Origin of the sequence: Paenibacillus alkalitolerans (assembly GCF_016482785.1) — a bacterium.
Taxonomy (GTDB): Bacteria; Bacillota; Bacilli; order Paenibacillales; family YIM-B00363; genus Paenibacillus_AE; species Paenibacillus_AE alkalitolerans.
Genome location: NZ_JAEMXM010000018.1, coordinates 1 through 57,671, shown reverse-complemented (window position 1 = coordinate 57,671; position 57,671 = coordinate 1). Strand labels below are relative to the sequence as shown.

The window sequence follows — 57,671 nt, the reverse complement described above, 5'->3', positions numbered from 1 at the left end:
TCGAATACAAGCACGAAGCAAAAAACGGCAGTCCTCAGTCCGCGATGGTTTACGCTTCGTTCGGCCAGCAAGGCAGGTACACCACGCTGCAATTGGCTCAATATACGGCAATGCTCGCGAACCGCGGTAAGCGTCTGAAGCCCAACTTCGTCGAGCGAATTACCGATTTCGACGGAAATACGGTGAAGACAGTCGAGCCGTTCGTCTTGAACGAAGAGAAGTTCGACGAGAAGCACTGGGACGTCTTACACAAAGGCATGAAGATGGTAACGCAGAGCAGTTCGCTGAAGCAATGGTTCGGCCACTTGCCGTTCGAAGTCGCGTCCAAGACGGGAACGTCGGAGCAAGAAGTACGCGGGAAAATACGGGATAATGCCGTATTCGTCGCGTTCGCTCCCGCCGACAAACCGAAGATTGCGGTGGCGGTCGTGGTGCCCGACGGCGGATTCGGCGCTTGGGGTGCGGCGCCGATCGCGGCGAAAATCTTCGAAGCTTATTACAAGTATGTAGGCTTTGACGGCAAACCGGCGCTGTCGCCGACGGAGCAGCAAACGCAAACGGCCGACAGCGGCAATTAACGGAATATACGTTCCCGGGGAGAAGCGTTGCTTCTTCCTTTTTTTCTTATTCCGGAAATAGTCCGCAGTGAAACACTCCGCCTGGATTATCGCGTTCTTGTTTCACTGTGGCACAAGGTGGTGCATTTGTGCATCACGGTGTTTCACTATGAAACAAGCGGTCTGGATTATCGCGTTCTTGTTTCACTGTGGCACAAGGTGGTGCATTTGTGCATCACGGTGTTTCACTATGAAACAAGCGGTCTGGATTATCGCGTTCTTGTTTCACTGTGGCACAAGGTGGTGCATTTGTGCATCACGGTGTTTCACTATGAAACAAGCGGTCTGGATTATCGCGTTCTTGTTTCACTGTGGCACAAGGTGGTCATTTGTGAACCAGACGCCTGTATAAAATCGGGTACCTCCACGGTATTCGATCTTTTTTTAAAAATAAATGTTGCACTAAGGCAAAACTATTGTATATATTTAAAAAAGAGTCCCGCATACAACAATTCAGTCCACGTGCAAAAAAAACAGTTTGGTGCAACACTTAACCGGTTGCCACATAACATACAAGGAAGAGGGAGAGTACAATGCATAAACGAGAGTGGAAGTTAGTTTTTACGGTCGTAACAACAGCACTTATCATCGTGCTTACGGCGGCGTGCGGAAGCCAGAACGCCTCTACGGAGACGGGCGGGCCGTTGAAAGTGACGACGACGATCGGGATGATTACCGACATCGTCGAACAAGTAGGCGGCGAGCGCGTGAAGGTCACGGGAATTATGCCTTCCGGCGTCGATCCGCATGTGTACAAAGCTTCGCAAGGAGATATCAAGAAATTTGAAGACGCTGACGTTATTTTCTATAACGGACTTCATCTGGAAGGCAAGATGACGGAAGTATTCGAAGAGATGGCCGAGAAGAAACCGACTGTGGCCGTAGCGGAGTCGATTGATCCGTCCAAACTCATCAAGGTCATGGAAGACGGCGCGGAAGTTTACGACCCGCATGTATGGTTTGACGTGCAATTGTGGATGAAGGCGGCAGAAACGGTGCGCGACCAGCTGATCAAGATGGACGAAAAGCACGCCGACGATTATAAAGCGAACGCCGAACGTTATTTATCGGAATTAAAGGAACTCGACGATTACGCAAGGGAGCAGATCGCATCGATTCCCGAAAGCGGAAGAGTTCTCGTCACGGCTCACGATGCGTTCAACTATTTCGGCAAAGCTTACGATATTGAGGTGCGCGGCTTGCAAGGCATCAGCACCGCTTCGGAAGCGGGCAGCAAAGACGTAACCGATCTTCGCAACTATTTGGTAGAGCGTAAAATCAAAGCCGTGTTTGTCGAGTCGAGCGTATCGTCCCGCAACATTACGGCTGTGGTCGAAGGCGCGAAAGCGCTCGGCCACGATGTGGCGGAGGGAGGAACCTTATTTTCCGACGCGATGGGTGAAGACGGGACGCCAGAAGGTACTTACATCGGCATGGTGCGGCACAACGTGGATACAATCGTCAAAGCTTTGAAGTAAGCAAAGAGGCAACCGAAGGTTGTCCGCGGTAACGAATATTAGGAAGCAAAGAGGCAACCGAAGGTTGTCCGCGGTAACGAATATTAGGAAGCAAAAGGAGGAACCGGCGATGACGCAAACAAATCCGTTATCGGTAAAGGGAATGACGGTCGCATATCAAAAGAAGCCCGTGTTGGAGAATGTCTCGTTCGAAGTGCCGGAAGGCAGACTGATCGGCATTGTCGGACCGAACGGCGCCGGCAAGTCGACGCTCATCAAGTCGATTCTCGGCCTCGTCCCAAGCGCGGCGGGGGAAGTGGGCATCTACGGCAAATCTTACAAGGAACAGCGTAAAATTGTAGGATACGTCCCGCAGCGGGAATCCGTCGATTGGGATTTCCCGACCAACGCGTTGGATGTCGTAACGATGGGCACATACGGCAAGCTCGGTTGGTTTCAGCGTCCCGGCGCGAAAGAACGCGATATTGCGATGGATGCTCTTGCCAAGGTGGGCATGTCTGAATTCGCCGGCCGGCAAATCAGCCAATTGTCCGGCGGACAGCAGCAGCGTATTTTCCTCGCGCGCGCATTGGCGCAGAACGCGAAGCTGTATTTCATGGACGAACCGTTCGTAGGGGTCGATGCAGCGACGGAAAAAGCGATTATTACGCTGTTGAACGAATTAAAGAAAGAAGGCAAGACGGTGCTCGTCGTTCACCATGACCTTGCGACTGTGGATCAATATTTCGATTGGGTGCTGCTCTTGAACAAAACGGTGATCGATGTCGGGCCGACGAAAGACGTGTTCACCAAAGAATTGCTGCAGAAGACGTACGGCGGCAAGCTTACGGTTCTTGAAGGCGGACATTCCGATTCACTGCTTGTAGGATCGAGGTGATCTCCATGAACATTGCGTCTTTGCTTACGGATCCGAACATCCGTTGGATATTGCTCGGAAGTTTATTGCTCGGCTTGAGCAGCGGCGTCCTCGGAACGTTCGCCTATTTGCGGAAACAATCGCTTATGGGCGATGCGCTGGCTCATGCGGCGCTGCCGGGAGTTTGTATCGCATTTATGCTTACGAATACGAAATCGCTTTGGTTTTTCTTGATCGGTGCGGCGATAGCGGGCATCATCGCAACGTTCGGCATCGGATTCATTACGCGCAACAGCAGAATCAAGCAAGACACGGCGCTCGCCATCGTGCTCTCCGTTTTCTTCGGAATCGGAATTATGCTGCTGACGCATATTCAACAATCGGGAAGCGGAAATCAAGCGGGGTTGGACAAATTTCTGTTCGGCCAAGCGGCGGCGATGGTTTCTGCAGACGTGTATACGATGATGGGGCTTGCCGTCTTTCTTATATTGGTTTGTTCGCTGCTGTTCAAAGAATTTAAGCTGATGTCCTTCGACGCGGGTTTTGCCAAGATGATCGGCTATCCGGTCGCATTTCTCGAACAGTTTCTCATGTTTCTAATCGTAATCGCCGTAGTGATCGGCATTCAAGCGGTCGGAGTCGTCCTGATGGCTTCGATGCTCATCACTCCCGCGGTGGCCGCCCGGTATTGGACCGACCGGCTCGGACTGATGGCGGCGCTGGCAGGCATCTTCGGAGCCGTAAGCGGAAGTGCCGGAACGCTTCTAAGCACTACGGCAAACAATTTGCCGACAGGGCCGCTGGCAGTGTTGGCGGCGACGGCCATCTTCGTTGTCTCTCTAATGTTTGCTCCGCGCCGCGGAATACTTGCGAAGCTGATTGTCCGCCTGCAAGTTCGGCGAACCGTAAGGAAAGAAAGCGGCGCTCGAGTGAGCGCCGTGAAAGAAGGAGCTTCCTTATGACAACGAATGAATTGATCATCGTGACGACGGGTGTGATGGTTGCCGCCGCTTGCAGTATTGTGGGGAGTTTTCTCGTATTGAGGAAAATGGCGATGGTCGGGGACGCGATCTCTCATGCCGTGCTGCCCGGCATCGTTATTGCATTCTTGTTGAGCGGGACAAGAGATTCGTTATGGATGCTGTTATCCGCTTCCGTATTGGGACTGATTACAGTGTTCTTAATTCAAATGTTTCATCAAAGCGGGGTGCAATCGGACGCATCGATCGGCGTTGTGTTTACGGCGCTGTTTTCCATTGGGGTCGTATTGGTCAGTCTTTACAGCCGTCAGGTCGATTTGGACCTCGACTGCGTATTGTACGGAGAGATCAGCTATGCGGCTTGGACGAAACTGCACCTGTTCGGGACGGATATGGGACCGAAATCGCTCTGGGCGCTCGGCATCGCGCTTGTGCTCATGCTCGGCGTTATCGGGTTGTTTTACAAACAGTTTAAAATTTGCGCGTTCGACCCGGCAATGGCGGCGGCTGTCGGCATTCCGGTCGCTCTGTTCCATTACGCGCTTATGGGTCTCGTCAGTGTCACGACGGTTGCATCGTTCGAAAGTGTCGGCGCGATTCTCGTTCTCGGCATGCTCGTTATTCCGCCGGCGAGCGCCTATTTGATGACGGAGCGGTTGTCCCGGATGATCGTTTACAGCGTAGGCTACGGTGTGGGCAGCGCATTGCTCGGTTATTACGTATCCTCGCTTTTGAACGCGTCCATTACCGGATCGATGGTCGCCGTGGCCGGAGCGCTTTTCGTGCTTACACTGATTTTCTCTCCGACTCACGGCATCGCGTGGAAACGCCGCCGGATCGGTCATTCAGTCAAAGCGAAGACCGCTGGAGATCATTAAATCTCACAATAAAATGCCCGGAATCGGTATGCCGATATCCGGGCATTGCCGGCTTTAGAGATCGGAAAGCATGAGCTTCGAAGTAGTTTTTATTGCGTCGTTGCGACGTTTTTCAGTTGAATCGGTATTTTTACAACAAAGGTGGTCCCGTGTTCGGGAGCGCTTTTCACGTTGACCGCGCCTTTGTAATGATCCACCCGTTCTTTGACGATGGATAATCCGAGACCGGAATGTCCGGTTCTCTGTTTCGTCGAATATCCGGGGACAAACAGCAAACTCATTTCTTCATCTGTTAAATTGCGGCTCGGGTTTCGGACCGACATATTGAAAGAATCCGCGTCGACCCAGCCCTTCACTTCCACCCAGCGGTCAGCCGCCGGACGCCCCGCCACTTCATCGAGGGCGTTATCGATTAAATTGCCGGCAATCTTAACGTAATCGATGGAAGCGATTCCTTGCTTCAACTGCTCCATTCCTTCAAACGAGTAACGAAAATCGATTTTCCGGTTCAAAGCGCTCACCATCTTGGATTGAACGAGCGCCGCCAACGCAGGATGGCCGATTTGCAGCAGTTCATTAATTTCGGTTATTTCGCCTACGAGCTCTTTCGTGTATCGTTCGAGCTCTTCGTATTTGCCGCGCTGCAGCAAAGACTGGATCACTTGAACGTGGTTTAAGAAATCGTGCCGCTGGCCGCGTATGGCGGTAAACATGTTGTTAATGTCGTCGATATACGCGTCTTGGGTGGAAAGTATCGCCGCTTCCTTCGTCATCGCCATGGCGCGCACGGTAATAAGAAAGATGCCTAACCCGACGATCATTGTAAGCGTCATCCCGATCAGAGCGGCAAGCTGCTCGTCTTCGGCGGCGAATATGTAGACGAAGAAAGAGAGCGTTATATTAAATACAAACAACAAAAGCAGCCAATTGAGATATTTATTTCCTTTGCGTTTCATGAAGTCAAAAATAATTTTGCCGGGATGTATGCTTTTACGGTCCATCACATACCCCAGACCGGCGGCGGTAACGGGTAAAATGTTTGCCGCCCAGATTATTGAACGCGGATCCGAGAGCACTTGTTCATATGGAACCCATCCCGTGGCAGATAGGATATAAAGAAGGCCGATTTCGTTGAACATCGACAATAGGATGACGAATAAACCCATATATACGCGCTCAATAAGACGTAGACTACGCAGAACGAGGATCATTACCGTTACGTACACAATTAAAGAGAGTACCGGACGCGACATGACCGGGATGAAATACATAGCCCCGACCGTAATGGCCGATTGCACGAAGGAGAAGAGAAACAGCTTCCTCGCCGTATTAGAAATCCGATAGCCCCAAAACATCAATCCTAAATATGAGAAGAAAAAGCTTTGCGGCAGCGAACCAATTGCAAATGTGGTCAAAATAATTGGCAATTGCTGGTTCATCAGATCACCTTCAGAAATTTCATACTGTCGTTTCTTGTCGAATTCACTCGATATTTCTAATGTACCTTTTTTACAAGCGGTTGAAAAGTATTTTTTGGAATGCCCAGCCAATTAGTATACAATGGGAGGTATCGTTAAGCGCGGAAGGAGAGCGGAATTTGTGGCTCACTATAAGTTAGTGGCTTTGGATATGGACGGAACTTTGTTGAACGAAGAGAAGAACATCTCAGATGAAAATGCTCGTTGGATCCAAGAGGCGGGAAGGGCGGGAATAGCCGTCTGCTTCTCCACCGGCAGAGGCTTTCTAAGCGCTCTTCCTTACGCCGAGCAGCTGAAGCTGGACACTCCGATGGTTACGGTGAACGGCAGCGAAATATGGGCGAGACCTCATATGCTGCATAACAGAACATTGATGGATTGGGAACATATCAAACGGTTGCGGGAGCTTGCGGTTCAATACGATACCTGGTACTGGGCTTATTCCGTAGAAGGAATTTATAACAAAGACATGTGGGTGGAGGACGAACGGGATAAAGAGTGGTTGAAATTCGGATTTTATACGGATAATGACGAGGCCCGTTCCGCCGTTTTGGATCGCATCGGCGCGCTGGGAGCATTCGAGGTGACCAATTCCCATCCGCACAATATCGAATTGAATCCGCAAGGCATCAGCAAGGCGTCAGGTCTTGCTCAAGTATGCGAATTGTTAGGCATCGATATGTCGAGTGTGGTCGCCGTCGGCGACAGCTTGAACGATATCGCCATGATTCGATCCGCCGGACTCGGGATTGCGATGGGCAATGCGCAGGATGAAGTGAAACGGATGGCGGACGCCGTCGTATTATCCAATGACGAAGACGGCGTCGCTCAAGCGATTCGCGAATATGTACTGAAGGCGTGACGCGGCGGGAGGGAATTGCGGGATGGATATTTTAGGATGGGTGCTTGTCGCGGTGTTGTTCGTCATCGGCATGGCCGGGGCGGTTTATCCGATTTTGCCTGGCGCGCTGGCAATTTACGGCGCATTCTTTGTGTACGGGTTGTTTTTCGGTTGGAAGGAATTCGGGCCTTGGTTTTGGATCATACAGACGTTCATCGTCGTCGTGATATTTGCGGCCGATTATGCCGTAAGCGCGCTAGGAGTCAAGAAATTCGGGGGTTCCAGAGCATCCGTGATCGGCAGTACGATCGGCGTTATCGTCGGCCCTTTCGCGATTCCCGCATTCGGTCTAATAATCGGTCCGTTCGTGGGCGCGGTCCTCGGCGAATTAATTACGGGCCAGCCGCTCGGCGTATCGCTGAAGGTCGGGATCGGTTCGCTGGTCGGATTGTTCTCAAGCATGGTCGCCAAATTTATTCTCCAGTTAGGCATGATTATTGTATTTGTAATTTGGATCATTTAATCTAACAATGAATAGACGGAAAACAATTTTGGGAGTGAACCGCGAATGACGGTGCGTGTAACGGTATGGAATGAAAATTTGCACGAAAAGAAAAATCCGAAAGTGGCGGAAATATATCCGAATGGCATTCACGGTGCGATAGCCGACGGTTTGCAAGGCGAGGGCGTTTCGGTACGGACGGCGACGCTCGAACAACCGGAGCACGGTTTGACGGAAGCGGTATTGAACGATACGGACGTTCTCATATGGTGGGGTCACATCGGCCATGGAGACGTGAACGACGAGATCGTAAACCGGGTACATAAGCGGGTACTGGAAGGCATGGGGCTCATCGTGCTGCATTCGGGACATTTCTCGAAAATATTCAAGAAGCTCATGGGAACGACTTGCGACCTGAAGTGGCGTGAAGCGGACGACAAAGAACGACTGTGGGTTGTCGATCCGTCGCACCCGATCGCCGAAGGGTTGGGCGAATATTTCGAGCTGCCGGCGGAAGAGATGTACGGCGAGCACTTCGATATTCCGGCGCCGGAAGAGCTGGTGTTCGTGTCCTGGTTCGAAGGCGGAGAAGTGTTCCGCAGCGGATGCACGTTCCGCCGCGGTCAGGGCAAGATCTTCTACTTCCGTCCGGGACATGAAACATACCCGACGTACTTTAACCAAGACGTCAGGAAAGTGATCGGCAATGCGGTTCGCTGGGCGGCTCCGGTTCACGGCAAGAAGCCCGTATATGGAAACGCGAAACCGCTCGAGACGATTTCGGAGAAGCGCTAGGGAGTTTGCGATAACGGTCCGCGGATGCCGGGCCGTTATTGTTTTGAAGGGATGATTAGAAGCTTGAAGGACTCATTGATCAAAGGAACGTTAATATTGGCGGCGGCCGCGCTCGTGGCCCGCGCGCTTGGCGTCGTGCAGCGCATCCCGCTGCAGCGGCTGTTGGATGACGCGGGTATGGCCACGTACGGAATTGCTTACAACGTTTATTTCTGGCTGCTCATATTGGCGACTGCGGGGTTCCCCAGCGCCGTCGCGAAACTCGTATCCGAGAAATACGCGGTCGGCCGGCCCGAAGAAGGGGAAGCGATTCGCAGGGCTGCGGCCCGCTTTGCGTTCGCGGCAGGGTTGATCGCAACCGTGGCCGTGTTCGTGTTTGCGCCGTGGTACGCGGAGATAAGCAACGATCCGAGCGCAACCGCGGCGATCCGGGCGCTTGCGCCGGCGCTGCTTCTATTCCCATGGATCGCGGTGGAGCGGGGGTACTTCCACGGCAGAAGGATGATGGCCGCCAACGGGCTGTCCCAAATATGGGAGCAAATTTTTCGCGTCATTACCGCCGTTGCGCTCGCGTACGTGCTGCTGCAGCTCGGCTACGGCATCGATTGGGCGGCTGCGGGCGCGTCGTTCGGCGGCGTCCTCGGCGCGGTTGCGGCGGCTTCGGTGATGGTGTATTGGGGTTGGAAACTGCGGCGGATGGAACGCAGCGGCGTTGCGCCGGCGCCGAAGGACGAGGCCGAAGCCGTCGCCGATTCGGCGGTACTGAGCGCGCCTCCGGCGTCTGCAGACACGTCTTCGTTGAAGAGCATTTACCGTGCGATATTGAAGCTGTCTCTGCCGGTGTCGCTGACCGCGCTTGCGGTGCCGACCGTGTATCTTATCGATTCGACCGTGACGATCGGGCTGCTTCGCGGGCAGTTCGGTCCGGAATTGGCGAAAGATTTGCTCGGCATGCTTACCGCGAGAGCGCAGTCGCTCGCCGGCATTCCCGTCATCTTCGCCATCGCGCTAAGCCAATCGATATTGCCGATTATTTCTTCGGCTTTCGTGCAAGGCGACCGCAACCAAGTAACGAAGCAGACGTCCCTCGCGCTTCGCCTGACGCTGCTGTCCGGAGTGCCGTCGATCGCGGTGCTCTGCGCCGCGGCGTTTCCGCTGAATATCCTCGTCTTCGGCGACACGTTCGGCACTTGGATCATCGTCTTTCTCGTCGCGAGCTCCGTGTTTCAAGTGCTGATGATGACATCGGGCTCGATATTGCTCGGGATCGGACAACCTGCCGCTCCTTTGCGCAATATCGGAGTCGGGATCGCGTGCAAGTTCGGATTATCGGTAGCGCTGGCTCCGTTCATCGGAATATGGGGCATCGTCGGCGGCACGGCCGTTTGCTTCGCCGTAACGATGACGCTCAACTTGTCGTCGCTGCGCCGCGAAGTGCCGTACGAGCTGCTCGGCCGCCGGGCGCTGCCGTTCGCGGTGACGGCAGGCGTGCAGATTGCCGCGGGCTCCGCGATCGCGTGGATATTTTACGCGTATGTAAACCCGTTCGGCGTTCCTGTGTTGAACGCGCTGCTTCAGGCTGCGGTCATCTCCGCAGCGACCGCGGCCGTTTATCCCGTCCTGCTGCTGCGGACGGGTGCGCTCACCGACGCCGATCTCGCGGCGATGCCGGGCGCGGTTCGCAAGCTGTGGAACCGCGCGGAACCGGTCATGCGCAAGATGCGCATGATTTAAGGCAGCACGGCCTTCGCCAGTACGGCGAGTTCGATTTTGTTCAAGCCGAAGCAGTATTCGGCGCTCATCTCGAACGGGAACGGCGGACGCACGTCCGTAAAATATTTCGCCGCGCTCTTAACGTCGCGGAACCAATCGTACCGCTCCGGCTCCCGGAGCGGTACGTCTTTCCACGCGTCCGCGAGACGCGGGCTGTAGAAGCGGGCGGCGCCTGGCTTCAGCTTCGTACCGTCCAGCCGCTCTTCATAGGCTGCGGACGGAGGTTCCTCGCGCACCGCCGCAAACAGCTCCGGCCAATAGTCGGCGCGGCTCCCGCTGTGGCGTGTCTGCGCCGCAAAGCGCGCGGCCCCTTCGGCCGCCTCCGGTATGCCGAAAAGAATGCCGTACAGCGACTTTCCGAACTCGATTCGCTCACGCAGGTCTCCGAAGTTTTCCAATACAAGCCCGGCGATGCGCTGCCGTCCGGCGGCGGAAGCGCTGACGCCGCCGTAAGGGAAAAATACGTGGTTCAACTGGAACGCCGATTGCGCCTGAAACGGAAGCGAGCCGAGCACGTGCTCCGCGATGAAAGGGTCGCGCACGATGCGGCCTTCGATATAATTTTGTTCGTTTACAATCAATGCGACAGTCAGAACGGCGGATTGCCGCATCTCCCAAAACCGTTCCCACACCGGGCGCATAAACGACGAAACCCCGAATTCGGGCAGCATATGAAACAGAGGGCGTTCCAGACGCAAGCTCTCTTCATAAAGCAGAAGCTGCGGGTATGCGTCGCCGAAAATAAATGCGTTCGATTGCTCCAGCATGCCGAATAACAGCTCTCTTTCTCCCTGCGAAAGCAACCGGGGCAGCAGCTCCCCCTGGAGGTCCGTCATGTTCCAACCGCCGTTACGGGATACCATATGAGCGAGGAACGCCCAATGCAGCTCGGGATGCCTCGAGTAAATGTCCAAGTACGCTGCGGTTCTCGTCACATTGTTCCGGTTCGATTTGCGCGTCTTTTCCCGGATCTGCTCCGCAATCCGGCTGTCCCCCGTCGATACGGCTTGCGCCGGCGGCGCGGCCGAAAGCAGCCGTTTCCATTCGGCGGAAAGGCGCTTCACTTCCTGTTTGCCCACTTCCAACGTTATAAAATGTTCCTGCGATCCCCACGTTCCGGCCGTGTCCGCCCACATGCCCGTCAAAGCGGTCAGTGCGTTGAGCGGCACCCGAAGCAGCCGCTCCCACCAAGTCTTAACTCCCCGAACATCTTTTCCGTCCGCCACTCCCGCCTCGCCTCCGCGCTTCCCTTCTTCTTCCTACCAGTGTATCCGTCAATCGCCCGCCGCATGAACTTTTCACATGTCATTTTGATGGAAAAAGAAGTATAATCATGGGTGGGAGATGATAAGGGAGGAACTGATTATGGGGATGAGTAAGAAATTTTTGCTGGCTGCAATGCTGATTGTATCGCTCGTGACAATGATCGGCTGTGAGGCGGTCGGCGGTGTCGATGTCAACAAGGCGCTGCTGTCCGGGCTCGACAACGTTTCCTCGGAAGGGACGTTCGATTTCGAATGGGAGATTGAGGCCGACCCGGCGAAGAAGACGGATCCGGAAACGGAGCGTATGCTTCAAGCGTTGGGAAGCGGGAAGCTAACGATGCACGAAGTGAAGACCGAGGATGCAAGCCATGCATCCGCGAAAGGCACGCTAAGCATACCGAGAGGCAACGTACCGTTTGAAGTTTACTTGAACGAAGACCGTTACATAGTTAACGTGGAAGGCGCGAAAGCGCCCTATATGTTCGATATAAGCGATTTGAGCGGAGTTTCCGGGGCGGCGTTTGGGGAACTGGAGGACGCCGGCGCTCTTGCGGAAATTATGCGTCCCGCGAGTGAACAAAACCGGGAGCTGATGAAAGCCGTCGCTTCGTTCTTGCTCGCAAATATGCCGAATCCCCAGCGAATCGGCGCATCGCAAGTTACGGAAGAGCTCGGCGGCAAGACAGCGGCGCTTACGAAGGTAAGCTTGGAAGCGGGCGCAGACGAGATGGCCGAGCTTACAGTGAAGCTGCTCCGCAACATAGTAAAGGACGAAAAAGGACTGAAGGACTTGCTTGGAACGGTTTACGACATTATGAAACCGGTCCTCGAAGAGTTGAACGAGAAGGAAGGCGGCACCGATCCGACGCTTGCCATGGCGCTTCGCAACAAGACGTTGGCCGTCGAGTTCGTTTACGAAATGATGAAGCCGGTGCTTCATGAGCTTTCCGCCGAGCTTGATGCAAATTCGGCATCCGCCGTCAAGGATATCGGCTTGTCGTTCGGAAGCGGCACATCGGTAAAGCTGGATCTTCTATTTGACGGCATGACGCCGGCAGGTATGGACTTAAATGTCGTTCTGACGCCGCCGTCGGATGACAACGACGGAATTTCATCCGTCCGTTTCGCCGCTTCTTCGAGGCAGTGGAACGTCGGGTCCGACGTGAAAGCGGAAGCGTACAACGGGGAAGTCTATGAAGTGAAGTCAAGCGTCAAGCCCCGCAACCGGTTGGACAATGTGGAGAAAGGCTCGCTTCTTTACGAACTGTTGAAGAAGGATCTGAAAGTAAATTCGCATACGTTCGTCATGAGCTTGGGCGAAGAGTCGGGCGTGACCGACGGCTTCTCTCCGTATGTGAAAGGCAAAGGAACGACGATGGTGCCGGTACGTTATGTCAGTGAGGAATTGGACACGAACGTGGAGTGGAACGGGAAGGCATCCACCGTCACGATTCGCGACGCGGCCGAGAACGTGACGATCGTATTGAAGATCGGAAGCAAGGCGGCGACGGTCAACGGGATGCAGTACATTCTGCCCGAAGCGCCGGAGCGAAAATTCGGCACGACGTTCGTTCCGATCGCATTCATTACGAAAGCGTTAGGCGGCACCGCCGAATGGAACGGTTCGGGGATTGTTACAATTACGAAGGAGTTTTGATCCGACATGAAGAAAATCGAAAGCATTGCCGAGTTCCGAGAAGCGATTCAATCCGAGAAGCCTGCCGTTGCGTTGTTTAAGGCGGATTGGTGCAAAGATTGCGTCTATATCGAGCCGTTCATGCCCGACGTGGCCCAAGCGTACGGCGACCGCATCCGGTTTCTCGTCGTTGACCGCGACGCTTTCCCGGAATTGGGAGAGGAGTACAATGTGTTGGGCATCCCGAGCTTTATTGCATTCGCGAAGGGCAACGAAACGATCCGTTTCGTGAGCAAATTGCGGAAGACGCGCGAGGAAATCGAGCAGTTTCTTGACCGGGTCGTGCAGGTGTCGGGCGAATTGGCGAAATAAACGAAAGCCAGGGTAATACGAGTAATAGGTTAATTTTTTATGTGGAAGGGAGTTTTTTTTCAATCTGTGAAGCCTTGGTAAACAAGGCTTCTTTTTTTGCTGCGACGAGATTTACTGCGAAAGGCGCAATTGGCTGATCTTTGTGGCGCTTGTCATCTTCGATGTATTGGAGGTAACCTATAACAGAACCAATTGATGGAAAATGTTCACGATGTCACAAGAACGGTCAGGAGCGATAAAGATGGATAGCATGAACAAGGCACTAAAGCTGTTGATCCTTGTAGGAAGCCCTCGCCGCAACGGCAACTCGGCCACACTTGCCGAAGCTGTCGGGCGCGGGGCGGAGGAAGCCGGTACGGATGTTACGATTAGCTTTATTGACGACTATATTTCAACCTTTCTCCGCGATTGCCGGACCTGCCGTTTATCCGACGGTGAATGCGCCATTACGGATAATTTTCGGACATTATTTTTCGATGACTTTCTTGCCGCGGATGGTGTCGTGTTTTGTTCACCGGTCTATTGGTACGGTCTGTCCGCTCAAACTAAATCGTTCTTCGACCGGACATTCTGCTACTACGCCGCTTCCTATCCCGATTCGGCCCAAGTAATTGAGCAGATGTCCCGCAAGCGTATCGGCTTGGTGCTGGCCTCAGAGGAAACCTATCCGGGCGCTTCACTCGGCATTATACACCAAATACAGGAATATTCCCGCTACACCCATTCCGAGTTTATAGGCGTTGTCAGGGGCATCGGTAACAGCAGGGGGGAAGTGGCTGGAGATCCTGATTCTCCCGTCTTATCCGCCGAACGGCTTGGCCGGGAAATATTCGGGCGGAAGTACTCCGATTTTCGTCTGGATACGGAGAGAAGCGGGAAAGTATGGCCAGCCAAGCTTTCGAGGGATGAACGAAAATCTTAGCGGAATATCGTGTACTACATCTCATCGCCAGAGGGTACGATACATAGCTTAATGGAATTTTTTGTACTTAAACTGCATCGTTCAGGCGATATTCATGAGTTTCGGCTGCTTTTAAGTACATAACATTCCGCTAAGTCATGCTGACCGCCAAATATGATGAGATTTTAGTACATCAATTTCCGTTACAATTTCTTCCTCATGTGTGGCGTGCAAAGCCGAAGTGGTGATTACTGACATAAGGATTTGCCGGAAGAGGAGCTTTTCAAGGCGGAGTGCCTGCTCCGTAACATGTAATGTACTTAACTCCGGACGGTAAATCAACGTTTTTTCCGAAAAAGCTCCTGAGTTATGGTGATAGTACGTGAGTGCGGTACGTTAGTGAGAGTTTGAGTGTGTGAGTGAGTGTGTGTGTGCAGGTAGTGTTTGTGTGAGTGAGTATGTATGCGCAGGTAGTGTTTAATGTGTTGGTAGGTAGTGTAGGTGTGTAGTGTTGTGGGTGGGTATAGTGCGTGAGTGGAGGGAGCGTTTGGGGTAGTGTGTGAGGTAGTGTGTGAGGTAGTGTGTATGGGTGTGGAAAGAGTGCTTGAGGGAGTCAGTGAATCAGTGAATCAGTGAATCAGTGAATCAGTGAATCAGTGAGTCAGTGAGTCAGTGAGTCAGTGAGTCAGTGAGTGAGTGCGCGCGTGGGTGTTTGAGTAAGTAAAAGATGTAAATTTCAACAGGTGTTCGAGAGTGTAAGTGCTTGAGCGGGCGAGACCGGTATATGTTGCGGGAAAGTGCCTGTTCCATGAATTTTGTTTGAACAATGCGGATTGTATGCTTTCTAAAATGGCTTTGTGCCTCCGTAATCGTTTATAATGTCCATTGAGTCAGGCATTTAAACTTTTGAGCATTCTATGGACAGAACGGGAGTTTTTCAATATGAAATCTATGGTCAAAGGCTTGGCGGTCGCAACCTGCATCGGCATGTTTCTCGTATTGCTTATGGGAGCAACGGTGACGCAGACCGAGTCGGGCAGGGGCTGCGGCGACGATTGGCCGCTTTGCAACGGCAAATTCGTCCCGGCGTACACAATCGAATCGATGATCGAATACAGCCATCGAATCATAAGCGGTATTGTCGGCCTGCTGGTGCTTGCTTCGACGATCGCGGTATTTCTTCGGGTAAAGCGAGTCGACGCCAAAGTATATGCGTCCGGCGCATTGTTTTTCACCGTGCTGCAAGCGCTTCTAGGAGCGGCGCAAGTGAAAAATCCGCAGTCTTCTGCGATTTTGGCTCTGCATTTCGGCTTTTCGCTCATTGCGTTCACGTGCACGCTAATGCTCGTTACGGCCGTTCGAGACGCCTATAGAGGGGATCGTCCTCACCGTGAGGGCAGTGCCGCCCGTCCCGTACCCGCCCTGTTCCGAAACGCCGTATGGATTACGGCCGCATACGCCTATGTAGTCGTCTATACGGGCGCTTATGTGAGCCATACCGATTCGGGAGGCGGCTGTTTAGGGTTTCCGCTGTGCAACGGACAGCTCATCCCCGCGTTGGAAGGCGCCACCGCGGTTGCTTACGCGCACCGGACGGCTGCATATGCATTGTTTTTCATCGTGCTTGTGCTGGCATTGTATGCCCGGAACCGGTTATCTTCGCACCTTACCATATTTAACGGGGCCCGATGGACGCTTGTCCTGGTGACGGGGCAAATATTGAGCGGCGCTTTGCTGATCGCTTTGATGGGTTCGGATTGGTATGTGTTTGCTACGTTGTTGCACACGGTATTGATTGCTCTGCTGTTCGCGGTTCTCATCTACTTGAGCGTTGCGGTGTGGCAGGCGGGACGGAGGCGGGTTTAACGGATGCATCAAAACTTAAGGCAGTTTCTGCAAGCGCTTCGGAAAGAGAAAGACCTCGTTGAAATATCCGCGCCGGTAGATCCCAATCTTGAACTGGCTGAAATTCACCGCAGAGTGATCGCGGAGGAGGGACCGGCGCTGCTGTTCACGAACGTCGCAGGCAGTCCGTTTCCGGTCGTCACCAATTTATTCGGGACAAGCAGGCGGGTGGAGTTGGCTTTCGGGCCGCGTCCCGAACAATTGGTGAAACGGGCGGTCGGCGCGATCGACGCGCTGATGCCGCCTACGCCGCAAGCGTTATGGCGGGAGAGAGGACTGCTTCTCGATCTTTGGAAAGTCGGAACGAAGACGGTGTCCGGCGGCGCAGCCCCGGTCTTGGCGTCGAAGCTGGAGCAATCGCCGTTATCCGGTCTGCCTGTCATTACTTCCTGGCAGGAAGACGGAGGTCCTTTCGTTACGCTTCCGCTAGTTTATACGGAGCATCCGGACGGACACGGCCATAATCTCGGAATGTACAGAATGCATGTTTACGACGGATCAACGACGGGGATGCACTGGCAAATTCACAAGGGCGGAGGCTTCCATTATCACGAGGCGGAGAAGCGGGGCCAGGCGCTCCCTGTGACCGTGTTTCTCGGCGGCCCTCCGGCCATGATCGCATCGGCCATAGCTCCGGTGCCCGAACACGTTCCGGAGCTGCTGCTTGCCTCCTTGATTTTGGGCGACAAATTGCCGCTCGCCGATAATCCGAACGGCGGCCACCGCCTCATTGCGGAAGCGGAGTTTGCGATCGAAGGCGTCGTGCCTCCGTTCGAACGGCGTCCGGAGGGCCCGTTCGGGGATCATTACGGGTATTATTCGCTCATTCACGATTTCCCTGTATTCAACGTCAAGAGGGTATGGCACCGCAATTCGCCCATATATCCCGCAACCGTCGTGGGGAAACCGCGGCAGGAGGATTACTATCTCGGCGAATTTTTACAGCGGCTGCTGTCGCCGTTATTTCCGGTCGCCATGCCTGGAGTAAAGGATTTGTGGACGTACGCGGAGACCGGATTTCATCCGCTTGCCGCCGCCGTGGTGCGCGAAAGTTATTCGCGCGAGGCGCTCGGCAGCGCCTTCCGCATCCTTGGGGAAGGACAGCTGACGCTTACCAAGATGCTGCTCGTTACCGATCAGCCGGTACGTCTCGAATCGTTCCCGGAGCTGCTCACCTGCATGCTTGAACGATTCGATCCGCGGACCGATCTGTATATATTCAACAAGACGTCGCACGATACGCTCGATTATACGGGCGACCGGCTGAATCACGGCAGCAAGGCGGTTATGCTCGGCGTCGGGAAGCCGATCCGCGAACTGCCGCGCGCATATGCGGGCGGCCCGCTGCCGGGCGCCAAAGCGGCCGCCGTTTATTCGCCGGGCTGTCTCGCGGTACAGGCGGCGCCGTTCTCGGAGGAGCCTGATTTCGCGGCGCGTCTGCTCGCGTCGGCGCGCGGCACTCTCGAGCAATGGCCGTTAGTCGTCGTGGTGGACGATATCGATGCCGTCCGCGATCAAACCGCATTTCTGTGGACGGTGTTCACGCGGTTTAATCCTGCTGCGGACATATATGCCGACACCGATGTCGACAGACATCACCTGCACTACAAATTGCCCCTCGTCATCGATGCCCGCATGAAGCCGGGATATCCGGACGAGCTGTTCCCAAGAGACGACATTGTGGCGAAGGTCGATGCGCGATGGGCGGAATATTTCCCCGGGGGATGGCGGAATTAACCCGCATATGGGGGAGCGAAGCGGAATCCGGTTGCGTTTAACGGGTTTCATTTTGCCGGAATCGCGCCGTTTCTTTGGGTGTATACTCTACCGGGCGAAGAAGCTTTCATGGCGGTTCGTGCAAAGCGATCGGGTCAAATCACCGCAACCAAGCTGAGGAGATGGTCTCTTGCTGCGATTTTTGTTCGGCGAGTCGAAGAGGCGGGATGCCGGCCGCCGTTCCGGACAATGTTACGACGAGGTTATTCTGTTGATGGAGCGGTACGGTGACCGCCTGACGGCAAAGCCGCCGCGATCCGACGAACGGCGCATCCGCCTTGCGATGTGGGTCAGAAGTCTGCTTTCAACGTTGTATGAATTGGAGCAGAGCGTATACTGTTCCGAAAAGTTTGCCGCTCGAGTCAAGCAGCAGTTTCCCGATCGGATGAGTGCGGATGAATATGACGATTACCGCAGACATTTGTTTTTTTTCTCAAACAGCTTTGTTCGCGTATTTTCAGCGCTTGATAAGCTCGGTTGCTTCCTCAACGACCAATACTCATTGCAGACGGAACAAGTGAAAGAAAGGTTTTCTTATTTTACGGTCGTTCGCCGCATGCGGGAAATGAATTCACATACCGAATTGCAAAGAGAATTGTTCAGCATCAAGGAAAAATACCAGCGTTCCATGCACGACCTCCGGTTAATGCGCAACCATGAAATTCACGGGATGAACGCGCAACTGTTGGATGAAGCGGGACACATCCGCTACGGTCCTTCCGGAAACCGCGAGCGGATCGAGGATTTGACGGAGAACGGCCGAAAGCTTAGGGACGGATTCCAAATGGTGTGCCAATCGCTGCATGCCGCATTCACATATTGCAATCGGCATTGATGATGCAGGGCGCAGCGCTTGGTTTGGGGAGGGGAACGAGAGTGGAGCGGAAGCGGGAGCTGCTTGGAAGGACGGCTTTGATTACAGGCAGTGCGAAAGGTCTTGGGAAAATGACGGCGCTCACCTTAGCCGAAATGGGCTGCAATATTGCGGTCAATTACGTGAGGAGCGAAAGCGAAGCGTATGAGCTGGCGGAGAGGATCCGAGGAATGGGAGTCAAAGCCGCCGCCGTTCGAGCGGACGTGTCTTCCGGCGACGACATCCGCGCAATGGTGCAGACGGTGCGCGCGGAAATCGGAGACATCGATATATTGATTAATAACGCGGGGCCTTTTGTCCGCGAACGCCGATTATTCGCCGAATACGATGAGTCGGAGATCGAAAATCTCGTTGAAGGCAACTTTGTCGGCGTTCTAAGATTGGACCGGCTGGTTATTCCAGGCATGCGGAGGCGTGGATGGGGACGGATCGTTCACTTCGGATTCGGCCGCTCGGCGGAAGCGAGAGGATGGCCTCACCGCGCGGTTTACGCCGCCGCCAAAGTAGGTCTTGTTTCGTTCACGAAGACGCTTGCCGTCGAGGAAGCACCGAACGGAATTACAGTTAATATGGTTTGCCCCGGCGATATTCGCGGACACTATAAGGAGAGGAAAATATCCGAAGCGGAGGGGCTTACCGACCACGAATCGCCGCGCGGGCGGCCGGGGACAGGCGAAGACGTTGCCCGCGTCGTTGCGTTCCTCTGTCTCGGAGCGTCCGATTATGTGACCGGAAACATCATCGATATTTCCGGCGGATTCGACCCGATCCGAAACAACATTACCGGGCAAGGCAAAGAAAAAACCTGACGAAGACAGCCTCCGCCAGGCGCGTTGCCAACAATCGGGTAAAATTAAAATACCTGCATGACTTCTTGAACGCCTTCGATTTCTTCCATCAACGCGCGTTCGATACCGGCTTTAAGCGTGATCGTCGAGCTCGGGCAGCTGCCGCAAGCGCCAACCAGCTTCAGCTTAACGATGCCGTCTTCCACGTCGACCAGTTCTACGTCCCCGCCGTCGCGTTGCAGGAAAGGACGCAATTTATCCAACACCTCGAGAACTTCATCGTACATCTTGTTATCGGTGTTCGTCGTCATTTTGCATCAGCTCCTTTCCTCTACTATTATAGTACAAATACGTCGAAAGTTAAACGCCATCAGCCAAGATTCTATACCGAAAGAGCAGCCGAAGATTGTGGCGCGAATTGATGCTTAGTACGAGCAAAAGGGGGCAACGCTGTGAAACCGATCATTGAGTTTTGTACGAACAACATGCATCACGGCACGGACCGGGTGATGAAGCGATTGGAAGAGGATCCCGAGTTCGACGTCATCGAATACGGGTGCCTCGGAAATTGCGGCCAATGCTACATGGAGCCGTATGCGCTGGTGAATGGGGAGATCGTTGCATCGGAGACAGCCGACGAGCTTTACGACGCTATACTTGCGAAAATAAAAGAAGGGGAGACCGATCCGTTCGCCGATCTTCCGCTTGACTGATTTTCAACACTGTTAACCTAAATGGTTTTTCGACATCCACAAGACGCCGCTCTTCAACAGACGAGGAACACGGCCCATCAACGTCGTGCGGCCCATAACGCCGAATCCGGCTTTCTTCCCTAATGATCCGAGTACGCCTTTGAGTTTGATTTTGCGCAGCCTCGGCGTTTCGCCGCGAAACGTGGCGTGAATGACTTCCGCGACCTGCCGGCCTTGCGCTTCCGCCGCTTGTCCGCTAGGCGCAAAGGGGATGCTGGCGCAATCTCCCACGACAAACACGTCGGGGTGACACGGCAGCTGGTGATATTCGTTCAATATCAGTCTTCCCAACTGATCTTTCGGAAGATCCAGCGCTTGTACGATGGGACTCGGTTGAATGCCGGCGGTCCACACTGTAACATCCGTTTCGATTTGCTGCCCTTTGTCGTATAGAACGCCGCGGTCAAGACGCGACAAATTGACATGTCCCCGCATCTCCACATCGTGTTCATGGAACCACGAACGAACGTAATCCTGCGCTTTGCCCGGGAACTGCGAGAGAATGCTCGGACCGCGGTCGAGAATGCGAATGTTCAAATCCGGCCGGCTCTCGCGGAGCTCCGACGCCATCTCGACTCCGCTTAATCCGCCGCCGACGATCGTGATTTGTCCGTACGGCTTTACATCGTTCACTTGTTGGTACGTCCCCCGGCTGGAGGAGAACGTCTGAATCGAAGTCGAAAACTCCTGGGCTCCGGGAATTCCGTGATACCGGTCGACGCAGCCTAGAGCGATGACGAGCACGTCGTAGTGAAGCGGGTCGTGGCCGGTCAAATAGACCGCCTTCTGGTCCAGATCCAGCCCGTTGATCTCGCCGAATTTAAGAATGAGCCGGGGGTCGACCGGAAAATGCACGCGGATATCGATTTCGGAAACCGTTCCCGCCGCCAAAGCGTAGTATTCGGTTTTCAAGCCTTGGAACGGCATCCGATCCACCAATGTAACGACACAATCGTCCGGAAGACGCTCCTCAAGCAGCTCCGTGGCCACGGTCAAGCCGCCGTAGCCCCCGCCGAGAATGACTATTTTGCGCATGATGTGGTTCCTTTCTTTCTAATCGTACACCTTGATTTCATTATAAAACGTATCGCGTTCCACGGCCGTCCGCCCGGCACCTTTAATGAGCCATACCAATTCGTCCCTGGTCAGTCCTTCCGCGGACGTTGCGCCTGCGGAATGCGAGATGCGCTCTTTCACCAGCGTGCCGTGCGCGTCGGATGCGCCGAACGTTAACGCCATCTGCGTTAATTGCGTGCCGATGTTAATGAAGTACGCTTTAATATGCGGAAAATTATCCAGCATGAGACGGGAAATGGCGATCATCCGCATATCTTCGAATGCGGACGTGCGCCGCTTGATGCTGGCGGATTTGCTGAGCGGCTGCACCGCAAGCGGGATGAACACCATAAACCCGTTCGTCTCGTCCTGCAGCTCCCGCAAATAAATCATATGCTGAAGACGCTCTTCAATCGTCTCGATCGAGCCGTACAGCATCGTCGCGTGCGTCTTCATCCCGAGCTCGTGAGCGGTGCGGTGAACTTCGAGCCATTGCTCGCTCGTCGCCTTGTCGACCGACATCTTCTTCCGGTAACGCTCCGACAAAATTTCCGCTCCGCCGCCCGTCAATGTACCGAGTCCGGCTTCTTTCAGAACGGAAAGAACTTCGCGGAAGCTTAGTCCGCTGATGCGGGAGAAAAATTCGATTTCGGCACCGGTATATGCTTTCACCGTAACGTCGGGGAATCGAAGCTTCAATGCGCGGATCGAATCGACATAATATTGGAACGGAACGGTCGCATTGTGGCCGCCCGTGATGTGAAACTCCCGTACGCCGGGATGGTAATGCTGCTCGACGTACCCGATCATTTCTTCGGGAGAAAGCGTATAGGCGCCTTCTTCGCCCGGATCGCGGCGGAAGCCGCAGAAGGCGCAATGCGCTTCGCATACGTTCGTGAAATATAGTGTCATGTTTTCGATGAAATACACTTTATCGCCGTTCTTTCGCCGGTTCACTTCGTTGGCCAGCTGACCGACGGTCAGCAGATCATTCGTGTGGTACAAATGCAAGCCGTCTTCGAGAGAAAGGCGTTCGCCGTTTCTGACTTTGCGTGCGATTTCCTCCATACGGTTGTCGGTGCCGGTGATTAGCGTAGTCATATGATTTCCTCCTTGCGCACAATACAATCTTATTTGACGGAGCGATTTTCGATTAATTCGATTTATCCGTACACTTTCCGCAGAGGCGTTCGATTTCATGGCGCATGCGCCTTGGCCCATCGCAAGCTTAGTATATTATAAACCTGTTGCAATGGGCGGGCAATGGGGAGCGGCACGGAATGTTTTAGGGATTTGTGACAATTTTCACACATTAAGCCGGGGCAAACGTTTTTACAAGACGGCATGCCGTTATCCTTGTATGTCCGGCCGGTTCGGTTGTATACTATTCGGTAAGGAGGTGCTTTTTCATGATCGATATTTCGGATGTGGCTGCGGAGAAAATCAAGGAGTTAATGGCCGCGGAAGATACGCAGAACGCATACCTCCGCCTTGGCGTAAAGACCGGCGGTTGCAGCGGCTTTACGTACGGGATGGGGCTGGACGATGAAGCGACAGAAGCGGACGAGACGATCGAACTGAAAGGCCTGAAAGTGGTCATGGAACGCGACAGCGTGAAATATTTGCGAGGTTTGGAAATCGATTATAAGGAATCCGCAATGAGCGGGGGCTTTACGATCAACAATCCGAACGCAATCGCCACATGCGGCTGCGGCACGTCGTTCCGCACGAAGGAAGAAGCGGGTGTGCCGGGCGAGTGTTGATGAATGGAAAATCGGTTCAGATCATTTTTAGCCATCTCTCTTATAGGGATGGTTTTTTTTGCATTTATGAAGGTGGTGCCAATAGTTCCCTCTTTCTCTCCAACGGACAAATTCATAATATTTCAGTTAGACATCTTTAAAGGGGACAACGAGTAATTTCATTGACCGGTTTGTATGTTTAAGCGTGCCGATAACCATAAAGTTACTTCTTGGTGTTACTCTTGTTTCGTGGCTAATTGTATTAGCAGATGAAACCTTTTTTGAAGGCAATTATTTTTCTGAGACGAGTATAGGAATTGCTGATATTTTGTTTTATGCGGTGTATTATTTCCTGTTTTATTTGAGAATTTGGTCATATATAAGAAAGATTGCTGGAGGAAGTACACCCGGTATTCGCTGATCTCGCCACTGCAACGGAACTTTTCCCGCTGCACGGGCAATGCAATATTTTTTTAAACACGCGATTTGATATTATGCTTAACCGTAAGAATGCCGATACATTATTTTATGTAAAACGATAGTCACATCGCGGGCCGCGGCAAAAGTTCGGAGAGGGGTTCCCCAGTTGCTTAAGGACATTATTACGAATGCATCATTGATGGTTTCTTTTATTTTTACGATCGGTTTGTTCTACAACCGACGAAAAATCGACTATCCGCGGACATTTAGGGAAAGAGCCTGCTGGGGGCTCATGTATGCTTTCTTTGGATGCCTGCTCATGCTGTTCTCGATCCGCGCGACGGATACGGTCATAGTAGATCTTCGCCAGCTGGCGATCGTTATGGCCGCCATGCACGGGGGATGGGTTGCCGCCGTTATAAGCGCCTCCGGAATTTTGTTGTTCCGCATGTTTTATTTCGGAGTTACCGATGCCGCTATCGTCGCCGGAGGTTTCACAGTTTTAATCGGAGTCGTTTGCGGATTGCTGTCTTTAACGTCTCTAGGACCATTCCGGAAGTTGAATCTGATGAACGTCGTCGCGGCGGCAATAGCCACTACGGCGATGTGGATCAATATCGGAGACGCGGAGATCGTCCGGCGGTTCGCGTTATATATATGGCCGACGCAGCTTGCTGCCGGTGCGGCCGTTTACTGCATCGCGCGATTTGTCATTACGGCGAACGTCACGCATAACCGGTTGATGCGCAACGAGAGGGAACTGAGCGAAACCGCAACGATGCTGCACATTCTCATGGATAATATTCCTTCCGGCATCATGGTCGAAAGCGAACAACGCAAAATCATCTACGTCAATCGCGAATTTACGCGAATGTTCGGCATTGACGTCGAACCGGACAAATTGATCGGCTCCGATTGCTCGGGATGGCTTTCAAGCCAGAAACACATATATGCCGAGCCGGAACAGTTCATTTCCCGCACGGAACAAATGATCAACGATAAGACGCCCGTAAAAATCGAAATTTTCGAGCTGTCGGACGGCCGTATCTTCCAACGGGACTATATCCCGATCGTCATGGACGGCGAATATGCGGGCCATATGTGGGAGTATACCGACATTACGGACGCCAAACTTGCGGAGAAACGCCTTCAAGAGGCCAACACGGTATTGAAGCGGCTTTCAGAGGTCGACGGTTTGACGGGTTTGGCGAACCGCCGCAGTTTGGACGCGGAGCTGCAGTTCGAATGGGAAACGTGCCGGAGGCGGCGGCAGCCGTTGTCCGTTCTCATGCTCGATGTCGATCATTTCAAGCTGTATAACGACACTTACGGCCACTTGAAAGGCGATGAATGCCTGAGGAAGATAGCGGAAACGTTGGAGGCGTGCCTTAATCAGCCGGAGGATTTTGCAGCGCGTTACGGCGGAGAAGAGTTTGCGGCATTGCTTCCGTTCACTGCTCGTGAAGATGCGGTGAAAATAGCCAGACGAATCCGCAAGCGTATAGAGGCTTTGCGAATACCGCACGAAAGCTCGCCGACAAGCAATGTCGTGACTGTCAGCATCGGGGTGTATACCGTTGTCCCGAGAGATGATCTCGAGCCGCTCCATGTGATGAACCGGGCGGATTCCGCCTTATATGCAGCCAAATACGAGGGGCGCAATACGGTTTATGCGTCGGACGTTGCGACGCGTAAATAGATAGCGGATGTGCTTCGAAGAAGATTTTTTTATGTATGCGTTCCAACGGTGCGGGCCTCGGGAGCCGGCAGCAAGGCCGGCTCCCTGTCATTAATGGCACACGCGCAGGATGATCACCAGCAGAATGAACAGTACGAGAATTGCGTCCGCGTCCAAAATCGGTTTTTTAACGGGCGCAGCCATGAATGGGGCAATATTCGCCGGCGCAGTCATAAATGGAGCCACGTTTGCCGCTGCAGCCACATTCGCCATAGGATTGGCGGCCGTCGGCGAAACATAGCCCGGATTAGGATTTACGTAATACTCAGCCAAAGAATTCTCCTCCTTCATCTGGGTTACAGTGTATTCTATGAGGACGGAGTCCGGCCGCTCTGTGCATTTGACCCAAACGGGCGCAAAATGGGCGGGATGTTTGTCCTCCAAATCGCGGCGCATGTCACTAAATCTATCGATTTTGTACTAGTCTATTAATTTTTCTTATCAACAATTATCCACATATCCACGACAAAAAGTTATACACAAAAGTCACAGTGGTTTAAAGAGGAATACCGCAATTAAGCACAGTTCATACACAGTATATCCACAGAAAGCTGTGGATAACAGAACGCTTGTTCTGTGGATACGTCGAGGTGTACAATAATATCAACAAGAAGAGAGGGGATGCCATGTGAGATTGTTGAGCGATGAGAATTTATTGGAGACATATTTCAAAGCAATCGATCTGGATCTCGAACAGGATTTTATCAATCTATTATTGGATGAGATCAGGCGAAGAAATTTGGAATTGTCGGAGTCAATTCAGTACCAATAATTACAGTTCGTCTACCGCATAGGACGAAGTCGTACCGCAAGAGGGGCAAAATACGGCATGGACGCATTGGCGCCGCTCCAAATCCGGATAACCGTTTGTCATTTTCAAATCATTGATTGGCCGATATGGAGAATAAGGACCGTAGAAATCGCTTTCCTTGCCCCAATCCTCGGTTTGAGCGCCGCAGCGCAAACAATTCGCGCGTAAATCGTCTATTCCGTTGCAGACAGGACAAATATGCGAATATAACAAGAAGGGCATCCTCCTCAGTACTCGTCTTTATCTAGAGTCGCTGAGGTTAGGATGCCCTGATTGTTAAAACTTCATGTTGCTGCTGTGTCCGGGCGACAGCTTCGCCGTCGGATCGATGTACACTTTAGCGTTATTGATGGCGGTTGGCGCTTCCCCGAAACCTACTGCGATCAGCTTAAGTTTCCCCGGGTACGTCGTGATGTCCCCCGCGGCAAAGATGCCCGGTATCGTGGTCTCCATTCTGGAGTCGACGACGATGGACCCGTCGCGGATTTCAAATCCCCATTCCGCTATCGGACCGAGAGAAGAGACGAAACCGAAGTTAACGATCACGTCGTCCACTTCAATTTCCGCCGCGGCTCCGGATTTGACATCGGTTATCGACACCGACTCGATGCGGTCTCCGCCGTTCAACGTAACGATTTCTTTGGGCGTCAGTACTTTCACTTTCGATTTCTTCAACAGCTCCACACTATGCTCGTGCGCGCGGAACTTGTCGCGGCGGTGTATCAATGTGACTTGCTCCGCAAGGGGCTCCAGCATGAGCGACCAGTCCACGGCGGAGTCGCCTCCTCCGCTGATCAACACCTTTTTGCCCCGAAATCGCTCCAAGTTGTTTACGAAGTAGTGCAAATTTTTCCCTTCGAACCGTTGTGCTTCCGGCAGATCCAACTTCCGGGGTTCGAATGCGCCGACTCCCGCAGTAATGATTACGGCCTTCGCGGAGTGCGACCCTTTGGTCGTCTCGATGACAAAATGACGTTCATCCTTCTTGGTAAGCCGGACTACTTTCTCCTCCAAGCATTCCGCGATGGGGAACTGTCTCATCTGCTTCAGCAAATTGTCCACCAGCTCTTGCGCGCGAACCTTCGGAAACCCGGCTACGTCATAAATATATTTCTCCGGATACAAAGCAGAAAGCTGTCCGCCGAGCTGCGGCATGCTCTCGATTATTTTACACGTTGCTTGTCTCATCCCTGCATAGAAAGCGGCAAACAGTCCCGCCGGTCCCCCGCCGATAACTGCAATATCCACCATGCCTTCTTGCGTGACCGCTTGCGACACAGTCAAGCACCTCCGAGCGAATAATTCCTATCGTTAAACATTATAGCGGTACGTTCTATGGAATGAAACCCTGTTTCGTCCCAAGGAAACAAATTTTTTTGTAACTTCTGTGAATATACTTGATAATTCAACGAAGTTATGGCAAAATATCGAAAGTTATTTAGATAGATGTTTCCCAAAAAAGCAAGCACAGATACGACTTTTCTTTTTTGGCGAGCTTTGTGTATTTTTTCACAAACTAAACATATAACCACGGAAGGATTGGAAAGGATCATGAGCAGAATTCCACGCATTGTCATTCTCGGCGCAGGGTATGGCGGGATCGTGACGGCGATTCGTCTGCAGAAAGAGTTGAATTACAACGAGGCGGACGTCACTTTGGTGAACAAACACGACTACCATTACATCACCACGCATCTTCATATGCCTGCTGCCGGCACGGACGACCCGCAAAACGCGCGCGTCAACATTCTGAAACTGATCGATGAGTTTAAGATCGATTTCGTGAAATCAACCGTCGTTCAAATTCGCCCGCAGGAGAAGAAGGTCATACTGGAGGACGGAACGCTTTCTTACGACTACCTTGTGATCGCACTCGGCGGAGAGCCTGAAACGTTCGGCATCCCTGGTCTGAAGGAACATGCTCATTTCATACGAAGCATTAATAGCGTCCGCTTGATCCGTGAACATATCGAGTACCAATTTGCCAAATTCAAGAAAGAACCGCACCGGAAAGACTATTTGACGTTTGTCGTCGGCGGCGCCGGATTCACCGGAATCGAATTTATCGGTGAATTGGCCGATCGTATTCCAAAACTTTGCAGGACGTTCGACGTTGATCCGGGCCTTGTGAAAATTTATAACGTTGAAGCGGCGCCCACTGCTCTCCCCGGCTTCGATCCGGAGCTTGTGCAATACGCAATGGAAGTTCTCCAGAAGAAGGGCGTGACCTTCAAGATCGGAACCGCAATCAAGGAATGCGCTCCGGACGGCATTACGCTCGCCGACGGAGAGCAAATCAAATCATCTACGGTAGTGTGGACCGGAGGCATACGCGGTAACCGCCTTGTCGAAGAGGCTGGATTTGATGCCATGCGCGGCCGCGTTAAAGTGGATCCGAATCTCCGCGTGCCGGGACACGACGATGTGTTCATAGTCGGCGACAGTTCGATCGTGATGAACGAAGAAGGCAGACCGTATCCTCCGACGGCTCAGATGGCCATTCAACAGGCGGAAGTGCTCGCTTCGAATTTGGTCGCTTCCATTCGCGGAACGCCGTTGAAGGAATTCAAGTACGAAAGCAAAGGGACGGTTGCGTCGCTGGGCAAAGGCGAGGCGATCGGGGTCGCTTTCAACCGCAAATTTAAAGGCAATTCGGCGGCCATGCTGAAAAAAATAATCGATTTGCGCTACTTGTACATCATCGGCGGCATCCCGCTCGTATTGCGCAAAGGCCATTTTTAATTATTTATGCGCCACTGCAGCGTACAAGTTCGAGGGTTGTTGACACGGGAAGAGCTCGACCGTTACAACGCGTTGATGGAAGTGGGACACTTTCTCGAGCAGCAAAACCGTTACGATTTGGCGTATACCGTCCAGAAGGAAGTGGATCGCTTGATTCAGCCGGCCATTGAGCGGTTGAAAGACAAGGGACGCGAACGCGACCGGATGACGGAGCAGTATTTGCGGGAACAGGAAACCGCGTTACGCGACGATGACGAAGACGACGAAAGTTGATACTATGTAAATTAATAAGCCCTCCCCGGAGCGTCACGCTCCGTTGCGGAGGGCTTATTGTTAGCGCTGCAGCGGTAACAATTGCCGCTGCAGCGCTACGCACCCAAGATATGACCAATATAGCGGAAAATTTTGCCGCTACAACTGCGAAATTGCCGCTGCCGCGTGAACAGAAGGAGATGTGCGCGTTAGACGAGAATCTTCTCCAGGAAACGATCGGCATCGGTCAAGTTTCCGATATAGAATTCGCCGAATTCGCCGAATCTCGCGCTTACTTCATCGAAGCGCATTTCGTACACGAGCTTCTTGAACTGCAGCGCGTCGTCCGCAAACAGCGTGACCCCCCACTCCCAATCGTCGAAGCCGACCGAACCGGTAATGATTTGCTTCACCTTCCCGGCGTACGAACGGCCGATGAGCCCATGGCTGCGCATCATCTCGCGGCGCTGCTCCATCGTAAGCATGTACCAGTTGTCGCCGCCGCTGCGGCGCTTATTCATAGGGTAGAAGCAAATATGCTTCGACTTCGGCATCGACGGCTTCAACCGCGCCGCGAGCTCGGGGTTTTCCATCGGATCGGTGCCCGGCTTGCTCATATAGTTGCTCAATTCGACCACGGATACATACGAATATGCCGGAATCGTGAGGTCGGCGAATGACGTCTTATTGAATTCCGTTTCGAGTTCGTTGAGCTCTTCCAATGTTTCGCGCAGATGAACGAACATAAAGTCCGCTTTCTGGCCGACGATGGAATAGAACGCGAAGCTACCCGTCTTATTGCGGTCTGCTTCCGCGCATTTGTTAACGTAATGACGGAAATCGTCCTCCGCTGCCCGGCGTTCCTCCGGCGAAAGTGATTTCCACGCGGTCCAATCGATATGGCGAAAATCGTGGAGGGCGTACCAGCCTTCCAGCGTTTGTGCCGCTTCGCTCATGGTGTGTCAACTCCTCAAATTGTATATACAATGCTTTTACCATTTTACCTCTAACGGGGGAGCGGGGGCAAACAAGCCCTGTTTGACTGGGAACAGCGGGGACGCTACACTTATTTTGCAAGACGCTATTTGCGATGAAGGGATGACCGCAGGGTGAATATTTTCCAAGTGATTGTCATAACTCTTTTGGCCTTTGTGCTTATCTTTGGGGTCGGGTTCATTCTCAACATGCTGCTGAAGACGACGTGGTTTCCGATGTACGGCTACGTCGCGCTCATTATCGGATTGTATTTATATTTCGAACGCGGCTCCGCGAATATTTTCGCCGGTTTAACCGAGTACGGCATTATCGATCTTCTCGCGGCGGCCGGCGGGCTGTTCGGCGCCTATGTCAGCGGTGTGACGATCCGGACGCTGCGGGTAAAGGGATTCAAGATGTTCTAGGCAAAATGTGTCGCGTATGACGGGGGTTTCTTAGGGACAACGTAACGGAAGAGGAAGCAGACGGGTTACGGTCTCGAAGGAGGAATCCCTTATGCCGAAAGCGCTCATTAACGGCACGACGATTCATTATCATGTTCACGGCAAAGGAACGCCGATCGTATTCATTCATCCGCCTTTAGTCAACAGTGCGGTATTTCGCTATCAGGAAGTGCAGCTGGCCGATCCGTTTCAGGTCGTTACGTTCGATATTCGCGGTCACGGGTTCAGTCCGCGCTCCGAAGCGCCGGTCACTTATCCGCTCATTGTGGAAGATATCGTCCGGCTCATGGATCATATCGGTCTCGAACAAGCCTATTTGTGCGGCTATTCGACCGGAGGAGGCATCGCCTTCGAAGCGCTGCTGACGTATCCCGAAAGGTTTCGCGGAGCGGTCTGTCTGGGAGCGATGCCGGAAGTGGGGGATTTGTGCTTGAAAGCGCAGCTCGCGGCCGCTTCCGTTCTTACCCGCCTCGGGATGAAGACGAGCATGGCGCTTTTGATTTCGGCGGGCAACGCGGATATGAAAGAAACTTTTCACAATTTGTATTATGAAGCGATTCGCGGAGACATTGAAAATTGGCGTCAATATTTTGAAGCAAGCATGAAATACAATTGCACCGATCGGTTGAAGCGGATTCATGCTCCGGTACTGCTCATCTACGGAATGAACGACTCGCGGTTCAAGAAGTACGGCCAGCAGCTGCACGAGCTGTTGCCGCAGTCGACGCTTGCGTTTGTTCCAGGGGTACGCCACACGATACCGACGAAAAAGCCGGAACCGATGCACGATCTGTTGAGCAAATGGATCATGGAGCATGAGCTTCGGGCCGCCGAAGAAGGGGAAGCCGGCGTCGGCAGAGATTTGCTGCGGAAGGCTGCGGAATACGGAATTCGGCTGCCGGGCGAGGTTGACGAGCAATTTGCGGAGAGGTAAATTATTAGTATATGTAAGCGGGACGGCAACCCATGCGGGGAACTGTCCCGTTTTTGCGTAATGTGATAAAATGATGGGTATCGATTGTTGTCGAAATGTAGGGGGGCCGCACATGAAATTGTCGAATTTGCTGCAGTTGACGGAGCAGCAACCATTCGCCGTGGTCCGTCAATTCAGCTTGTCCCCTTTGGATACACGCATGATCAACATGGTTTATCAACCGATTGTCGGCGCATTCGCGGCATCGCTGTTTTATACGTTATGTTCGCGCCTACCGACTGAAACGGTAGGCCGTTCGGACCCGGTACAATTAGCCGTATTGTTCCTCGCTTGCGGGTTGGAGCCGAACGAGCGGGGCCGGAAGAGGCTTGTAGAAGAAACGTCGAAATTGGAGGCCGCCGGTCTCCTGCGAACATACCGCCGTTCCGATGCCGACGGTGTGGCGGAGCTGTACGAATTCCGAGTGGAGGCGCCGCTCGCTCCTCAACAATTTTTCGATGTGCACCATTTGTGGCTGCTGTTGATCGAAAGGATCGGCCCTAAAGCGGCGGAGGCCGTCCGCCGATCGTTCTTTCACGGTATGAGCGATCCGGAGTCCGAAGCTTCGGAGGCAGGATGGGAGGACTTATCCGTACCGTTCTATGAAGTTTTCCGCCTCAGCGTTCCGGCGGGAACGGAGCAGGCGGTCCGCGAAGCGGCGCCATCGCGTGCAACGGCGGCGGACACGGATGCGACCGAGTTTGGCAAGGACGGATTCCGGCCAGAGGAGCTGCTTCGGAGATTTCCGCGTTCCTCGGCCAATCGGCGTTATGTGGAACGGATTCAGAAGGAACCTGAATTGCTTGCCGAAATTAATTATTATGCAGGCAAATTCGAGCTTACATTGAAGGAAACCGTTTCTTTGCTCGATGAAGAAGGCATGTTCACGGACGAAGGCCGCTTGAACGGAGAATGGTTCGAATCGCGCGCAGGCGGGATGTTTTTACGCGTTAATGAACGGAGGAAAGACCGGGACCGCTTGCGCAGCAAGCAAAGTACAGCAGGCGAGCCGGATGCGGGCACTTCCGCCGCCGGAGAAGACTCGGGCGGCGAAAGGACCGTCACTCCCTCGTATTGGTTGGACGTGCCGGAACAATTTGCGGGGGAGTGCGATGCGGCGCAATACAATTCGCTGCTTGCGAACGCTCCGTATACGCGCGTGTTGAAGCTGTTTTTCGAGCCGGCTTCGGTACCGGGGCCGGTTCAGGAAGCGTTTCTCGCTATGAACGTGAACTACCGGTTGCCGGATGAGGTGCTCAATGTCATGATTCATTATATTCGAACGAACGATCTGGATTGGAACCGAAACTTCCTGGAGGCGGTGGGCGCCAACGTAGCGGGGAAACGGATCCGCACGTTCGAGAATGCGGTCGTCTACTTCCGCAAGGCGGCGCAGGTTCGCGGAGGCGGAGCGCCAACGCAAGAGCGCAGTGCCGCCCCGTCGCGCCGTACGGGAGAGACGCGGCGCGGAAGACCGTCGAAGCCGGTCATTCCGGTGGTGAAGAGGTCGGAGTCGAAAGCCGCTACGGAGCAAGACATACAACGAATATTGGATATGGCGAAGCAATTGAAAGACGACCGGTAACATTACAGTCGGGAGGGATTAACGATGGAACCGATGGGGAAATGGCTAGGCGCGGCCGCGGGCATTAACGGCGCCGACGTAAGGCGGCAGACTATGAAAGTGCTGAACGACCCGTACGTCGTCAAGTGGAGATCGGAGCATCCGGAGCTTGACGACAGCGTGCTGCAGCAAAATATCACCCGGCTGTACCAATATGCGAAGGAAGCGAAAGAGTGCGCGCGCTGCCCGGGTTTGGACCGATGTCCGAACGACATGCAGGGGCATTACACGAAGCTCGAGGCAGCGTCGCTGCGCGGGGAATATTCGATTGCCGATTACAAAGTGCCTTGCCGCTTGTGGCAGGCCAAAGCGTCGCAGGATTCGGTTCGCTCCCGCATTCGCAGCTTCTATGTGGATGAGAAAGCGTTAAACAGGGAATATTCCATCGATGAAATCGTATCGCGGGATCTGCAGCGGGCGGGGGCAGTGGAAGAAGTCCTTAAATATGTGTTACATACGAAGCAGCACGGGCTTCAATCCAAGGGATTGTATTTGATGGGCGATTTCGGTACGGGCAAGACGTTCCTTGCGAGTTATTTGCTGTTTGAGCTTGCAAAGACGGGCTACACCGGAGTGATCGTGTACATGCCGGACTTCGTTGAAGATTTGAAAGCGATGTTCGGTGACTCGCAGCGTATGAAGGACACCGTCGAATTGTTGAAGGAAACGGATTTGCTCATATTTGACGACATCGGCGCGGAGCATTTGAACGCTTGGACGCGGGACCACGTGTTGGGCGCCATCTTGAATTACCGGATGAACCGCAAACCGACATTCTATACGTCCAATCACGATTTGGAAGGGCTTGAACGGCATTTGAGCTTCACGTCGCGGGAAGGCGAGGACGTGTACCGGGGACAGAGAATAATGGACCGCATTCGTCCGTTCGTCGATGTCGTTGAAGTCGGGGGACGCAATCAGAGGGGAACGTAAATATTTTTTACAAAAAGTTGAATAAACCCCAAGCCGGAAGAAAAATATATAGTGGTGGACCGGTACAAAAACTATGTTGGAGGAGAACTCGCATGGCACCGCAAATTGATACCAATGCCTTGAAAAAGGCCGAAGCATGCACCTCTATCGCAAAAGACCTAATCACACAAGCTATCGAACAATCGGCAGCAAACGCTACTCTCTGCCAAGAAGCTTTACTGCAAGCATCCGGCGAAATCAAAGAAGCATTCACATTGGTAAATCAGGTACAATCCGCATTGCAGCCGCAACAAAGCTAGCAGTGGGCCAAACGATGCGCCGAAAGAAGTAACGGGACTATATATGCTCGCAAAGACTCGTCGCAAGACGAGTTTTTTACTTCCGGGTCAAGCGCCGGCCATCGGCTAATAATTGTTACGATCTTGTAAAAAAAGGAGATGCAGCAATGGAAGAAGACCGAACTCAGCAAGGAATTGAAAATTCGGAAGGAACTGCGGAGGTATCGGATTTACTTTCCGTTCCCCAAGGAGCTAAGGAATACATTGACCTGATTGGTGATGAGGATATTTTAGATAATCCTCCACCGATCACCCAGCAATAATAAAAAAGCGCCCAACTGTTGGGCGACAAGAACATATGCCGGTCAAACCCGCGTAAATCGGCAAAACGCGGCCTTGCTTCATTGAATTTGCCTCGAAGGAGGTTTCCGTAATTTTCGTTATAAGTTCTTGTCGCGCATGAACGACAAGAACTTGTCCCGATTGATTGTTCCGAATATTATCGCGTAACCAATTGAATCACGGTGGCTACGACGGCTATTAGCAGCATCAGGCCGAACATGCCCGCGAAACCGATGCCTACATCCAATAGATCGTTGCGCGGTTCTTCGTTTACGTGCTCTCTCGGGTCGTTCACTGTTTAGTCCCCCTTAGCGTTCATAAAGTTAGTATATCCAAATCGCCAATCGATTGTAAAGTTGCAGTAATGTGACAATTGTGTACCGTGGCAACCGAAGGTTGCCGCGAAACGGTTATATTATGGCATTGCCCGCGCGTTATGAAACGGTGACGGTTTGTGGTATACTTTACATGTTGACTTATTTTCTGGCCTCAAGGAGGAATGCGTTATGGCAATCGTCAATGTATCTGACGATTCTTTCAAGAACGAAGTGGAAGGCGGCGGCACCGTCTTAGTGGACTTTTGGGCTCCGTGGTGCGGACCTTGCAAAATGATCGCTCCAGTACTCGAGGAGTTGGATAAGGAAGTCGGCGACGGCTTGAAAATCGCGAAGCTGAACGTCGACGACAATCCGGAATCGGCTTCCCGTTTCGGCGTGATGAGCATTCCGACGCTGATCGTATTTAAGAACGGCGAACCGGTGGACAAGATCGTCGGTTTCCAATCGAAGGACGCGTTGAAGAACGTTGTAGGCCGTCACATGTAAGTTGTGATTTCGGGCTGTCCCAACTATGGGGCGGCCCGTATTTTTTTGAGGGCATGCAGGCGTTAACGGAAAATTGTATGCTTTGCTGCTCGGCCCCGTTTTAGCGGGAACATTTTTCGTGTACAATCCTTTATAGCAATGTTTGCTTGAGAGGGGGCGAACCGGCCGTGACTAATAACGAAGAGCGCGAAAAAGCGATGGAAGCGATTCGGCGCAAGCTGGCGCTTCTTCCGGATAAGCCGGGTTGTTATTTGATGAAAAACAAAGATGGCGCGATCATTTACGTAGGTAAAGCGAAAGTGCTGAAAAACCGGGTCCGTTCCTACTTTACGGGCAGCCATACGGCCAAGACGCAGCGGCTTGTGATGGATATTTACGATTTCGAATATATCGTCACAACCAGCAACATGGAGGCGCTGCTGCTCGAGTGCAACTTGATCAAACAGCATAGTCCGAAATATAACGTATTGCTGAAGGACGATAAGTCATTCCCTTATATCAAAATTACGAACGAGGAGCATCCCCGGCTGGAGGTGACCCGGCGAGTCGAGCGCCGCGATAAGGCGAAATATTTCGGGCCGTATCCGAACGCTTTTGCCGCTCAGCAGACCAAGAAGCTGCTCGACAGGCTCTACCCTCTTCGCAAGTGCCGCACGCTCCCCGACAAGGTATGCTTGTACTACCATATCGGCCAATGCGTCGCGCCGTGCGAATTTACGGTGCCTAAATCGGAGTACGAGCGGATGGTCGGTGAGATTTCCCGGTTTTTGAACGGGGGACATGAAGAAATAAAAGCGGAGCTGCAGCAAAAAATGACCGCGGCGGCGGAAGAGCTCAACTTTGAGCGTGCCAAAGAATACCGGGATATGATTGCGGCGATCGACGAGATGATGTTTAAGCAAACCGTGTCCACGGCCGGTGCGGTAAATCGCGACGTATTCGGATACGCGGTCGACAAAGGGTGGATGTGCGTGCAAATTATGTACGTTCGCCAAGGAAAGCTGATTGAACGAAGGGCGTCCGCGTTCCCGTATTACGGCGACGAGTATGAAGATTTCTTATCGTATGTCACTCAGTATTACAGCGATAATCCTGTTCTGCCGAAGGAGATTTTGCTTCCGGGCGGCGCCGCGGATGAAGCCGATGCCGCAGCGGGCGAGGCCGGCGGAGCGAATGCCGATGATAACGTCAGCCAGGCGGCCCAAGCGGAGCATGAGGCGAACGGCGTGAAGACGATGCTTGAATCGTGGTTGAAGGTCAAGGTCCACATCCCTCAGCGCGGCGATAAGAAGAAGATGGTGACGATGGCGAGCGACAACGCGCGTGTGACGCTTGAGGAGAAGTTCCGGTTGATCGAGCGCGATCAAGAGCGTACCGTGAAAGCGGTGGAGGGGCTTGCGCACTGGCTTGGAGCCGATGCGGTTCACCGGATCGAAGCGTTCGACAACTCCAACATTCAAGGCACCGATCCCGTATCCGCCATGGTCGTATTTATCGACGGGAAGCCGGAGCGCAAAGAATATAGGAAGTACAAGATTAAGACGGTGCAAGGGCCGGACGATTACGCGACGATGCGGGAGGTTATTCGCCGGCGCTACGAGCGCGTTCTTCGGGAGGCGCTGCCGCTGCCCGATCTGATCGTCGTCGACGGGGGCAAAGGCCAAATTTCCGCCGCGGTCGACGTATTGGAAAACGAGTTGGGCCTGTTTATTCCGGTGTGCGGACTGGTGAAGGACGCCAAGCACAAGACGGCGCAGCTCATGGTCGGCGATCCGCCGGAAGTTGTGCCGATTCGGCGCGACAGCCAGGAGTTTTATTTGCTGCAGCGCATTCAAGAGGAGGTTCACCGGTTTGCGGTCACGTTCCATCGGGAGACGCGGTCGAAGACGTCGCTTGCTTCGGTGCTGGATAACGTTCCGGGCATCGGGGAGAAGCGGAAGAAAGCATTGTTGAAACATTTCGGCAGTGTAAAGAAGATGAGGGAAGCGGATGTGGAAGACTTCCGGCCGCTCGGCTTCGGCGAGAAGCTTGCCAAGCAGCTGCTTGAAGCGCTGCGCGGTCCGGAGGCGGAAGGATCCGCGGGACAACCGGAGCAGCCAGGAGAGCCGGAGCGGTCCGGGCAACCGGTGCAGCCGTGACATCCCGGGTATCCCTTAAATATCTGTACAGTTAATTGCATCAATCTACGTAAGCACCTGAAAGTCCCTTATGACGAACAGCAGCTGAATTATGAACGCTGGATGACGCCGTACCTTCATCAATACCGCAGTTCCGTCATGCCGCAGCCGCTGAATTGATGCCGCTACCCTGCATCACGGCGCCGCTGCTCCATCGATCGGCTCCGTCGGTCTTCGTCTGCGGCCGAACGCGGCCATTGCATATGCAATGACGATCGGGAGCACGAAGTAGACCGCTGCAAACGTCCAATTCATGGCGGAAGGATGGTTCGCGGTGATCGAAATTCCCATCCAGATCGTGTCGGCCACCGCGTGCGCAAAGACGGCGGTCATAAAGCCATGCTTCAAAAACACGTAGCTGAACAACAGGCCGAGGATCGTCACTTCTACGAATCTCGTGTAATAAGGGTAAATCGGATACTGCACATGTCCGAGCGCCCAGATCATGCTGGTGACGATAACCGCCGGCGTTGTAAAACGGAAGATCGCTTTCAGCGCGGGAATGCCGAACAATCTGTACACTCCCTCTTCCGAAATGGCCGCGCACCATGCAAGCACAGGCATCAGCACGGGAAACAGCAGGTTGTGCGATGAGGTGGAAGCGTCGATCGTGTACCAAGTGCCGAACGTTTGCTCTGCTCCGAGAAAAATAACGGATTGCAGGCCCAGCATAACGAATGCGAACGCATACCCCTTCCACATCGAGCTGACGGCACGGTTTCCGTAATCGGAGTCCGAACCCGGCGGCCACAAGTTCCAGCCCCGGCGGCGGCACATTTCATTCCCGGCAACGATGCTGAAATAAAGCCCGATCGCAAGAACCATGGTAAGCATATTCGCCATCACTAAAGCGGAAATCAAACCTGCTGCGGTAATCGTTTGCACTTCCGCATTTCCGGCGGCTGCGAAATCCCCGCCTTCGGCGATCGTCAGAACCATCGCTTTAATGCCGGGGTACATGTTGATGTTGAACGCGCAGTACAGCACCGCGAAAATAACGGACAGCGCAATCCCTCTGCGCCATGAGACGTTTCGGTTGAACCGTACGGCATAAATAAACGCGGCCAATTGCAAAGCGGAGCTAAGTGCGAGCCCGCCCACGCCTAGAACGGAAGCGACCGTATCCTGCCGCCCGGCTTCTTCGGTGTAATCCTCCGGAGCGTACCACCGGATTTGCGATGAGCGGATTCCGTCGGAATCGATGTGCAAATCGGCTTGCACCGACGCGCCCTTTATTTCCGGAATTGTAAGATCGTAAAGCACCTGCCCCGTCTCCGCGTCCGACAGCACGAAAGACGCTTCCTCTTTCCATCCTTGAGCTTCCACCCATTTATCGGCTTGCCTGATCAGTTCGTCCTCCGTCAAGGGACCGCCTTGCAGCTGTAAATTCCATTCCGCCGGCTCGCCCGTATACGGGTTAATGTCCACCGTATGGCGGGCTCCCGACCTCTGTTCGACGACTTCCACCCTGTACAGCTCGAGCGGCAGCCGGTCCCGGAACAGCTCGGTGAATTGTTGGATAGCTTCCTCCTTATACAAGTAACCGAAAGTTACGCGTTCCGCGGAGTACATTCCGAAAGATTGCAATGCCGTGTCATGCCCAAGACGGGCCGCGACGAAACGGACGGCTGCCTCCTCCGCCGCGGCGCGGTCGATTTTGTGTGTCGACGCTTCGGGATCTTGTCCTTGGAGCAAGGGAGCGTAATAAAACATCCAGAACAAAATAAGTCCGGCAACCGCGGACACCGCTAGTGCCCAATTGCGTATTGAAGTTCGCATGATTTCTCTCCTTAAGCGTCAGGTAAACGCCTATAACTTACCATATTTTTGTCGATTGGGCGAGCGATATTAATTGCATCGCAGCCGGCGTCAGTGCGCCGTGCTTGGAGTAAATCAGAGACGTCTTGCGGGTCGTGTTAGTCAGCTCCGGCACGTCGGCCGTGCGCACGGCGTTATGCTGTTGCAATAGATTGCGCAAATACGATTGCGGCAGGAGCGATGCCAGGTTGCAGGTAGCCACAAGCCTCACGATCACTTCGAACGAATCGATTTCCATCTTCACGTCGGGCACAATATTATAATGCTGAAAAAGTTCATCCGTTAATACCCGATACCACGTTCCTTGCGAAAATAATATCATCGGCAAACCGTCCAGATCGCCGATTCCGATTTCCTTCTTTCCGCCCAGCGGATGATATTCGGGCAGCACGAGCGCCAAATGGTCGTCAAACAACGGAACGCACACCGTATCCGGATGATCGACGGCAGAGGCGACCAACCCGATGTCGCATCGTTTCTCTTTGACAAGCGACACGATCTCGTGCGTCTTACCCGTCACAGCCTGAATGTCGACATCCGGCGCATGGCGGGTGAAAGCGGAAATCAAATCCGGCAGCGTCGATTGAAGAGTCGTTAACGAAGCACCTATGGTCAACCTGCCGCGGTTGGCGGAATTGTAATCGGAAAGCGTCTGCAAAAACCGTCCCTGCAGCTGCCGCATCTGAACGGCGTACTCATAGCTGATTTGACCGTTGCGCGTCAATTCGAGCCGCTTCCCGCGCCTGTGGAAGAGGCGAACTCCCAGCTGCTCTTCCAACAGAGCGATTTTCCGCGATAAAGCGGGTTGGCTGATGTTCAGCGTTTGTGAAGCTTTATTCAAGCTTTCATGCTCCACCACCGCCGCAAATACGCCCATTAAATCGAACATTTTGACTCCCCCCGACACGTCCCTTGGAATAGTTCCCGATCCGGAAACAAAAATTACCTTTATGCTGCGGTCTTCTTATAACTATATTGTATTACAAATTATAATAAATCGGCACTTCCATTATAAGAAGAATGGGAGTATGATGGTTCGTGTGAACGTTTATTGAACAATTCTAGGCGATTTTGTTTCCGCAATATATTGACGGACATGCCGTGCGGGAGTAGAATGTAGTTCGTCTGCAAAAAGGTTAACGGGGTAAAGGTTATTATGATTAGGGAGGAACCGAAAAAATGAAAGGAAATTCGTACTTGTACCGGAAGATTCACTCGCTGCTGGGTGTGCTTCCGCTTGGCGGATTTTTTGTCGAGCACTTGCTCACAAACTACGCCGCTTACCAGGGCGGCGAGGAAGGCTTTTACGAACACGTGGAATGGATCCATGGCTTGCCGCTCGTCTTATTTTTGGAAATATTCCTGATTTGGCTTCCGCTGCTTTATCACGGCGTGTATGGACTATACGTCGCTTATCAATCTCGGAATAACGTGAACAACTACGGTTATGTGCGCAACTGGATGTTTGCCCTGCAGCGCATAACGGGCGTAATCACGTTTATTTTCGTTGTATGGCACATTTGGAGCACCCGGGTGCAAATTGCGTTGGGCACGGTGGATCAGTTCGAGGTCGGCACGCAAATGCATCAGATTCTCACGAATCCGCTGTTTTACTGGATTTACGTGATTAGTATCGTTGCGGCGGTGTTCCATTTCTCCAACGGGCTTTGGTCGTTCGCCGTGTCTTGGGGCATTGCCGTCGGACCGCGCGCGCAGCGCGTCACCAGCTACGTGACGATGGGCATCTTCGTTGTAATGACGATCATGTTCCTCATGTCGTTGAACGCTTTCTTGGACGAATCCTTCGCAACTGCGGCCGCGGAAACGGCTTCCGCTGTCGTACGTGTATTAACGGTTAATATATAGGTTAGGAGTGAACGGTAATGGCAAACCAGAAAATCATCGTTGTCGGCGGCGGCTTGGCAGGCCTCATGGCGACGATCAAAGGGGCGGAGGCCGGCGTCCACGTCGACCTGTTCTCGCTTGTGCCCGTTAAGCGTTCCCACTCCGTATGCGCGCAAGGCGGCATCAACGGTGCGGTGAACACGAAGGGCGAGGGCGATTCGCCGTGGGAGCATTTTGACGATACGATTTACGGCGGCGACTTCTTGGCAAACCAACCGCCCGTTAAAGCGATGTGTGAAGCGGCTCCCGGCATCATTCACCTGATGGACCGGATGGGCGTTATGTTCAACCGTACGCCGGAAGGCTTGCTCGATTTCCGCCGTTTCGGCGGGACGAAGCATCACCGCACCGCGTTCGCGGGCGCCACGACGGGGCAGCAGCTGCTTTACGCTCTGGATGAGCAGGTGCGCCGTTGGGAAGTGGCGGGTCTCGTCCACAAGTACGAGCATTGGGAATTCCTCGGCGCGGTGCTTGACGACGAGGGTGTTTGCCGCGGTATTTCCGCACAGGACTTGCGTTCTATGGAAGTCCATACGTTTAAGGCGGACGCGGTTATTTTGGCGACGGGCGGCCCCGGCATCATATTCGGCAAGTCGACGAACTCCGTCATTAACACCGGAACGGCCGCCAGTGCGGTTTATCAACAAGGAGTTCATTACGCGAACGGCGAGTTTATCCAAATTCACCCTACGGCCATTCCAGGGGATGACAAGCTGCGCTTGATGTCCGAATCGGCCCGCGGCGAAGGCGGACGCGTATGGACATACAAAGACGGCAAGCCGTGGTACTTCCTCGAAGAGAAGTATCCGGCATACGGCAACTTGGTGCCGCGCGACATCGCGACAAGAGAAATTTTCCACGTGTGCGTCGATTTGAAGCTCGGCATTAACGGCGAAAACATGGTTTATCTCGATCTGTCGCATAAAGACCCGAAAGAGCTGGACGTAAAGCTCGGCGGGATCATCGAAATTTACGAGAAGTTCATGGGCGACGACCCGCGGAAAATTCCGATGAAAATCTTCCCGGCGGTTCACTACTCGATGGGCGGCATGTGGTGCGATTACAACCAAATGACGAACATTCCGGGCCTGTTCGCGGCCGGCGAATGCGATTATCAGTATCACGGCGCGAATCGTCTGGGCGCGAACTCGCTCGTATCCTCGATCTTCGGCGGCATGGTGGCCGGTCCGAAGGCGGTCGAATATATCCGCGGTTTGAAGAAATCGGCGAACGATGTGGACGAGAAGTTTTTCGAGTCCGAGAAGAAGCGGCACACGGAGAAATACGAGTCGATCTTGAAGATGGACGGCACGGAAAACGCATATGTCATTCATAAAGAGCTCGGCGAATGGATGATCGACAACATGACGGTCGTTCGTTACAACAAGAAGCTTCAAGAAACCGACAACAAAATTCAAGAGCTCATGCAGCGTTACAAAAATATCAACGTCAACGACACGGCGAAGTGGAGCAACCAAGGCGTCGCCTTTACGCGCCAATTGTGGAACATGCTGGAGCTTGCCCGCGTCATGACGATCGGAGCGCTCCTGCGCAACGAAAGCCGCGGCGCTCACTACAAGCCGGAATTCCCGGAACGCGACGACGAGAAATTCATGAAGACGACAATTGCGAAGTACACGCCCGACGGGCCGGAAATATCTTACGAAGACATCGACGTTTCGCTCATTCCGCCTCGTAAGCGCGACTATACGTCGGATAAGAAGAAGTAACGAGGCGTTTCGGAGAAACGTCCGTGCAGGGGGACTATACCTGAAACATAGGAGGGTGAGAAGCAGATGACAACAACTGTTGCAAACGATAAAAAAACCGTGAAGTTTGTAGTTACACGGCAAGATAAGCCGGACACCGCGCCGTATACGGAGGAGTTTGAAATTCCGTACCGCCCGAACATGAACGTCATCAGCGCACTGATGGAACTTCAGCGTAATCCGGTGAACGCGGAAGGCAGCAAGACGGCCCCGGTATGCTGGGAGTCGAATTGCTTGGAGGAAGTGTGCGGCGCCTGCTCGATGGTGATTAACGGCAAGCCGCGGCAAGCATGTACGGCGCTCGTCGACAAGCTCGAGCAGCCGATTCGGCTAGCCCCGATGAAGACGTTCCCGGTCATGCGCGACCTCGTCATCGACCGCAACCGTATGTTTAACGCGCTCAAGCGCGTGAAAGCGTGGATCCCGATCGACGGCACGTACGATCTCGGACCGGGTCCCCGCATGGCGGAGACGAAACGTCAATGGGCGTACGAGTTGTCCAAATGCATGACGTGCGGCGTATGCTTGGAAGCGTGCCCGAACGTGAACGACCGTTCCGACTTTATCGGTCCCGCGCCGCTTTCGCAAGTGCGCTTGTTCAACGCGCATCCTACGGGCGAGATGAACAAGGAAGAGCGTCTCGAAACGCTCATGCGCGAAGGCGGCATCGAAGGTTGCGGAAATTCGCAAAACTGTGTGCAGTCTTGCCCGAAGGGCATTCCGCTCACAACGTCCATTGCGGCTCTCAATAGAGACACCACGAAGCTGTTGTTCAAGAAATGGCTCGGTCAATAATAAGAAGGGCTGTCCTCTTTTTTACGGGACAGCCCTGTTTTTGTGCTCGACGCATACGACGCATCCTCAGGAATCGGCTATAGGGTCAATAATTGACCTTATTCGAAGGAATAGGGTCAGTTTTCGACCTTATACGGATTCGGGGAGGAGTTTTTTGATGGTTGGACAGCGGAATAGGCGCAATTTTTGACCTTATCCGCCACCACAAGGGATGCGTTACGTTGTAATAGGGTCTAAAATTGACCTTACTCACAGAAATAGGGTCAGAATTTGAGCTTATTTCTAATTATTCAGCCATTTCATGTGGGGATTCGCAGTCATTTTTCGGTTTCGTTTACCTTGTGGCGCTTTCTCCCACCGCAGAAAGTACCTTGCCGACGAAAATCGGGTTCCCCCAGATGATATATCGACCTTTTATTGTCGGCATCATCGTAGAAATATTGAAATTTTGCTTTGCCTCTGTCCGGGTCGGACTCGTTCATGTGCCGCATACTGCAGTGGTCACCCGCTGACGCTCGCCGAGCCGCCGGCTTTGTTTTGCTGGCGCAAAAACTCCCGTCCGTACTCGCCATGGGGATGAACGATCGCATTTTCCATTTGGATGGTGGAGTGGGTGATGCCGTACTTTTTCTCCAGCGTCTCGTTGATGGCCAAGATGATGCAATGCGGTTGGATCGAATCGTTAACGAACACATGCGCCGTCAAGGAATAGTGATCCGTCGACACCGCCCAAAGATGCATCTCATGCACGTCCTCGACGCCTTCCACGTTCGCGATGTCGCTGCGGATTTGGTCGAGGTCGAATTTCTCAGGGACGGATTCCATCAGAATATAGAACGATTCCCGGATAATTTTCGCGCCTCCTGTGAAGATAATGCCGCCGATCACAAGCGAAATGAGGGGGTCGAACCACATTAGTCCCGTCCACCAAATCAACAGAGATGACACGATAACGCCGGCCGAACTGAGCAAATCGCCGATAAAGTGCCACAGCGCGCTCTGCACGTTCAAATTTTCCTCTTCCTCCATGCTGCGGGACAGCACGAACGTCAGCACCAAGTTTACGATGAAACCGATGACGGCAATCGTAAGCATGATGGGCAAATTGACGGCCTCGGGATTCAACAAGCGCCGGACCCCTTCCCAAAAAATACCTAGCGATATGACGCAAAGCGCAAGACCGTTCAAGAAGGAAGCGATAATTTCGAAACGCAAAAATCCAAACGTAAACCGGGCGTTCGGCGGGCGGGTAGCCAAGTAGATGGCCGTCATGCTAAGCGACAGCGCCAGCACGTCGGAAATCATGTGAGCCGAATCCGACAATAACGCCAATGAGCCCGAGACGATGCCGCCGATCACTTCAACAACGGTAAAACAAGCGGTAATGATCAGAGTGATCCAAAGGGATTTCTTAGACGCGGATTGTTCTTTGACGTGGCGCAAATGGTGAAAATCATACATAGCCGGCACCTTCTTCGCAATCATGTTTTACGAGTTCGATTATAATAACTATTTTATAATAATTATTTTATAGATTATATAGTATGTAATGTTTTTCTACAATAAGGCAAACCGGCTCCGTCATACTTTGTCATCAAAATGAAATGTCCGTGTTATGCGGCTCTAATATACGCAAGGTATAGTAATTGCCAAGACCCCCTTTTTGATATATATATGATTGGGACCTGACAGCCGGGAAGCTTCAGGTCCGCCTTTTTTTTACGCAGCATATGTCATAAATCCACGAGGACGCGGTCCCGCCGGCGAAAATAACACCATTGTTTAAATCCGAGTTCTTTCAGGCGGGCTCTCACCAATTCCCACTCGTCGCCCACTCGGTCGACGACATGCGCGTCCGAGCCGAACGTGACAGCAACGTTGTAGTGAAGCGCCAGCTCCAGAATCGAATCGGACGGATACCATCCTCCGACTTCTTTGGTTTTTCCCGACGTGTTGATTTCGATCGCGATGTCGCAATCGCCGATGATTCGAATCGTATCCTCCACCGCTTCGCATTGAATGTCCGAGAAAGACGGATAATTCGCTTTCATTGCGTCGATATGGCCGAGAATGTCGAACATGCCGCTTTTCGCGGATTCCGCAATCTGCCTGTAGTAGCTGTCTTTCGCCGCGATTTGCTGTTTGCCGGTCAAGTTGTTCCAACGCCGCTTATTAAATATCGATACGCCGTCGCTCTGGTGAACGGAACCGATGATATAGTCGAAGGGGTATTTGGCGTAAATTCTTTTGTATTTGTCGAGATGCTCGGGGAAGAAGTCGGACTCGACGCCGAGCAGCACTTCGATCCGCTCGCGGTATTTCTCTTTTAACCGAAGCACCTCTTCGATATAAAACGGAAATTCGCTCGCAGCCATTGCGATGTTCGGAAACGGTTGATCGTCCGGATGGCCGAAGTACGGCGAATGATCGGATATTCCGATAACCGAAAGACCGCGGGCGATCGCGGACTCGATGTAGTCCTCGATCGTGCCTTTGGCATGACCGCACCGGTTGTGATGCGTGTGCAAATCGAATTTCATCGTGAAACATCACCTCTAAACACGGTCTATTGATTAACGTTATTCTGTCCCCAGAAATTGCGTTTCAGGCATCCCTTTCAAATCGCTTAAAAATTGCTTCATGGCGGAATTGAGGTATCTTCCGGATTTCACAATCACGCCGACCGGATGGCTGCTCTCCAGTTCCGCGATTTGAATCATCCTGAGCGTCCCCATGCGCAGTTCGTTCGCAATGGACAGCTTCGACACGATCGCCGCGCCCATATTGAGTTCCGCCATCCGCTTCACTTCCTCGCTGCTGGACAGCTCCATCACGATTTGCGGCACGAGCTTGTGCTTATCGAATACGGAATCGACAAACCGTCTTCCCGCCGTCTCCGGTGAAAGCAGGATAAGCGGCACGTCTTGAAGCGCGCTTACCGGAAGCCGCTTATTGTCGGCGAGCGGATGATCGGGGGATACGACTAGTTCGAAGGTGTCGTAATACAGGACGGATGTGACCAAGCTGGGCGTCTTTTCAAACAAATAACCGATGCCGATATCGACGCTTCCGTTCTCGACGCTGGTCATAATTTGCGATGATGTCATGGAGTGGATCGTCGTTTTGATTTGCGGGTACTGGTTTTTGAAGTAAGAGAGCACCCGCGGAAGAATCTGCATCGCGATGGATGTCGTTGTGCCGAGGCGGATCAGTCCTTGCGGGGTGTTGTCCATGTCGGCCAGCTTCAGCTTCAGCTCTCCCACGATCGCAAGAATTCGTTCCGCATGCTCCAGAAACAGTTCACCCGCGTCGGTCAATGTGACCGGTTGGTTTCTGTCTACAAGGAGCGTTCCGAACTCGTCTTCCAAGCTTTTAATTTGCGCTGAAACAGCAGGCTGCGTAAGATTGAGCAGTTCGCCCGCTTTTCGAAAGCTCATCGTCTTGGATATCGTGAGCAATGTTTCGAGTTGGTTTAAGTTCAAGCCTTTCCCCTCCCGTCTAGATCATTATAACATCAGAAGCCAAAGTAAATTTAAACATATTACTCCCTTCTAATGTTTCAAGGAAACCTTTCTCTAATCGCGATCTGGCTCCTGTGATTTTACTTCGAAGATGTTTCCTTAACAAAATAAATTGTTTAAAAAATGGCGAGAGCCAATTGAAACGCATTCATGTACAATAAGGATATATTTGATGCCAAAATGTGCGAAAACCCCGGAGGAGAAGCGATGGACCGAAAGAAAGTTCGAGCATGGATATTGTACGATTGGGCGAATTCCGCCTATGCAACGACCATGATGGCGGCGGTGCTGCCGATATTTTTCGTGAATGTGCCCGGCAAGCTCGTCGGAGATACGGCGGCGGCCTCGTATTGGGCGTATACGCAGTCAGCGGCCATGCTTGTTCTCGTTGTTTTATCGCCGATTCTCGGAGCCGTCGCCGACGTATCGAGATCGAAGGTCCGTTTGCTTGCGGTTTTTATGGGCATCGGCGTGCTGTCTACCGCGCTGTATACCTTGGTCGGCGAGGGAGACATGACGCTGGCGATATGGCTCACTTTGTTAGGCGTCGTCGGTTTTAACGGTTCTCTTACATTCTATGACGCACTGCTCGGGGATATCGTACCGAAAGACAAGCGCGACCGGGTATCCGCTCAAGGCTACGCATACGGCTATTTGGGCGGAGGATTGCTCCTTGCCATCAATATTGTAATGATTGAACAGCATGAATGGTTCGGTTTAACAAAGACGGACGGCACTCGGCTCGCATTTTTATCCGTAGCTGTCTGGTGGCTTCTGTTCTCTTTGCCGCTGCTTCGGCGGGTGAAGGAAACCGCGCCGGAGACGGCGATGAAAGCCGGCGTTGCGGTAAAGCTGGCGTTTCAACGGTTGGGGAACACGTTCCGCCATTTGCGGCATTATCCGGAGCTGCTTAAATATTTGGCGGCGTTCTGGTTTTTCAGCGACGGCATCGGAACGATTATTAAGATGGCAACCGTGTACGGCGAGACGATCGGGATCGGGACGTTCCACTTGATTTTGGCGCTTCTGATCACGCAGTTCGTCGGTTTGCCGTTCTCGTTATTGTTCGGCAGGCTCGCGGAGCGTTTCGGCGCGAAATCTTCTTTGTACGCCGCGCTCGGCGTGTATGTCGGAATCACGATTTTGGGTTACTTTATGACGTCGGCGTGGCATTTTTACGCGTTGGCCGGCTTGGTCGGCGTCGTTCAAGGCGGGAGCCAGGCGCTCGCCCGCTCAATCTTTATCCGGCTTATTCCTGAAGGACGCTTCGCGGAATATTTCGGCTTTATGAGCATATGGAGCAAGTTTGCGGGCATCGTCGGTCCTCTTGTGTTCGGCATCGTCACTCAGTTAATGGGCAGCAGCCGGCTCGGTATTTTGGCGGTTGTGGCGTTCTTTATAATCGGCATCGGGCTGTTGACGACGGTAAATATTGCGAAAGGCGAACGCGAAGCGGGCCGCGGGCCGGTGCGCGCCGACCCGCAGGCGCCAAGCGTAACGGGTTAATCTTCGCAAGCGAGGCCTGTCTCATACGACAGATCGCTCAACGCCTCCGTGAATTGCTGCCAAGCTTCCTGTTTGTTCGCTGCGGGCGCTTCCACCCAGCCGGCCGCCGCGCCGATAACCTGCTCTCCGTCGGCAATGGAGCGGTTCCACACGTCCCAGAACGTATCCTGGGACGTGTTGCTGCCGTCGGAGGGATGCGCCCACGCCGAACGCCGTTCGTTCGCCGCGTCGGCAGGATCCTTCCGCCGGCCTGGGACGAACGGCTCGATTGCGCCGCCTGTGAGCGCGCGTTTCACGCCGAACGGGTCGTGGAACAAGCGCATGGCGGCGAGCATGTCGCGGTAGCTCTCGTTCCAAAGTCCGGGATGAACATCCACCGCCGATTCCGGGTAAGTTTCCTTCGCCGCGGCCGTTAACGCCTCGCTCACGCCGGCCGGCAGATTCGGTCCGCTGTCGAGATAAGGGGCTACCGGAGTACGTCTAGTGTCCAGCCGCATATACCGTTCCGTTACCAATGTGTCGAGCGCGACTTCAAGCCGTTGATGATCGCGGCTGCGCGACCCTTGCCTTGCAAAGACGAACGGGTGGGCGTTGCGGTCGAGCACATGATGCCCGATAAACCCAAGCACATAGACGGTCTTGGGATCGTCCAGCTCCAAGCCCTCGCATTGTCCAAGCAAAGATCGCAGGAAAGCGCCGCATCTGCTCTTGTGCAGAAGCGATCCAAGCCGGTTGGCGGCCGCCGCTTTCCCTTTCATCCACGGATAAAACCGATGATAGAACAGCAAGTCGGGTCCCTGGCAGCCGAACCGGAACAGATTGGCGGCTGCGGGATTTTTTAGGACTTTATTCGTAATACCAAGACGTTCGAACACTTCCTCGCCCCAAATAAAATGGGTCCAAACATTCGGCAAAGTCAATCATCTCCTATACTTGTGGGGGAAACTCGGTTATAATGTACCTAAAGTTCACTCTATTAAATAAGTCCTTGTGCCTACTACTTTCGGAGGTCGAATGAATGAACTCGGATTATATTAACCCTTTCCTCGAATCAGCCCGCATAGTGATTGAACAAGTTGCAGGAGTGAAGCCGTCGGCCGGACAATTAGGGATTAAAGATATCGTTGCTCATGACGGGTATCTCTGGATACATATCGGCATGACGGGTCAAATGGACGGCGACATCATGTTCGGTTTGCACGAAGACGTGGCGTTGAAGATGGTATCGGCGATGATGGGCGGCTACGCTTTAACGGAACTCGGAGAGATTGGCCACAGCGCCATATCCGAACTCGGAAACATGATCAGCGGCAATGCGAGCACGATGCTGTACGACAGAGGCGTAAGGGTTGACATTACGCCGCCGAAGATTATTCAGGCATCGGATTCTTTTAACCTGAAAGCGAAACAGGCGCTGTCGATCCCGCTCAAGATGGACGGCATCGGAGACTTAGACATTCAAGTGCTTATCGCGTAAAATACATATTATGAAATCTTATGGTTGCCTCTACATGCGGTCCGGTTGCGCTCAGTTGCGCCGGCGGACTCGATAGAGGTTTTCTTGTTCTTGAGGAGAGTACGCGATTATGTTATCGTTGCAGGGCAAAGTCGTCGTCATTACAGGCGCTTCCAGCGGGATCGGGGCCGCGGCGGCACGACGTTTCGCCGCGTTGGGCGCCGTCGTTATCGCAACGGCACGATCGAAGGAGAAGCTTGCACGGCTTTCGGACGGCGCGGAAGCTCCGGCGGGAGGCATGTTGTTTACGCTCCCGCTGGATGTTACAAGCGACCGGCAAGTGAACGAAACGTTCGAGCATATCTACGCGGCCTACGGTACGGTGGACGTGCTCGTGAACAACGCGGGATTCGGTATGTTTCAACCTGTAATCGAAGCGCCCTTGAACTCGTTCGTCGACATGATGAACGTCAATTACTTCGGTGCGGTTCGATGCGTTAAGTCGGTTTTGCCGCGTATGACCGCAGCGCGTTCTGGCCACATTGTCAATGTGGCATCCGTAGCCGGCGTTGTCGGAACGGCAAAATCCGCAGGGTATTCGGCGACGAAGCATGCCGTCATCGGCTTCACGGACGCGCTGCGCCAAGAGCTGCATGGAACTGGCGTGCATGTCGCCTCTGTGAATCCGGGACCGGTGAACACGCCGTTCTTCGATATGGCCGATCCGGAAGGCTCGTACCGTCGCAATGTCGGCCGGTTCATGGTCACTCCGGAGCGGGTCGCGGAAACGATCGTCAATGCGGTTGTCCGGCGGCGATCGCAGACGTTCGTTCCTGTTTACATGGGTTGGGGAGCAGCGTTTATCCGGCTTCTCCCGCCTTCGTTATTCAATCGGATTGCTTCCCGCTTTCTGAATTTGAAGTAGGTTGTGCGCCCGCTTCCCTGTGAAGCCGGCCTTTGTCGCGAATTTCTTCGAACAGTTCTCGTACGGCCGTCTTTTGCTCGGGATGGACAGAGTTCCAGTGGGAGGTTAGAGCGGGCATCGTTTTATGAATATGGTTGAACAATGCCCAATACCGCACTTTCTCCGCCGCTTCGGGAGAGTTGTCGCCGATCAACAGTTCGGCGTATTTCTCCAGCAAAGCGTCGAACGCCTGGCGAAAGTTATCGTTTATATTCATGGAACAGTCTTACCTGCCTTTCCAACGGTTTCTCGTTACAGTCTATCTCACCGTCCTTCAGGGTGTCAAAGTGCTCCCTAGCCGGCCGGTGCCATAAAGGAGTGTGCTCGGTTATGAATGATCCTTTCGTGTCTCTCGGGTTGAGCGAACGTTGGTCCGAATCGCTTCGCAGTCGGGGCATTACAACCCCGGTCCTGATTCAATCGCTTGCGGTTCCGGTGCTGCTTGACGGGGCGGATGCCGTCATCCGTTCGGGCACAGGAACCGGGAAGACGCTTGCATACCTGCTCCCGCTTGTTGAACGGCTTGATCCGTCGGTTGACCGGGAACAAGCGCTCATTCTTGCTCCCACCGCCGAACTGGCGATGCAAATCGTGAAAGAAGCGAACGAGCTGTTCGCCGGCACGAATTTAAGAGCATTAGCTCTGATCGGCGGCGCGTCTGCCAAACGGCAAATCGAGAAATTAAAGACGCACCCTCAGCTGCTGGTGGGAACTCCCGGCCGTCTCGTTGAATTGATGCGGGTAAATAAATTGAAGACATCCGGTATCCGGGTGATCGTTGTGGACGAAGCGGACCAGACTTTCGCGCTTGGAGCGGGAGGGGAGGCGGAGTTTATTTTGAAGGGGCTTCCGCCTGGCCGCCAAATCGTGTTCTGTTCCGCTACGATGCCGGAAGAAGCGAAGTCGATTGCCGGGCGCTGGATGAAAGAGCCGCGATGGATCGAGGCGGACGAGGAAGGCGTTACCGCCGAATCCCGCGTCCCTTCTTCTGTAGAGCACGTACTCGTTGTATCGGATGAGAGAGAGAGGGTCGATACTGTCCGCCGTCTCATTCGTACATTGGCGCCGAAATCCGCGATTGTGTTCGTGAACGATACGGAGAAGGTCGGCGAAGTCGAGTCGAAGCTGCAATTTGAAGGATTGCCGATTGCCGCTATATACGGAGACCAGCCGAAGCTTGCGAGAGCGTCCGCCATGCGGCGATTCCGGGAGGGGAAGCTGCCGTTCCTTATCGCGACCGATGTGGCCGCCCGCGGGTTGGACGCTCCGAACATTACGCACATCATTCACTTCGACCCGCCCACCGATGCTAAGGCCTACTTGCATCGTGCGGGAAGAACCGGCCGAATGGGCAAAAGAGGCGTATCCATCATGATTCTTACGCCGAAGCAGCGATTCATAGCAACGAAGATGGCGAAGGAGCTGCGCATCTCGTTTGCCGAGAAATCACTGAAGGCGGGGCAATTGCTCGCTTCCTCCTCTTCCACACAGGATCCAAAGCCGGCCAAAAAGCAGGCTTCCGCACGCACTCCGGCGGTCAAGGCAACTTCCATTGATCGCACGTCCGAGCGCCACCGCGATCGAAAAAACAAAGGCGCGCCCCGTTGGCTGAAGCAGAAGCGGGAGCTGGGGACCGGCGGCGGTAATCAAGGGGATCAGGGCCGTGCAAATCCTCCGAAAAAGCCGTAGTCCGATGCTGCGGTCAGTTTTCTATGGAGTTGTCGGCGTATTGACAGTTGTGGTTATGGCTGCGGCCGGGTTGGTATGGTATGCGGCACCATCGGAACAGCTGGACTGGACTTCCGGCCCGCCGCCGTCCATCCGGGATAAGGTCGAACAGATGATTCTCGAACGCCGGGCGTTCATTCAATTATCCGAGACTGAAATCGATGCGCTATTGAAACAGTACTGGAAGCGGCAGGCTGTCATAAACGAATACGCCGTGGTGACGGGCGCCCGGTTCGAGTTGACGGACAATGTGTTGTTGGCACATACGACAGTAAGGCTCGCCGATACGGCAGATGCCGCGCTTGTCCATGAATTTCGCCTGGATTGGGAGGCGCCGGACATCGTCATTACCCATCTATCGACGCGTATGAAAAATATTGAGTTCCCTAAAGACTGGATCCGGTTCGAACAAACGCGCTTGCCGCTTGAACTCGATCCCCGTCTTCCCGTCGCCGTGAAGTCGGTCGAATTCATGGGCGATGTCGTCGAGATTCAAATGAATTTGCGCGCTCCCGGCCTTTTTAACAACTGACTATGAACCTGAGAAGCTTGATCCCGGGTAGAATAGGGTCAAAAGTTGACCCAATGCTTATGAATAAGCTCAATAATTCACCCTATATACTCGCAGCGAGGACTTTATCGCATTTTACACCTCAGATCCCACGTAGAATAAGGTCAAAAGTTGACCCTATACTTATGAATAAGCTCAAAAATTCACCTTATAGACTCGCAGCGATCAATTTCTCGGGTTCTACACCTCAGGTCCCATGTAGAATAAGGTCAAAAGTTGACCCTATTCTTATGAATAAGCTCAAAAATTCACCTTATAGACTCGCAGCGATCAATTTCTCGGGTTCTACACCTCAGGTCCCATGTAGAATAAGGTCAAAAGTTGACCCTATTCTTATGAATAAGCTCAAAAATTCACCTTATAGACTCGCAGCGATCAATTTCTCGGGTTCTACACCTCAGGTCCCATGTAGAATAAGGTCAAAAGTTGACCCTATTCTTATGAATAAGCTCAATAACTGACTTTTTGCATCCATGGAAGCTTTCTTGTGATAACGATCCCTTGACGAATTGGTCATTAAACTGTAATATTTGTAATAACAGATATTGACCATCTTTGACTAATGAGGCAGTTTGTTAAAATAAAACGGAGGTGTTGTATTCTATGGCCAATCTTTCGGATCGCGATATCATATCGGAAGCTATCGCAGGTGCTGCGGAAATGATCGGCCCAAGCGTCGTGCGCCTTTCAAGGGGGCATGGTGTCGGTTCGGGCGTCGTTTATGACAAAACGGGACATATCGTCACGAATGCTCATGTGCTGCGCGGAAGCGGTCCGCTTATGGCCAGCTTCGCTGACGGTAGAAAATTGCGCGGCGCTATTGTCGGCGCCGACGAAAGCTATGACCTTGCGATCGTCCGCGTTGAGAACGGGAGCGAGGCGATTCCCGCGAATTTCGCCGAATCGGATAGTTTGCGGCCGGGTCAAGCCGTCATCGCACTCGGCAACCCTTACGGATTGTCTTGGAGCGTGAGCTTTGGCGTCGTCAGCGCCTTGGAGCGGACCGTACCGGTCGGCCGCAGCGGAGCGCTGGAGGGCATGATTCAGACCGACGCCGCAATCAATCCCGGCAACAGCGGCGGGCCGCTGGCCACATTGGACGGCCGTGTGCGCGGAATAACGACAGCAATGCTGCAGGGAGGGCAAGGGCTCGGCTTCGCCATTCCATCCAGCTTGGCGGTTCCTGTCGCCGAGCAACTGATTGAAGGCGGAACTGCGCGTCACCCTTATATTGGCATAGAAGGGCAGGCTGAGCGGATCCCGACGCATTTTGCCAAACTGTTCGATTTGCCGGCTGACCGCGGAGTTCTCATTACCGGAGTAGTGTCTGGCGGACCGGCGGAACGGGCAGGCTTGCGAGTGTTCGACCTGCTCGTCGAGATCGATGGCCGGGCTATTCCGACACCGGCTGCGATCCGCCGCGTCCTAAGCGCGCACCGCCCCGGCGAACGACTGGACGCCGTCGTATTGAGAGACGGTAAGCTCGTACCATTTCGCCTCGGTTTTGTCGAACGGGCAGCCTGATATAAATGAGTGAGCTTTCATAAAAGAAAATGTCTCTGCGATTCCATCGCCGATGTCCTATATCAATACATTTGCTAGTTAAAAGCTTGAGAAATCAGGCTTTTTCTTTTTTGTCGAGGAACGTTAGGTAACCTTAAGTTGGAGTCGCTATAGAGAAAAAGGAAATCGATTAAATGTTCGCGAATACACAATTATTAAGTGTTTTTACGAAGTTCGTGAACACCAACAGGACAGGCGAATTTGTGAAGTTCGCAAAGATTACGTTATCAGAAATTTCAGCAAAGAGGAGAAGCAGTGATGATTTTGTATGATGATATCAATAAAATGATAAACAAAGAAGAGGGATTTGATGTTGAATTTAAAGAATCCGTGGCTGGATTAAAATCGGAGGATATCGTAGCGTTTGCAAACTCAAGAAATGGTGGAACAATCCTTGTAGGTGTAAGAGATTCTAAGACTGAGGATGGAAGGCAACTTGGAACAATAGTTGGCTGTAACATTAGTGACAATGATAAGTTAAGTATCTTAAATAAAGCGAATAGTTGCCGTCCCGCAGTTAATTTAGATATCTCTGTGTTCGATCTTCCAGAGGGTTCAATTTATGTTATCTCAATTCCTTCCGGTGACTTTAAGCCTTATTGTACAGAGAGTGGAACATATAGAATTAGAGGAGATGGTCAGAAACGAGCACTTTATCCAAACGAGTTATTATCCTTATTTATGGAAAGCGAACGTGATAAATTTGTTACCAGTTTTAGAGATGCAACTCAGACACTTGAACGAAAATTATTAGAAACTGAAGAACAAATTAAAAACGAAACTAACAAGATTATGAATAAGTTCAAGAATTTCGAAGACGATATTAATACGAGTCTTGAGAACATATCTTCTAGTGCGGAATCAGCGGAATCTAACTCGGATAGCATAGAATCAACTATCAGTGGGATGGAAGATACTCTCGATGATTTATGGTCTCTACTCTCATTCAGTCAACAATTTTTGCCTAGAGTATATATAAACGGGGATCCGACAAAAGATAGTCTAACCCTTGTAAGAGAGATTTTCTCAAGATATGTAATAAAAATCAAAACACCTAGATACTCTACAAATACTATACAATTTAATAGACAGGTAAGGATTCTCAAGTGCTTATTCCCTGAACTAAAACTACAAGTAATAAAAGAATTATGTGAAGAGATGGTTAATGAAAGAATTCAAACACTTTTTAGTAGAATCAATGAAGGCTGAAACTTCTGATAACACCGCATTCACGCATCGGGGCTAACGCCCCTTGGTCCGCAAGAAGCATTTTCGAGGAAGCTTATTCGGCGGACAACCCGCACCGGCTAAGATAGGAGCTATCTAAGCCGGTGGGGTTCGTGAATGCAAGAACGTTAGGTGAAATCCCAGCAAAATCATAAAATCCATTAATCATAGGACGATATTCGGTCAGAAACCCCAAAGGGAGGATGTGACGAATTGGCTGAATTAATATTGCCAGTAAGAAAATATAATTCTGACCCTGAACTGAAGGTTAAAATTGTTCCTGAAACGACAGCTTTCCTTTTAGTTGATTGTGATGAATCGAGTGCGGACAATAAAGTTGTAGAAAATCAGATATACTCATCTCTTGAGATCGCAAGGTATTCGGGAATGAAAATAGTTTATTTATATAATGCAATTTATGGCGTTGGTGGACCTAATGATGTCACGACACGGATCCACGGCTTAGACTACCTAGAGAATAGTTGGAAACCATTAACCCCTACTTTCAATAAGTTAATACAACCGCTTGAAAGTGAAGCTGTTATACCAAAATCTCATAAAGATGGGTTCAATGGTACTGTGCTTGATTATTATTTAAAAACATGGAACATAGATACGATAATTGCTGTAGGATTCCATATAAAATCATGTTTATTTCATACCTGCATAGGTGCCAGACATAACAATTATCGTGTGATTATGTTGAGAGATTGTACCAATTCAATGGAATTCCCCGATACAGTGGATTCCAGTAATCCAGAAGGTGGATGGTTAAGGTTTGTTTTTTTAAGAATATATGAAACTGACGTAGGTTACACTTCAACCTCGACTGAACTTAAGCAAGCCTATTTATAATAACAAAGTACGAGAATTAATAAATGTGGTTATTTCGAAGAAGGCTGGGACATCACCAAACACCGCATTCACGCATCGGGCCTTACGGCCCTTGGTCCGCAAGAGGGAATTTCAGGGAAGCGGATTCAGCGGACACCCTGCACCGACTAAGCGCATCGCGCCCGCCCCTACGGGG

The 57,671-nt window shown here is 52.7% G+C and carries 58 protein-coding genes (1 of these 58 running past the window's edge); 41 read left to right on the top strand and 17 right to left on the bottom strand.

Annotation, left to right across the window (positions count from 1 at the left end; translation table 11 throughout):
* From JET16_RS22220 to JET16_RS22200, 5 genes are all read left to right on the top strand, one after another.
* Positions 1-578, top strand: partial view of a peptidoglycan D,D-transpeptidase FtsI family protein gene (locus JET16_RS22220; protein WP_199620566.1) — the 3' portion only. The gene continues 1,516 nt to the left of window position 1, outside the view; only the last 578 of its 2,094 coding nucleotides appear in the window; the start codon falls outside the window, past its left edge; its stop codon occupies positions 576-578.
* A gap of 572 nt (positions 579-1,150) precedes the next feature.
* Entirely contained in the window at positions 1,151-2,095 is a 945-nt protein-coding gene (locus JET16_RS22215) for a metal ABC transporter solute-binding protein, Zn/Mn family (RefSeq protein WP_199620565.1), read from the top strand.
* 109 nt (positions 2,096-2,204) lie between these two features.
* Positions 2,205-2,972 carry a metal ABC transporter ATP-binding protein gene (locus JET16_RS22210; protein WP_199620564.1) on the top strand — a complete coding sequence of 256 codons (768 nt, stop codon included), beginning with the start codon at positions 2,205-2,207 and terminating at the stop codon, positions 2,970-2,972.
* A 5-nt stretch (positions 2,973-2,977) separates the two neighbouring features.
* Entirely contained in the window at positions 2,978-3,913 is a 936-nt protein-coding gene (locus JET16_RS22205; RefSeq protein ID WP_199620563.1) for a metal ABC transporter permease, read from the top strand.
* Positions 3,910-4,809, top strand: a complete 900-nt coding sequence (locus JET16_RS22200) for a metal ABC transporter permease (protein WP_199620562.1) — start codon at positions 3,910-3,912, stop codon at positions 4,807-4,809. The genes JET16_RS22205 and JET16_RS22200 overlap by 4 nt, the downstream gene beginning before the upstream one ends.
* Before the next feature lie 89 nt (positions 4,810-4,898).
* Here JET16_RS22200 and JET16_RS22195 read toward each other — a convergent pair whose 3' ends face one another.
* On the bottom strand, positions 4,899-6,248 hold the full coding sequence (locus JET16_RS22195; RefSeq protein WP_199620560.1) for a sensor histidine kinase: 1,350 nt from the start codon (positions 6,246-6,248) through the stop codon (positions 4,899-4,901).
* Between the two features lie 160 nt (positions 6,249-6,408).
* Between JET16_RS22195 and JET16_RS22190 the strand changes: the two genes are divergently transcribed.
* The 4 genes from JET16_RS22190 to JET16_RS22175 all read left to right on the top strand — a co-directional run bounded on the left by JET16_RS22190 (position 6,409) and on the right by JET16_RS22175 (position 10,159).
* A complete protein-coding gene (locus JET16_RS22190) occupies positions 6,409-7,149 on the top strand; it encodes a Cof-type HAD-IIB family hydrolase (protein WP_199620558.1) in 741 nt (246 codons plus the stop codon).
* Positions 7,150-7,171: 22 nt separating this feature from the next.
* Positions 7,172-7,651 carry a DUF456 domain-containing protein gene (locus tag JET16_RS22185; protein WP_199620555.1) on the top strand — a complete coding sequence of 160 codons (480 nt, stop codon included), beginning with the start codon at positions 7,172-7,174 and terminating at the stop codon, positions 7,649-7,651.
* Positions 7,652-7,696: 45 nt separating this feature from the next.
* A complete protein-coding gene (locus tag JET16_RS22180; RefSeq protein WP_199620552.1) occupies positions 7,697-8,425 on the top strand; it encodes a ThuA domain-containing protein in 729 nt (242 codons plus the stop codon).
* A 63-nt stretch (positions 8,426-8,488) separates the two neighbouring features.
* On the top strand, positions 8,489-10,159 hold the full coding sequence (locus JET16_RS22175) for a putative polysaccharide biosynthesis protein (protein WP_233532055.1): 1,671 nt from the start codon (positions 8,489-8,491) through the stop codon (positions 10,157-10,159).
* On the opposite strand, the gene JET16_RS22170 is transcribed toward JET16_RS22175, so the two are convergent.
* Positions 10,156-11,424, bottom strand: a complete 1,269-nt coding sequence (locus JET16_RS22170) for a DUF2515 family protein (protein ID WP_325176757.1) — start codon at positions 11,422-11,424, stop codon at positions 10,156-10,158. The two genes, JET16_RS22175 and JET16_RS22170, sit on opposite strands and share 4 nt — an antisense overlap.
* Positions 11,425-11,563: 139 nt before the next feature.
* Between JET16_RS22170 and JET16_RS22165 the strand changes: the two genes are divergently transcribed.
* The 7 genes from JET16_RS22165 (at position 11,564) to JET16_RS22135 (ending at position 19,736) form a co-directional block, all read left to right on the top strand.
* Positions 11,564-13,120, top strand: coding sequence for a stalk domain-containing protein (locus tag JET16_RS22165; protein WP_199620547.1), 1,557 nt, complete (start codon positions 11,564-11,566; stop codon positions 13,118-13,120).
* A 6-nt stretch (positions 13,121-13,126) separates the two neighbouring features.
* Entirely contained in the window at positions 13,127-13,471 is a 345-nt protein-coding gene (locus tag JET16_RS22160) for a thioredoxin family protein (protein ID WP_199620545.1), read from the top strand.
* 241 nt (positions 13,472-13,712) lie between these two features.
* The gene (locus JET16_RS22155; RefSeq protein WP_233532054.1) at positions 13,713-14,393 is read left to right on the top strand and encodes a flavodoxin family protein; all 681 of its coding nucleotides are present in this window, start codon (positions 13,713-13,715) and stop codon (positions 14,391-14,393) included.
* Positions 14,394-15,314: 921 nt separating this feature from the next.
* Positions 15,315-16,238 carry a COX15/CtaA family protein gene (locus JET16_RS22150; protein WP_199620542.1) on the top strand — a complete coding sequence of 308 codons (924 nt, stop codon included), beginning with the start codon at positions 15,315-15,317 and terminating at the stop codon, positions 16,236-16,238.
* A 3-nt stretch (positions 16,239-16,241) separates the two neighbouring features.
* Positions 16,242-18,014 carry a UbiD family decarboxylase gene (locus tag JET16_RS22145; RefSeq protein WP_199620539.1) on the top strand — a complete coding sequence of 591 codons (1,773 nt, stop codon included), beginning with the start codon at positions 16,242-16,244 and terminating at the stop codon, positions 18,012-18,014.
* A gap of 169 nt (positions 18,015-18,183) precedes the next feature.
* Positions 18,184-18,888, top strand: a complete 705-nt coding sequence (locus JET16_RS22140) for a Cthe_2314 family HEPN domain-containing protein (RefSeq protein WP_199620524.1) — start codon at positions 18,184-18,186, stop codon at positions 18,886-18,888.
* 41 nt (positions 18,889-18,929) lie between these two features.
* The gene (locus tag JET16_RS22135; RefSeq protein WP_407673174.1) at positions 18,930-19,736 is read left to right on the top strand and encodes an SDR family oxidoreductase; all 807 of its coding nucleotides are present in this window, start codon (positions 18,930-18,932) and stop codon (positions 19,734-19,736) included.
* A 44-nt stretch (positions 19,737-19,780) separates the two neighbouring features.
* On the opposite strand, the gene JET16_RS22130 is transcribed toward JET16_RS22135, so the two are convergent.
* On the bottom strand, positions 19,781-20,026 hold the full coding sequence (locus JET16_RS22130; protein ID WP_199620522.1) for a NifU family protein: 246 nt from the start codon (positions 20,024-20,026) through the stop codon (positions 19,781-19,783).
* A 141-nt stretch (positions 20,027-20,167) separates the two neighbouring features.
* Between JET16_RS22130 and JET16_RS22125 the strand changes: the two genes are divergently transcribed.
* Complete coding sequence (locus JET16_RS22125; RefSeq protein WP_199620520.1) at positions 20,168-20,428, top strand: YuzB family protein; 261 nt, start codon at positions 20,168-20,170, stop codon at positions 20,426-20,428.
* A 12-nt stretch (positions 20,429-20,440) separates the two neighbouring features.
* On the opposite strand, the gene JET16_RS22120 is transcribed toward JET16_RS22125, so the two are convergent.
* Both JET16_RS22120 and mqnE read right to left on the bottom strand, forming a co-directional pair.
* Positions 20,441-21,502, bottom strand: a complete 1,062-nt coding sequence (locus tag JET16_RS22120; RefSeq protein ID WP_199620517.1) for an NAD(P)/FAD-dependent oxidoreductase — start codon at positions 21,500-21,502, stop codon at positions 20,441-20,443.
* A gap of 18 nt (positions 21,503-21,520) precedes the next feature.
* A complete protein-coding gene (gene mqnE, locus JET16_RS22115) occupies positions 21,521-22,624 on the bottom strand; it encodes an aminofutalosine synthase MqnE (RefSeq protein ID WP_199620514.1) in 1,104 nt (367 codons plus the stop codon).
* Between the two features lie 308 nt (positions 22,625-22,932).
* Between mqnE and JET16_RS22110 the strand changes: the two genes are divergently transcribed.
* Positions 22,933-23,286, top strand: coding sequence for a HesB/IscA family protein (locus JET16_RS22110; protein ID WP_199620511.1), 354 nt, complete (start codon positions 22,933-22,935; stop codon positions 23,284-23,286).
* A gap of 565 nt (positions 23,287-23,851) precedes the next feature.
* Entirely contained in the window at positions 23,852-25,384 is a 1,533-nt protein-coding gene (locus JET16_RS22105; RefSeq protein WP_199620509.1) for a diguanylate cyclase domain-containing protein, read from the top strand.
* Positions 25,385-25,474: 90 nt separating this feature from the next.
* On the opposite strand, the gene JET16_RS22100 is transcribed toward JET16_RS22105, so the two are convergent.
* Entirely contained in the window at positions 25,475-25,696 is a 222-nt protein-coding gene (locus tag JET16_RS22100) for a hypothetical protein (protein ID WP_199620504.1), read from the bottom strand.
* Between the two features lie 355 nt (positions 25,697-26,051).
* On the opposite strand from JET16_RS22100, the gene sda reads away from it, so the two are divergent.
* Positions 26,052-26,195: a sporulation histidine kinase inhibitor Sda gene (gene sda / locus JET16_RS22095; protein ID WP_199620501.1), complete on the top strand. Its 144-nt coding sequence runs from the start codon at positions 26,052-26,054 to the stop codon at positions 26,193-26,195.
* Here the strand turns inward: sda and JET16_RS22090 are convergent, their stop codons facing one another.
* A complete protein-coding gene (locus JET16_RS22090; protein WP_233532053.1) occupies positions 26,196-26,447 on the bottom strand; it encodes a hypothetical protein in 252 nt (83 codons plus the stop codon). It lies immediately after the preceding gene.
* A gap of 63 nt (positions 26,448-26,510) precedes the next feature.
* Positions 26,511-27,485 carry an NAD(P)/FAD-dependent oxidoreductase gene (locus JET16_RS22085; protein ID WP_199620665.1) on the bottom strand — a complete coding sequence of 325 codons (975 nt, stop codon included), beginning with the start codon at positions 27,483-27,485 and terminating at the stop codon, positions 26,511-26,513.
* Between the two features lie 300 nt (positions 27,486-27,785).
* On the opposite strand from JET16_RS22085, the gene JET16_RS22080 reads away from it, so the two are divergent.
* On the top strand, positions 27,786-28,976 hold the full coding sequence (locus JET16_RS22080; RefSeq protein ID WP_199620499.1) for an NAD(P)/FAD-dependent oxidoreductase: 1,191 nt from the start codon (positions 27,786-27,788) through the stop codon (positions 28,974-28,976).
* A 6-nt stretch (positions 28,977-28,982) separates the two neighbouring features.
* Positions 28,983-29,249, top strand: coding sequence for a hypothetical protein (locus tag JET16_RS22075; RefSeq protein ID WP_199620498.1), 267 nt, complete (start codon positions 28,983-28,985; stop codon positions 29,247-29,249).
* Between the two features lie 188 nt (positions 29,250-29,437).
* On the opposite strand, the gene hemQ is transcribed toward JET16_RS22075, so the two are convergent.
* Positions 29,438-30,184: a hydrogen peroxide-dependent heme synthase gene (hemQ, locus tag JET16_RS22070; RefSeq protein WP_199620497.1), complete on the bottom strand. Its 747-nt coding sequence runs from the start codon at positions 30,182-30,184 to the stop codon at positions 29,438-29,440.
* Positions 30,185-30,343: 159 nt separating this feature from the next.
* Here hemQ and JET16_RS22065 point away from each other — a divergent pair, with 159 nt between their 5' ends.
* From JET16_RS22065 to JET16_RS22040, 6 genes are all read left to right on the top strand, one after another.
* On the top strand, positions 30,344-30,628 hold the full coding sequence (locus JET16_RS22065) for a YuiB family protein (protein ID WP_199620663.1): 285 nt from the start codon (positions 30,344-30,346) through the stop codon (positions 30,626-30,628).
* Positions 30,629-30,719: 91 nt separating this feature from the next.
* Positions 30,720-31,601 carry an alpha/beta fold hydrolase gene (locus JET16_RS22060; protein WP_199620496.1) on the top strand — a complete coding sequence of 294 codons (882 nt, stop codon included), beginning with the start codon at positions 30,720-30,722 and terminating at the stop codon, positions 31,599-31,601.
* Between the two features lie 112 nt (positions 31,602-31,713).
* On the top strand, positions 31,714-33,225 hold the full coding sequence (locus JET16_RS22055; RefSeq protein WP_199620495.1) for a replication initiation and membrane attachment family protein: 1,512 nt from the start codon (positions 31,714-31,716) through the stop codon (positions 33,223-33,225).
* A 24-nt stretch (positions 33,226-33,249) separates the two neighbouring features.
* Positions 33,250-34,197: an AFG1/ZapE family ATPase gene (gene zapE / locus JET16_RS22050; RefSeq protein ID WP_199620492.1), complete on the top strand. Its 948-nt coding sequence runs from the start codon at positions 33,250-33,252 to the stop codon at positions 34,195-34,197.
* Positions 34,198-34,289: 92 nt separating this feature from the next.
* Positions 34,290-34,496 carry a hypothetical protein gene (locus tag JET16_RS22045; protein ID WP_199620490.1) on the top strand — a complete coding sequence of 69 codons (207 nt, stop codon included), beginning with the start codon at positions 34,290-34,292 and terminating at the stop codon, positions 34,494-34,496.
* A 146-nt stretch (positions 34,497-34,642) separates the two neighbouring features.
* A complete protein-coding gene (locus tag JET16_RS22040; RefSeq protein ID WP_199620487.1) occupies positions 34,643-34,798 on the top strand; it encodes a hypothetical protein in 156 nt (51 codons plus the stop codon).
* Between the two features lie 176 nt (positions 34,799-34,974).
* On the opposite strand, the gene JET16_RS22035 is transcribed toward JET16_RS22040, so the two are convergent.
* Positions 34,975-35,112 carry a YqzM family protein gene (locus JET16_RS22035; protein ID WP_199620484.1) on the bottom strand — a complete coding sequence of 46 codons (138 nt, stop codon included), beginning with the start codon at positions 35,110-35,112 and terminating at the stop codon, positions 34,975-34,977.
* A 211-nt stretch (positions 35,113-35,323) separates the two neighbouring features.
* Between JET16_RS22035 and trxA the strand changes: the two genes are divergently transcribed.
* Positions 35,324-35,641 (top strand): thioredoxin, encoded by a 318-nt coding sequence (gene trxA / locus JET16_RS22030; RefSeq protein WP_199620482.1) that lies wholly within the window; start codon positions 35,324-35,326, stop codon positions 35,639-35,641.
* A gap of 197 nt (positions 35,642-35,838) precedes the next feature.
* Positions 35,839-37,779: an excinuclease ABC subunit UvrC gene (gene uvrC, locus JET16_RS22025; protein WP_199620661.1), complete on the top strand. Its 1,941-nt coding sequence runs from the start codon at positions 35,839-35,841 to the stop codon at positions 37,777-37,779.
* Positions 37,780-37,953: 174 nt separating this feature from the next.
* Here the strand turns inward: uvrC and JET16_RS22020 are convergent, their stop codons facing one another.
* Together JET16_RS22020 and JET16_RS22015 are read right to left on the bottom strand one after the other, a co-directional pair.
* Positions 37,954-39,597 (bottom strand): CPBP family intramembrane glutamic endopeptidase, encoded by a 1,644-nt coding sequence (locus JET16_RS22020; protein WP_199620480.1) that lies wholly within the window; start codon positions 39,595-39,597, stop codon positions 37,954-37,956.
* Between the two features lie 37 nt (positions 39,598-39,634).
* The gene (locus JET16_RS22015; protein WP_199620478.1) at positions 39,635-40,525 is read right to left on the bottom strand and encodes a LysR family transcriptional regulator; all 891 of its coding nucleotides are present in this window, start codon (positions 40,523-40,525) and stop codon (positions 39,635-39,637) included.
* Positions 40,526-40,815: 290 nt separating this feature from the next.
* On the opposite strand from JET16_RS22015, the gene JET16_RS22010 reads away from it, so the two are divergent.
* From JET16_RS22010 to sdhB, 3 genes are all read left to right on the top strand, one after another.
* The gene (locus tag JET16_RS22010) at positions 40,816-41,502 is read left to right on the top strand and encodes a succinate dehydrogenase cytochrome b558 subunit (protein WP_199620476.1); all 687 of its coding nucleotides are present in this window, start codon (positions 40,816-40,818) and stop codon (positions 41,500-41,502) included.
* Positions 41,503-41,519: 17 nt separating this feature from the next.
* Complete coding sequence (sdhA, locus tag JET16_RS22005; protein ID WP_199620474.1) at positions 41,520-43,271, top strand: succinate dehydrogenase flavoprotein subunit; 1,752 nt, start codon at positions 41,520-41,522, stop codon at positions 43,269-43,271.
* A 66-nt stretch (positions 43,272-43,337) separates the two neighbouring features.
* The gene (sdhB, locus tag JET16_RS22000) at positions 43,338-44,105 is read left to right on the top strand and encodes a succinate dehydrogenase iron-sulfur subunit (RefSeq protein ID WP_199620471.1); all 768 of its coding nucleotides are present in this window, start codon (positions 43,338-43,340) and stop codon (positions 44,103-44,105) included.
* 501 nt (positions 44,106-44,606) lie between these two features.
* Here the strand turns inward: sdhB and JET16_RS21995 are convergent.
* The 3 genes from JET16_RS21995 to JET16_RS21985 all read right to left on the bottom strand — a co-directional run bounded on the left by JET16_RS21995 (position 44,607) and on the right by JET16_RS21985 (position 47,587).
* The gene (locus JET16_RS21995; RefSeq protein WP_199620468.1) at positions 44,607-45,566 is read right to left on the bottom strand and encodes a cation diffusion facilitator family transporter; all 960 of its coding nucleotides are present in this window, start codon (positions 45,564-45,566) and stop codon (positions 44,607-44,609) included.
* 272 nt (positions 45,567-45,838) lie between these two features.
* Entirely contained in the window at positions 45,839-46,645 is an 807-nt protein-coding gene (locus JET16_RS21990; protein WP_199620466.1) for a histidinol-phosphatase, read from the bottom strand.
* 39 nt (positions 46,646-46,684) lie between these two features.
* Complete coding sequence (locus tag JET16_RS21985; protein ID WP_199620464.1) at positions 46,685-47,587, bottom strand: LysR family transcriptional regulator; 903 nt, start codon at positions 47,585-47,587, stop codon at positions 46,685-46,687.
* A 246-nt stretch (positions 47,588-47,833) separates the two neighbouring features.
* On the opposite strand from JET16_RS21985, the gene JET16_RS21980 reads away from it, so the two are divergent.
* Positions 47,834-49,132, top strand: a complete 1,299-nt coding sequence (locus JET16_RS21980; RefSeq protein WP_199620462.1) for an MFS transporter — start codon at positions 47,834-47,836, stop codon at positions 49,130-49,132.
* Here the strand turns inward: JET16_RS21980 and JET16_RS21975 are convergent.
* Positions 49,129-50,046, bottom strand: a complete 918-nt coding sequence (locus JET16_RS21975; RefSeq protein WP_199620459.1) for a zinc dependent phospholipase C family protein — start codon at positions 50,044-50,046, stop codon at positions 49,129-49,131. The two genes, JET16_RS21980 and JET16_RS21975, sit on opposite strands and share 4 nt — an antisense overlap.
* A 104-nt stretch (positions 50,047-50,150) precedes the next feature.
* Between JET16_RS21975 and JET16_RS21970 the strand changes: the two genes are divergently transcribed.
* Together JET16_RS21970 and JET16_RS21965 are read left to right on the top strand one after the other, a co-directional pair.
* Positions 50,151-50,609, top strand: a complete 459-nt coding sequence (locus JET16_RS21970) for a chemotaxis protein CheX (RefSeq protein WP_199620457.1) — start codon at positions 50,151-50,153, stop codon at positions 50,607-50,609.
* 109 nt (positions 50,610-50,718) lie between these two features.
* Positions 50,719-51,513, top strand: coding sequence for an SDR family NAD(P)-dependent oxidoreductase (locus JET16_RS21965; RefSeq protein ID WP_199620455.1), 795 nt, complete (start codon positions 50,719-50,721; stop codon positions 51,511-51,513).
* On the opposite strand, the gene JET16_RS21960 is transcribed toward JET16_RS21965, so the two are convergent.
* Positions 51,476-51,769, bottom strand: coding sequence for a DUF2573 family protein (locus JET16_RS21960; protein ID WP_199620452.1), 294 nt, complete (start codon positions 51,767-51,769; stop codon positions 51,476-51,478). The genes JET16_RS21965 and JET16_RS21960 overlap by 38 nt on opposite strands.
* Before the next feature lie 113 nt (positions 51,770-51,882).
* Here JET16_RS21960 and JET16_RS21955 point away from each other — a divergent pair, with 113 nt between their 5' ends.
* The 5 genes from JET16_RS21955 to JET16_RS21935 all read left to right on the top strand — a co-directional run bounded on the left by JET16_RS21955 (position 51,883) and on the right by JET16_RS21935 (position 57,496).
* Entirely contained in the window at positions 51,883-53,241 is a 1,359-nt protein-coding gene (locus tag JET16_RS21955) for a DEAD/DEAH box helicase (RefSeq protein ID WP_199620449.1), read from the top strand.
* Positions 53,242-53,281: 40 nt separating this feature from the next.
* Positions 53,282-53,812: a hypothetical protein gene (locus JET16_RS21950; RefSeq protein WP_199620446.1), complete on the top strand. Its 531-nt coding sequence runs from the start codon at positions 53,282-53,284 to the stop codon at positions 53,810-53,812.
* A 642-nt stretch (positions 53,813-54,454) separates the two neighbouring features.
* Complete coding sequence (locus JET16_RS21945) at positions 54,455-55,375, top strand: S1C family serine protease (RefSeq protein WP_199620443.1); 921 nt, start codon at positions 54,455-54,457, stop codon at positions 55,373-55,375.
* A gap of 297 nt (positions 55,376-55,672) precedes the next feature.
* Complete coding sequence (locus JET16_RS21940) at positions 55,673-56,623, top strand: AlbA family DNA-binding domain-containing protein (protein ID WP_199620441.1); 951 nt, start codon at positions 55,673-55,675, stop codon at positions 56,621-56,623.
* A 231-nt stretch (positions 56,624-56,854) separates the two neighbouring features.
* Complete coding sequence (locus JET16_RS21935) at positions 56,855-57,496, top strand: isochorismatase family protein (RefSeq protein WP_199620439.1); 642 nt, start codon at positions 56,855-56,857, stop codon at positions 57,494-57,496.
* Positions 57,497-57,671: the final 175 nt, after the last annotated feature.

Bases quoted from the DNA above. Each gene is read 5' to 3' on its own strand.
- JET16_RS22215 (WP_199620565.1), top strand. From the start codon at position 1,151: ATGCATAAACGAGAGTGGAAGTTAGTTTTTACGGTCGTAACAACAGCA.
- JET16_RS22210 (WP_199620564.1), top strand. From the start codon at position 2,205: ATGACGCAAACAAATCCGTTATCGGTAAAGGGAATGACGGTCGCATAT.
- JET16_RS22205 (WP_199620563.1), top strand. From the start codon at position 2,978: ATGAACATTGCGTCTTTGCTTACGGATCCGAACATCCGTTGGATATTG.
- JET16_RS22200 (WP_199620562.1), top strand. From the start codon at position 3,910: ATGACAACGAATGAATTGATCATCGTGACGACGGGTGTGATGGTTGCC.
- JET16_RS22195 (WP_199620560.1), bottom strand. From the start codon at position 6,248: ATGAACCAGCAATTGCCAATTATTTTGACCACATTTGCAATTGGTTCG.
- JET16_RS22185 (WP_199620555.1), top strand. From the start codon at position 7,172: ATGGATATTTTAGGATGGGTGCTTGTCGCGGTGTTGTTCGTCATCGGC.
- JET16_RS22180 (WP_199620552.1), top strand. From the start codon at position 7,697: ATGACGGTGCGTGTAACGGTATGGAATGAAAATTTGCACGAAAAGAAA.
- JET16_RS22165 (WP_199620547.1), top strand. From the start codon at position 11,564: ATGGGGATGAGTAAGAAATTTTTGCTGGCTGCAATGCTGATTGTATCG.
- JET16_RS22160 (WP_199620545.1), top strand. From the start codon at position 13,127: ATGAAGAAAATCGAAAGCATTGCCGAGTTCCGAGAAGCGATTCAATCC.
- JET16_RS22155 (WP_233532054.1), top strand. From the start codon at position 13,713: ATGGATAGCATGAACAAGGCACTAAAGCTGTTGATCCTTGTAGGAAGC.
- JET16_RS22150 (WP_199620542.1), top strand. From the start codon at position 15,315: ATGAAATCTATGGTCAAAGGCTTGGCGGTCGCAACCTGCATCGGCATG.
- JET16_RS22145 (WP_199620539.1), top strand. From the start codon at position 16,242: ATGCATCAAAACTTAAGGCAGTTTCTGCAAGCGCTTCGGAAAGAGAAA.
- JET16_RS22130 (WP_199620522.1), bottom strand. From the start codon at position 20,026: ATGACGACGAACACCGATAACAAGATGTACGATGAAGTTCTCGAGGTG.
- JET16_RS22120 (WP_199620517.1), bottom strand. From the start codon at position 21,502: ATGCGCAAAATAGTCATTCTCGGCGGGGGCTACGGCGGCTTGACCGTG.
- mqnE (WP_199620514.1), bottom strand. From the start codon at position 22,624: ATGACTACGCTAATCACCGGCACCGACAACCGTATGGAGGAAATCGCA.
- JET16_RS22110 (WP_199620511.1), top strand. From the start codon at position 22,933: ATGATCGATATTTCGGATGTGGCTGCGGAGAAAATCAAGGAGTTAATG.
- JET16_RS22085 (WP_199620665.1), bottom strand. From the start codon at position 27,485: ATGGTGGATATTGCAGTTATCGGCGGGGGACCGGCGGGACTGTTTGCC.
- JET16_RS22080 (WP_199620499.1), top strand. From the start codon at position 27,786: ATGAGCAGAATTCCACGCATTGTCATTCTCGGCGCAGGGTATGGCGGG.
- JET16_RS22075 (WP_199620498.1), top strand. From the start codon at position 28,983: ATGCGCCACTGCAGCGTACAAGTTCGAGGGTTGTTGACACGGGAAGAG.
- hemQ (WP_199620497.1), bottom strand. From the start codon at position 30,184: ATGAGCGAAGCGGCACAAACGCTGGAAGGCTGGTACGCCCTCCACGAT.
- JET16_RS22060 (WP_199620496.1), top strand. From the start codon at position 30,720: ATGCCGAAAGCGCTCATTAACGGCACGACGATTCATTATCATGTTCAC.
- JET16_RS22055 (WP_199620495.1), top strand. From the start codon at position 31,714: ATGAAATTGTCGAATTTGCTGCAGTTGACGGAGCAGCAACCATTCGCC.
- zapE (WP_199620492.1), top strand. From the start codon at position 33,250: ATGGAACCGATGGGGAAATGGCTAGGCGCGGCCGCGGGCATTAACGGC.
- JET16_RS22045 (WP_199620490.1), top strand. From the start codon at position 34,290: ATGGCACCGCAAATTGATACCAATGCCTTGAAAAAGGCCGAAGCATGC.
- JET16_RS22040 (WP_199620487.1), top strand. From the start codon at position 34,643: ATGGAAGAAGACCGAACTCAGCAAGGAATTGAAAATTCGGAAGGAACT.
- trxA (WP_199620482.1), top strand. From the start codon at position 35,324: ATGGCAATCGTCAATGTATCTGACGATTCTTTCAAGAACGAAGTGGAA.
- uvrC (WP_199620661.1), top strand. From the start codon at position 35,839: ATGGAAGCGATTCGGCGCAAGCTGGCGCTTCTTCCGGATAAGCCGGGT.
- JET16_RS22020 (WP_199620480.1), bottom strand. From the start codon at position 39,597: ATGCGAACTTCAATACGCAATTGGGCACTAGCGGTGTCCGCGGTTGCC.
- JET16_RS22015 (WP_199620478.1), bottom strand. From the start codon at position 40,525: ATGTTCGATTTAATGGGCGTATTTGCGGCGGTGGTGGAGCATGAAAGC.
- JET16_RS22010 (WP_199620476.1), top strand. From the start codon at position 40,816: ATGAAAGGAAATTCGTACTTGTACCGGAAGATTCACTCGCTGCTGGGT.
- sdhA (WP_199620474.1), top strand. From the start codon at position 41,520: ATGGCAAACCAGAAAATCATCGTTGTCGGCGGCGGCTTGGCAGGCCTC.
- sdhB (WP_199620471.1), top strand. From the start codon at position 43,338: ATGACAACAACTGTTGCAAACGATAAAAAAACCGTGAAGTTTGTAGTT.
- JET16_RS21995 (WP_199620468.1), bottom strand. From the start codon at position 45,566: ATGTATGATTTTCACCATTTGCGCCACGTCAAAGAACAATCCGCGTCT.
- JET16_RS21990 (WP_199620466.1), bottom strand. From the start codon at position 46,645: ATGAAATTCGATTTGCACACGCATCACAACCGGTGCGGTCATGCCAAA.
- JET16_RS21980 (WP_199620462.1), top strand. From the start codon at position 47,834: ATGGACCGAAAGAAAGTTCGAGCATGGATATTGTACGATTGGGCGAAT.
- JET16_RS21970 (WP_199620457.1), top strand. From the start codon at position 50,151: ATGAACTCGGATTATATTAACCCTTTCCTCGAATCAGCCCGCATAGTG.
- JET16_RS21965 (WP_199620455.1), top strand. From the start codon at position 50,719: ATGTTATCGTTGCAGGGCAAAGTCGTCGTCATTACAGGCGCTTCCAGC.
- JET16_RS21960 (WP_199620452.1), bottom strand. From the start codon at position 51,769: ATGAATATAAACGATAACTTTCGCCAGGCGTTCGACGCTTTGCTGGAG.
- JET16_RS21955 (WP_199620449.1), top strand. From the start codon at position 51,883: ATGAATGATCCTTTCGTGTCTCTCGGGTTGAGCGAACGTTGGTCCGAA.
- JET16_RS21945 (WP_199620443.1), top strand. From the start codon at position 54,455: ATGGCCAATCTTTCGGATCGCGATATCATATCGGAAGCTATCGCAGGT.
- JET16_RS21940 (WP_199620441.1), top strand. From the start codon at position 55,673: ATGATTTTGTATGATGATATCAATAAAATGATAAACAAAGAAGAGGGA.